At 60.4% G+C, this 57,671-nt stretch carries 49 protein-coding genes (2 of these 49 running past the window's edge); 22 read left to right on the top strand and 27 right to left on the bottom strand.

Annotated elements, in window-relative coordinates:
* Both pepN and BUC36_RS14730 read left to right on the top strand, forming a co-directional pair.
* Nucleotides 1-958, top strand: partial view of an aminopeptidase N gene (gene pepN / locus BUC36_RS14735; RefSeq protein WP_084536104.1) — the final stretch only. 1,751 nt of this gene lie to the left of the window's left edge; 958 of the gene's 2,709 nt are visible here — the last part of the coding sequence; its start codon lies beyond the left edge, outside the window; it ends in the stop codon at nucleotides 956-958.
* Nucleotides 959-1,236: 278 nt separating this feature from the next.
* Nucleotides 1,237-2,040, top strand: a complete 804-nt coding sequence (locus BUC36_RS14730) for a nucleotidyltransferase domain-containing protein (RefSeq protein ID WP_073276492.1) — start codon at nucleotides 1,237-1,239, stop codon at nucleotides 2,038-2,040.
* Between the two features lie 82 nt (nucleotides 2,041-2,122).
* Here the strand turns inward: BUC36_RS14730 and BUC36_RS14725 are convergent, their stop codons facing one another.
* Nucleotides 2,123-2,605 carry a hypothetical protein gene (locus BUC36_RS14725; RefSeq protein ID WP_073276490.1) on the bottom strand — a complete coding sequence of 161 codons (483 nt, stop codon included), beginning with the start codon at nucleotides 2,603-2,605 and terminating at the stop codon, nucleotides 2,123-2,125.
* A 12-nt stretch (nucleotides 2,606-2,617) separates the two neighbouring features.
* Nucleotides 2,618-3,133 carry a hypothetical protein gene (locus BUC36_RS14720; protein ID WP_073276488.1) on the bottom strand — a complete coding sequence of 172 codons (516 nt, stop codon included), beginning with the start codon at nucleotides 3,131-3,133 and terminating at the stop codon, nucleotides 2,618-2,620.
* A 288-nt stretch (nucleotides 3,134-3,421) separates the two neighbouring features.
* Here BUC36_RS14720 and BUC36_RS14715 point away from each other — a divergent pair, with 288 nt between their 5' ends.
* Nucleotides 3,422-4,303 (top strand): Nmad3 family putative nucleotide modification protein, encoded by an 882-nt coding sequence (locus BUC36_RS14715; RefSeq protein WP_073276486.1) that lies wholly within the window; start codon nucleotides 3,422-3,424, stop codon nucleotides 4,301-4,303.
* Nucleotides 4,304-4,383: 80 nt separating this feature from the next.
* On the opposite strand, the gene BUC36_RS14710 is transcribed toward BUC36_RS14715, so the two are convergent.
* A complete protein-coding gene (locus tag BUC36_RS14710; RefSeq protein ID WP_073276484.1) occupies nucleotides 4,384-5,304 on the bottom strand; it encodes an alpha/beta fold hydrolase in 921 nt (306 codons plus the stop codon).
* 176 nt (nucleotides 5,305-5,480) lie between these two features.
* Between BUC36_RS14710 and BUC36_RS14705 the strand changes: the two genes are divergently transcribed.
* On the top strand, nucleotides 5,481-6,098 hold the full coding sequence (locus BUC36_RS14705) for a class I SAM-dependent methyltransferase (protein ID WP_073276629.1): 618 nt from the start codon (nucleotides 5,481-5,483) through the stop codon (nucleotides 6,096-6,098).
* Nucleotides 6,099-6,220: 122 nt separating this feature from the next.
* Here the strand turns inward: BUC36_RS14705 and BUC36_RS14700 are convergent, their stop codons facing one another.
* Nucleotides 6,221-7,768 carry a hypothetical protein gene (locus BUC36_RS14700; protein WP_234995012.1) on the bottom strand — a complete coding sequence of 516 codons (1,548 nt, stop codon included), beginning with the start codon at nucleotides 7,766-7,768 and terminating at the stop codon, nucleotides 6,221-6,223.
* A 314-nt stretch (nucleotides 7,769-8,082) separates the two neighbouring features.
* Here BUC36_RS14700 and BUC36_RS14695 point away from each other — a divergent pair, with 314 nt between their 5' ends.
* Together BUC36_RS14695 and BUC36_RS14690 are read left to right on the top strand one after the other, a co-directional pair.
* Entirely contained in the window at nucleotides 8,083-9,633 is a 1,551-nt protein-coding gene (locus BUC36_RS14695; protein ID WP_073276480.1) for an alpha/beta fold hydrolase, read from the top strand.
* A 255-nt stretch (nucleotides 9,634-9,888) separates the two neighbouring features.
* Entirely contained in the window at nucleotides 9,889-12,621 is a 2,733-nt protein-coding gene (locus tag BUC36_RS14690) for a M1 family metallopeptidase (RefSeq protein WP_073276478.1), read from the top strand.
* A gap of 43 nt (nucleotides 12,622-12,664) precedes the next feature.
* On the opposite strand, the gene BUC36_RS14685 is transcribed toward BUC36_RS14690, so the two are convergent.
* The 3 genes from BUC36_RS14685 to BUC36_RS14675 form a co-directional block, all read right to left on the bottom strand.
* Nucleotides 12,665-14,293 (bottom strand): tetratricopeptide repeat-containing sulfotransferase family protein, encoded by a 1,629-nt coding sequence (locus BUC36_RS14685; RefSeq protein ID WP_073276476.1) that lies wholly within the window; start codon nucleotides 14,291-14,293, stop codon nucleotides 12,665-12,667.
* A 127-nt stretch (nucleotides 14,294-14,420) separates the two neighbouring features.
* Nucleotides 14,421-16,838 carry a TonB-dependent receptor gene (locus BUC36_RS14680; RefSeq protein WP_073276474.1) on the bottom strand — a complete coding sequence of 806 codons (2,418 nt, stop codon included), beginning with the start codon at nucleotides 16,836-16,838 and terminating at the stop codon, nucleotides 14,421-14,423.
* Between the two features lie 137 nt (nucleotides 16,839-16,975).
* Entirely contained in the window at nucleotides 16,976-17,830 is an 855-nt protein-coding gene (locus BUC36_RS14675) for a carbon-nitrogen hydrolase family protein (protein ID WP_073276472.1), read from the bottom strand.
* Between the two features lie 306 nt (nucleotides 17,831-18,136).
* Between BUC36_RS14675 and BUC36_RS14670 the strand changes: the two genes are divergently transcribed.
* Nucleotides 18,137-19,405, top strand: a complete 1,269-nt coding sequence (locus tag BUC36_RS14670) for an MFS transporter (protein ID WP_084536102.1) — start codon at nucleotides 18,137-18,139, stop codon at nucleotides 19,403-19,405.
* A gap of 2 nt (nucleotides 19,406-19,407) precedes the next feature.
* Here BUC36_RS14670 and BUC36_RS14665 read toward each other — a convergent pair whose 3' ends face one another.
* From BUC36_RS14665 to exaC, 3 genes are all read right to left on the bottom strand, one after another.
* Entirely contained in the window at nucleotides 19,408-21,090 is a 1,683-nt protein-coding gene (locus BUC36_RS14665; RefSeq protein ID WP_200797289.1) for a Na+/H+ antiporter NhaC family protein, read from the bottom strand.
* Nucleotides 21,091-21,190: 100 nt separating this feature from the next.
* On the bottom strand, nucleotides 21,191-22,507 hold the full coding sequence (locus BUC36_RS14660) for an aromatic ring-hydroxylating oxygenase subunit alpha (RefSeq protein ID WP_073276466.1): 1,317 nt from the start codon (nucleotides 22,505-22,507) through the stop codon (nucleotides 21,191-21,193).
* A 396-nt stretch (nucleotides 22,508-22,903) separates the two neighbouring features.
* A complete protein-coding gene (gene exaC / locus BUC36_RS14655) occupies nucleotides 22,904-24,424 on the bottom strand; it encodes an acetaldehyde dehydrogenase ExaC (protein WP_073276464.1) in 1,521 nt (506 codons plus the stop codon).
* A 222-nt stretch (nucleotides 24,425-24,646) separates the two neighbouring features.
* Between exaC and BUC36_RS14650 the strand changes: the two genes are divergently transcribed.
* Entirely contained in the window at nucleotides 24,647-25,576 is a 930-nt protein-coding gene (locus BUC36_RS14650) for a helix-turn-helix domain-containing protein (RefSeq protein WP_073276462.1), read from the top strand.
* Nucleotides 25,577-25,615: 39 nt separating this feature from the next.
* Here BUC36_RS14650 and BUC36_RS14645 read toward each other — a convergent pair whose 3' ends face one another.
* The 4 genes from BUC36_RS14645 to BUC36_RS14630 all read right to left on the bottom strand — a co-directional run bounded on the left by BUC36_RS14645 (nucleotide 25,616) and on the right by BUC36_RS14630 (nucleotide 31,223).
* Nucleotides 25,616-27,427, bottom strand: a complete 1,812-nt coding sequence (locus BUC36_RS14645; RefSeq protein WP_073276460.1) for an aminotransferase-like domain-containing protein — start codon at nucleotides 27,425-27,427, stop codon at nucleotides 25,616-25,618.
* Between the two features lie 140 nt (nucleotides 27,428-27,567).
* Nucleotides 27,568-28,170, bottom strand: coding sequence for an HdeD family acid-resistance protein (locus tag BUC36_RS14640; RefSeq protein ID WP_073276458.1), 603 nt, complete (start codon nucleotides 28,168-28,170; stop codon nucleotides 27,568-27,570).
* Nucleotides 28,171-28,384: 214 nt separating this feature from the next.
* Nucleotides 28,385-29,698 carry an omega-aminotransferase AptA gene (locus BUC36_RS14635; RefSeq protein WP_073276456.1) on the bottom strand — a complete coding sequence of 438 codons (1,314 nt, stop codon included), beginning with the start codon at nucleotides 29,696-29,698 and terminating at the stop codon, nucleotides 28,385-28,387.
* A gap of 79 nt (nucleotides 29,699-29,777) precedes the next feature.
* Entirely contained in the window at nucleotides 29,778-31,223 is a 1,446-nt protein-coding gene (locus BUC36_RS14630; RefSeq protein ID WP_073276454.1) for an NAD-dependent succinate-semialdehyde dehydrogenase, read from the bottom strand.
* Between the two features lie 158 nt (nucleotides 31,224-31,381).
* On the opposite strand from BUC36_RS14630, the gene BUC36_RS14625 reads away from it, so the two are divergent.
* The 9 genes from BUC36_RS14625 to BUC36_RS14585 all read left to right on the top strand — a co-directional run bounded on the left by BUC36_RS14625 (nucleotide 31,382) and on the right by BUC36_RS14585 (nucleotide 40,807).
* On the top strand, nucleotides 31,382-32,302 hold the full coding sequence (locus BUC36_RS14625) for a LysR family transcriptional regulator (RefSeq protein ID WP_073276452.1): 921 nt from the start codon (nucleotides 31,382-31,384) through the stop codon (nucleotides 32,300-32,302).
* Nucleotides 32,303-32,404: 102 nt separating this feature from the next.
* The gene (locus BUC36_RS14620) at nucleotides 32,405-33,142 is read left to right on the top strand and encodes an FMN-binding negative transcriptional regulator (protein ID WP_073276450.1); all 738 of its coding nucleotides are present in this window, start codon (nucleotides 32,405-32,407) and stop codon (nucleotides 33,140-33,142) included.
* Nucleotides 33,129-33,536: a DUF2784 domain-containing protein gene (locus tag BUC36_RS14615; RefSeq protein WP_073276448.1), complete on the top strand. Its 408-nt coding sequence runs from the start codon at nucleotides 33,129-33,131 to the stop codon at nucleotides 33,534-33,536. The genes BUC36_RS14620 and BUC36_RS14615 overlap by 14 nt, the downstream gene beginning before the upstream one ends.
* Nucleotides 33,537-33,850: 314 nt before the next feature.
* Nucleotides 33,851-35,413 (top strand): serine/threonine-protein kinase, encoded by a 1,563-nt coding sequence (locus BUC36_RS14610; RefSeq protein WP_073276446.1) that lies wholly within the window; start codon nucleotides 33,851-33,853, stop codon nucleotides 35,411-35,413.
* Nucleotides 35,414-35,682: 269 nt separating this feature from the next.
* Nucleotides 35,683-36,183 (top strand): GNAT family N-acetyltransferase, encoded by a 501-nt coding sequence (locus BUC36_RS14605; RefSeq protein ID WP_234995011.1) that lies wholly within the window; start codon nucleotides 35,683-35,685, stop codon nucleotides 36,181-36,183.
* Between the two features lie 193 nt (nucleotides 36,184-36,376).
* Nucleotides 36,377-36,973 (top strand): lipase family alpha/beta hydrolase, encoded by a 597-nt coding sequence (locus BUC36_RS14600; RefSeq protein ID WP_073276444.1) that lies wholly within the window; start codon nucleotides 36,377-36,379, stop codon nucleotides 36,971-36,973.
* A gap of 145 nt (nucleotides 36,974-37,118) precedes the next feature.
* Complete coding sequence (locus BUC36_RS14595) at nucleotides 37,119-37,478, top strand: DUF1622 domain-containing protein (protein WP_073276442.1); 360 nt, start codon at nucleotides 37,119-37,121, stop codon at nucleotides 37,476-37,478.
* Between the two features lie 53 nt (nucleotides 37,479-37,531).
* A complete protein-coding gene (locus BUC36_RS14590) occupies nucleotides 37,532-38,110 on the top strand; it encodes an antibiotic biosynthesis monooxygenase (protein WP_073276440.1) in 579 nt (192 codons plus the stop codon).
* 195 nt (nucleotides 38,111-38,305) lie between these two features.
* A complete protein-coding gene (locus tag BUC36_RS14585) occupies nucleotides 38,306-40,807 on the top strand; it encodes a choice-of-anchor D domain-containing protein (protein WP_073276438.1) in 2,502 nt (833 codons plus the stop codon).
* A 325-nt stretch (nucleotides 40,808-41,132) separates the two neighbouring features.
* Here the strand turns inward: BUC36_RS14585 and BUC36_RS14580 are convergent, their stop codons facing one another.
* The 10 genes from BUC36_RS14580 to BUC36_RS14535 form a co-directional block, all read right to left on the bottom strand.
* Nucleotides 41,133-41,894 (bottom strand): TerC family protein, encoded by a 762-nt coding sequence (locus BUC36_RS14580; RefSeq protein ID WP_073276436.1) that lies wholly within the window; start codon nucleotides 41,892-41,894, stop codon nucleotides 41,133-41,135.
* Between the two features lie 58 nt (nucleotides 41,895-41,952).
* Complete coding sequence (locus BUC36_RS14575; protein WP_073276434.1) at nucleotides 41,953-42,339, bottom strand: SpoIIAA family protein; 387 nt, start codon at nucleotides 42,337-42,339, stop codon at nucleotides 41,953-41,955.
* Between the two features lie 136 nt (nucleotides 42,340-42,475).
* Nucleotides 42,476-42,778 (bottom strand): hypothetical protein, encoded by a 303-nt coding sequence (locus BUC36_RS14570; protein ID WP_073276432.1) that lies wholly within the window; start codon nucleotides 42,776-42,778, stop codon nucleotides 42,476-42,478.
* 11 nt (nucleotides 42,779-42,789) lie between these two features.
* Complete coding sequence (locus BUC36_RS14565; protein ID WP_073276430.1) at nucleotides 42,790-43,509, bottom strand: SIMPL domain-containing protein; 720 nt, start codon at nucleotides 43,507-43,509, stop codon at nucleotides 42,790-42,792.
* Nucleotides 43,510-43,596: 87 nt separating this feature from the next.
* Nucleotides 43,597-44,001: a VOC family protein gene (locus tag BUC36_RS14560; RefSeq protein ID WP_073276428.1), complete on the bottom strand. Its 405-nt coding sequence runs from the start codon at nucleotides 43,999-44,001 to the stop codon at nucleotides 43,597-43,599.
* A gap of 9 nt (nucleotides 44,002-44,010) precedes the next feature.
* Nucleotides 44,011-44,316, bottom strand: coding sequence for a putative signal transducing protein (locus BUC36_RS14555; protein WP_073276625.1), 306 nt, complete (start codon nucleotides 44,314-44,316; stop codon nucleotides 44,011-44,013).
* A 253-nt stretch (nucleotides 44,317-44,569) separates the two neighbouring features.
* Nucleotides 44,570-44,932 (bottom strand): hypothetical protein, encoded by a 363-nt coding sequence (locus BUC36_RS14550; RefSeq protein WP_143187004.1) that lies wholly within the window; start codon nucleotides 44,930-44,932, stop codon nucleotides 44,570-44,572.
* A gap of 304 nt (nucleotides 44,933-45,236) precedes the next feature.
* Nucleotides 45,237-46,745, bottom strand: a complete 1,509-nt coding sequence (locus tag BUC36_RS14545) for an aldehyde dehydrogenase (RefSeq protein WP_234995010.1) — start codon at nucleotides 46,743-46,745, stop codon at nucleotides 45,237-45,239.
* Nucleotides 46,746-46,886: 141 nt separating this feature from the next.
* The gene (locus tag BUC36_RS14540) at nucleotides 46,887-47,420 is read right to left on the bottom strand and encodes an asparaginase domain-containing protein (RefSeq protein WP_073276422.1); all 534 of its coding nucleotides are present in this window, start codon (nucleotides 47,418-47,420) and stop codon (nucleotides 46,887-46,889) included.
* Nucleotides 47,421-47,740: 320 nt separating this feature from the next.
* Nucleotides 47,741-48,403, bottom strand: a complete 663-nt coding sequence (locus tag BUC36_RS14535) for a fumarylacetoacetate hydrolase family protein (protein WP_073276419.1) — start codon at nucleotides 48,401-48,403, stop codon at nucleotides 47,741-47,743.
* 129 nt (nucleotides 48,404-48,532) lie between these two features.
* Here BUC36_RS14535 and serA point away from each other — a divergent pair, with 129 nt between their 5' ends.
* Nucleotides 48,533-49,780: a phosphoglycerate dehydrogenase gene (gene serA, locus BUC36_RS14530; protein WP_073276417.1), complete on the top strand. Its 1,248-nt coding sequence runs from the start codon at nucleotides 48,533-48,535 to the stop codon at nucleotides 49,778-49,780.
* 126 nt (nucleotides 49,781-49,906) lie between these two features.
* Nucleotides 49,907-50,818: an EamA family transporter RarD gene (gene rarD / locus BUC36_RS14525; protein ID WP_234995009.1), complete on the top strand. Its 912-nt coding sequence runs from the start codon at nucleotides 49,907-49,909 to the stop codon at nucleotides 50,816-50,818.
* A gap of 66 nt (nucleotides 50,819-50,884) precedes the next feature.
* On the opposite strand, the gene BUC36_RS14520 is transcribed toward rarD, so the two are convergent.
* The 3 genes from BUC36_RS14520 to BUC36_RS14510 form a co-directional block, all read right to left on the bottom strand.
* Complete coding sequence (locus tag BUC36_RS14520) at nucleotides 50,885-51,868, bottom strand: alpha/beta hydrolase (protein ID WP_073276415.1); 984 nt, start codon at nucleotides 51,866-51,868, stop codon at nucleotides 50,885-50,887.
* 177 nt (nucleotides 51,869-52,045) lie between these two features.
* On the bottom strand, nucleotides 52,046-53,110 hold the full coding sequence (gene fba, locus BUC36_RS14515; RefSeq protein ID WP_073276413.1) for a class II fructose-bisphosphate aldolase: 1,065 nt from the start codon (nucleotides 53,108-53,110) through the stop codon (nucleotides 52,046-52,048).
* A gap of 109 nt (nucleotides 53,111-53,219) precedes the next feature.
* Nucleotides 53,220-54,383, bottom strand: coding sequence for a phosphoglycerate kinase (locus BUC36_RS14510; protein ID WP_073276411.1), 1,164 nt, complete (start codon nucleotides 54,381-54,383; stop codon nucleotides 53,220-53,222).
* A gap of 215 nt (nucleotides 54,384-54,598) precedes the next feature.
* Here BUC36_RS14510 and BUC36_RS14505 point away from each other — a divergent pair, with 215 nt between their 5' ends.
* The 3 genes from BUC36_RS14505 to BUC36_RS14495 all read left to right on the top strand — a co-directional run.
* Nucleotides 54,599-54,793 carry a CPXCG motif-containing cysteine-rich protein gene (locus tag BUC36_RS14505; RefSeq protein WP_073276620.1) on the top strand — a complete coding sequence of 65 codons (195 nt, stop codon included), beginning with the start codon at nucleotides 54,599-54,601 and terminating at the stop codon, nucleotides 54,791-54,793.
* A 143-nt stretch (nucleotides 54,794-54,936) separates the two neighbouring features.
* Nucleotides 54,937-55,335 carry a globin gene (locus BUC36_RS14500; protein WP_073276409.1) on the top strand — a complete coding sequence of 133 codons (399 nt, stop codon included), beginning with the start codon at nucleotides 54,937-54,939 and terminating at the stop codon, nucleotides 55,333-55,335.
* Between the two features lie 298 nt (nucleotides 55,336-55,633).
* Nucleotides 55,634-57,671 carry the 5' portion of a M16 family metallopeptidase gene (locus tag BUC36_RS14495; protein ID WP_084536096.1) on the top strand. 791 nt of this gene lie beyond the right edge of the window, so only the first 2,038 of its 2,829 coding nucleotides appear in the window; it begins with the start codon at nucleotides 55,634-55,636; its stop codon lies beyond the right edge, outside the window.

Raw genomic sequence — 57,671 nt, 5'->3', positions numbered from 1 at the left:
AAAAACGAACCTGGATGAAAAGTCCGTCGGACAGATAACTCGCCACATCACCGCCATCGAGAGTTCCTTTACCCGATTGATGCTGTGGCAGAGCCTGTTCGACAGCGTCACCGACGCGAAGTGGCCGCTGGATGACTGGATTACTTTCGCCCTGAATAACGCCGGTGCCGAGAGCAATATCAATGTGATCCGCCTGATTGGCAGCCAACTGGAAGCCGCCAGTGCCTACGCACACCGCTTCGATGTGCCGGGTGAATTGCGCACGGAACGGCTGGAGGCGATCGAGAATTTCGTCTGGGCCAAAATCAATAGCTCCCCCGCCGGCAGCGACGCACAGAAAACATGGTTCGAGACATTCACCCAGCTCGCCCACACGGACGAGGCTCTGAACAACGCCGCGCAGCTGCTGTCCGGCGAACTCGAAATCAATGGGCTGCCAGTTGACCAGGATATGCGCTGGCAATTGATCGTATTGTTGAACCGCCACCAGCTCGGCGACTACGCCGAACTGGTTGAGGCAGAACTGCAGACGGACAACACCGACCGCGCCCGCAACTACGCCATCAGCGCCCGCGCCATCCGCCCAACGCTAGAGGTAAAGAAAGAGTGGCTGGACAATATCCTGAACAAGCGCGACCAGTACAAATTGAGCCAGATCCGCGCCGCCGCCAGCGCACTCTTCCCGCCGGAACAGTTAAAACTGTACCGCGACATGAGTACCCAGCTGTTCGCCGCCGTGCCCAAGGTCAGCGACACGCAGGACACACTGTACAACAAGGCCTATGCGATGCTGTTCCCGATTGCCTGCAGCAAGAAAGAGGTCGCGCAGTACGACCAGACTCTGAAACAGCATAATGAACTGATGCCGGCGCTTGGACGGGTACTGAAAGATCGGCGGCAGCAGAGCGAGATGTGCCTGGCCATGGAGAGGGTACTGAAGAAACCAAGTGCCAATTAACCTCAAGTAAATCGTCGTTATTGCAACGAAAAGCCCTATGGAAGCTTGTGACGCGGGCTTGCTATCGCCCGCGTAACTTGCAGAGTAAAACAATAATCAATATGTATCGTACGGACGCTGTCCAAGTGAATGGAAACATGTACTGCTGTCGTCCAGAGGGTGGATCGGCCTCAGCTCGATTATCTCCCCGAGTCCCTACAAGAACTGCAACACTGATCGCGGATTGGTATTTTATTAAGATTTCGTTAAGAAATCCCAGCCTCACTCCTAGGTAGTCAATGATTGATTCAACAGTAAGACAAGAAATCCTCAACCGGCTCAAGGCCGCAGAGCGCGAGCACAACGTAAAGATCCTGCTTGCCATCGAATCGGGAAGTCGCGCCTGGGGCTTCGCATCACCAAACAGTGATTACGATGTGCGCTTTATCTATGTTCACCCAAAGGACTGGTACCTGTCGGTGGATCTGGAAGATAGGCGCGATGTCATTGAGTATGAGATTGTCGATGATATAGATCTTAACGGCTGGGAACTGCGCAAGGCACTCAAGCTGTTTTGGAAATCCAACCCTGCCTTCGTGGAATGGGTACAGTCGCCGATCACCTATCTGGAGCGCGGCGACTTTGCCAGCACCGTTCGCGACCTGCTGCCCGCAATCTACTCCCCGGAAAAGGGAATCCACCACTATCGCAGCATGGCAAAGACCAACTATCGCGGCTACCTAAAGGGCGATCTGGTGCCGCTGAAAAAATACTTCTACGTTCTGCGACCGCTGTTGGCGGTGCGCTGGCTGGAGCGCCACAGTGAGGCGGCACCAATCGAGTTCGACAGGCTACTGCCTCTGCTCGAAGATCCGGCAGTGCTCGAGGATATTCACGCTCTGCTGGAGCGTAAAAAAGTGGCCCTGGAAAAGGAGATGGCGCCACCCGTGGAGCGGTTGAATCAGTTCATCGAGCTCGAGCTTGAGCGACTTGAGGGCTACAAGAGTCAATACTCCGACAGGAGTGTCGAGATGGATCAGCTGAACACTCTTTTCCAGCAGATACTCGGTGAAGACCCGCACTTATCATCGATACCTTGTTAGATAACGCAGTATGGCGAAAAACCCTGCTCTGCCATCATTGCATCCAGAATGAGTCCGCCAGCTGCAGCGCGGGCTCGATTGGTTAATTACAGCTGGCGAGATCTCTCAGCGGAATTTCGACGCCCCTACGCGCCCCCGGAGATTTCTCCAGGATCTCGACATTGTAGATGTCATCGATATAGCGAACCTCGGCCTCGTAGCGATAACCGGCCTTTGCCGCCATCAGAACCTCGAACGCGGCGGAGCCTCTGATACTGCCGAGGTACGCGGAACTGGAAAAGGTGAAGACCAGATAGCTCAACCTGTCGGGTGGCAATCCAACCAGTACCAGCGGATCTTGCAATGCCACTGTGCCCAGGTATTCGGGTTGGCATCTGTCGTCTACCGAATATATGTCGACAGCGGCATCGACACCGCCGAACAGCGAACCGGGGTCGGTAACTACATTGATTGCCAGGTTCCGCTCGCGGGGATTCTCGTATGGCCTGACACCGGAGCAGGCGGCAACCGCAGTTACCGCAAGCAGGACCAGCGCCAGTCTGCCCCAGATAGCTCGTGTATGCATGGCTGGAACCGTCTATATCTTGGTCAGATCAGGGCAGCCCATATTCTTTCCGCTGGCCCAGCCTTTTATCGCCCTGGTGATGACATCGAAGCCTCTTGAGGGGCCGTAGATATCGATGCGGGTGTTGTTCTTGCCCACCGGTGTAGCGTCGGCGACCAGCAGATAATAGCCACCTTCCGGTTCTTTGGTGACATTCATTACGCCCTGTGCATGATGTCTCTGCAGGTGCAGCTCGGTTATATCCCTGCCCGCGACCACCGTCGGATTGTAATCGGTAACGATATACTGATAGCTCATGTTGGTCCGCGATTCGGTTTCAATCGTGACATCGAGACATTTGGGGGCGTATTTCTCGAAAGACCCGGAAACCTCGGAGAAAGGACGATCCACTTCGTAGGTCTCCACCTTGGCCATAAAAGCACCGGGAACCGCCTGGCGGAACTCTTCCACGGTCTGTGGATGCTGGCTGACACAGCCCGAAAGTAACAGGCTGGCAACTGCAGCCACGGAGATAATGGTTGATTTCATGAGAAACCCTCAGTGACAAGCCGATTTGTAAGGCGGCTATGTTAAACATACCCACAACACCAGGTTGTCAACTGCCGCACAATTCGCGCACAGGAAAGCGGTGCCCCTGGCCGCCCCCTGCGCTGACCGGGCACTACAGGTCTAGGCCGGCCACCAGGAAAAGGGGCTCGACGCGTTCGGCCACCGCTGAAATGCATGGCGGCAGGGGTTTGCGTCCGGCGCGATTCCAGTCAAAATGAGCGCTCTCCGAATTCATTCCCGGTTTAGTGAGCGGCAGCAGACGAAACAATGCGCCTGATATTGAGCCGCAAAGGCTTCGATTCCTCCGCCGGCGGCTGTCCCAGCCCTATCTTTCCCGATGGCAGTCTCTACGCGCTGCCGATTCCCGACTCCAACTCCCGTATCCAGTACGGTGACATCAACCGTGCCGGCGACAACGGCGACGACATTGGCGCGCTGGTCGAGGATTTGACGCGCGGCAAGATCACCGCCGATATGGGCGCGCACCTGGATCCGGATATGCACACGGATGCGCTGCCGCGCCGACCAGACTGGCGGCCGTTGCTGGGCCAGACCGGTGCCGCGCAGGGGCACCTGCGCAAACAGGGAGTCGGAGCCGGAGACCTGTTTCTGTTCTTCGGCCTGTTCCGACTTGTAGAGCGGATTGAAGGGCGCTGGCGCTTTGTCAAAAACGCGCCGGCTCGCCATATTCTCTGGGGCTGGCTCGCCATCGACCAGATAGTGAAAGTGGATGCGCTGCCGGCGGACACGCTTTCCTGGGCCCGCTACCACCCGCACTTCGCCATAGGTCCAGATGCCGCCAACACGCTGTATCTCGCCGCCGAGCGGTTCAGACTCGCGGAAAATACCAGGGCGTTGGCCGGAGCCGGCACTTTTCCGCGAGTTAACCCGCGGCTTGTGCTGACACACCCGGACTCGCCAAAGCCGACGGCCTGGCGCCTGCCTGGATTTCTCTATCCAGAACCCGGACGGACACCGCTCAGTTATCACAACAAGCTGGAACGCTGGAGCCGCGACCTCAAGCGAGATGACGGAGATCATTGCCAACTGCAATGTGCGGCCAGGGGGCAGGAGTTTGTCCTGAATATGGATGAGTATCCGCAGGCCTCTCCGTGGATCAGCGGCTTGATTACCCAGCTCGGCTGTTAACGCGGGGGGAATCAGCAGCCGAAACCTGTGCTATTTCCGGCTGCGGGCGGATCTCCCGAAAAGGCTTTGGGGAATTGCCACTATGTCGCCAGGGGTGCGGGTTGGGATTCCTCGATCTGTGCGCGGAAAGCCAGATAGGCACTGAGCACTTGTGCGGGGGACTCGGTCTGTGGGTAATGGCCGATACCGGGCAACTCGGTAATATCCGCATTGGGTACCAGCTGCCGGAACCGCGCCACCATATGGCCACCGGAGATGGGATCGACTACACCGTCAATCAATTTTACCGGCATCCACTCATTGCACAGGGCGCGCACCCAACGGGCGCGGTTCTGCCGGCGCTGCGGCATATACTGAATCAGCCGGTGCATCACCCCCAGGCCGTCGTTCTGTTCGATCAGCGCCCAGAAGCCGTCGATATCTTCCGCGCTGGGTGGCGAATTGGGTCCGCAGATTTTTTGCAGATTCGCGGCGAGTTTGCGCTTGCTGGTCAGCCTGGCGATCAGCGGGCCGAGTGGTGAGAGCAGCAATTTCTGCAGCAGCACCGGCTTGTGCGTTTCCGGGAAGATGCCCCCATTCAGCAGGCAGACGCTCTTGATACGCAGGTTCGGCTTTTCCCGTCGTGTGAGATTCAGTCGCTCGAGATCCCTGGCCATCAGCTCCTGCGCCACCGTGTCACCGTAGTCGTGCGCCAGAATATGGTATTCGCCGACACCCTGCGCCATCAGCCAGGTCTCGATCAATTCAGCCTGATCGGCAATCAGATAGGAAAATTCCCGCGGCTTGGCGGAATCGCCAAAGCCGAGCATATCGATGGCGTAGAGCGAATAGTGTCTGGCCAGCTCCGGCCAGACCTTGTTCCAGTCCCACGAGGAGGTGGGAAAGCCGTGGATCAGTACCAGCGCCTCGCCTTGCGGGTTGCCGCCGGTGCGCGTGAATACCGGCCAGCCCTGGTATTCAAAGAGGCGCCCGGCGCGGCGCCATTCCTGCAGATTGATCATATTGTTATCTTTGTAAGCCGATCGAGAAACAAATCCCTGCGACAGGGTAACTGTTACCACACATTAGAACCACCGGTGCGCATCCGGCCTTCGCCGATTCAGCACGCGGCTCCTGCGGTTACGCCTGGTATATTAAAGTGCATGCGCAAACAGTCTCTCCTAACCGGATGATCACTATGAGCTTCTATGAAGATCGCTGTCTGCCCCACCTGATCAATTGCGCCTGCGGTCTCAAGGCGTTCCGCAAACAGCGACAGTTGGTCGTGCCGCAGGCCCGCGGGCGGGTGCTGGAGGTGGGGTTCGGCTCCGGCCTCAACCTGCCCTTCTACGATCGCGCCAGGGTGGAATTTATCTGGGGGCTGGAGCCGTCTGCAGGCATGCGCAAGCGCGCACGCGACAATGTCAGCAAATCACCGCTCGAGGTGCGCTGGCTGGACCTGCCGAGCGAGGAGATCCCGCTGGAGGACAACAGTGTCGATACGATCCTGCTCACCTACACGCTTTGCACCATTCCGGACTGGCGCCGCGCACTGGGCGAGATGCGGCGCGTGCTGAAACCGGGTGGACAACTGATTTTCAGCGAACACGGCCGCGCTCCGGATGCCGATGTCAGGAAGTGGCAGGACCGCCTGAACCCTTACTGGCGCCGCGCCTTCGGCGGCTGCAATCTGAATCGCGCAATTCCCGAGTTGATTGAAAAAAGCGGTTTTTCAGTCCTGTCGCTGGAATCCGGTTACATACTGTCGCCCAAGTTGGCCGGCTTTAATTATTGGGGTAGTGCCACGTCGGTATAGCGACACACGCAATCTGTTCCGGTGAACTACAGCCCTCTACAACTCGCCGGGCGACGAAATTGTCGGCCGCAAAATAAAAAAGCCCCGGTCTAGCGACCGGGGCTTTTTAGTTTGGCTGGAGTTTAGCCCTCGTTGCGGGCCAGTGTGGTCTGCGCCTTGCCCTTCGTTTTGGGGTTGGCCTGCAGTTCCGCCAGCATCGTCTTCATCTGCTCGTACTCCTCCTCGTCGTCCAGCTCCAGCATCAGCGGCTGTGCAACGTGGGCGAAGAATTCCGCATCTTTCTGCTCGTAGAGCTCCCGCGCCAACCACTGGGCGATATGGACCTGTCGCGGCGCACGCAAATAAGCCTGTTCGAGCATTTCCACATACTTGTCCCGCGGGTAATCCAGCATTTCCATCGACATGGCGAGACCGAACCAGTGGGAGGCGGTGTCGGAGTCGTTGTTCACCAGGTACACGAACTGGTCGCGCACCTTTTTCAAGTCGTCGCGGCTGCGCGCCTCACCGGGCCGATTGACCTGGCGGTTCAGGCCGAGCCACGCCTGCACATTCTTGTACCAGATCTCGCTGCGGTACTGCGCCGGGATACTCGCCAGCAGTTGGTCCGCGCGCTCAAAGTTGCCGATATGGGTCTCGGCATCCGCCTGCACCGCGGTGAGCTGCGGGCTGTCGACGCCTGCGAGATGTGCGTACTGGAGCAGGCCCAGCAGTCCATCAATGTTGTAGCCGGACATCACCAGGAAGTGTCCGATTTCAGCCACGGCGTTACGCGGCGACAGCTGCGTTACCTTGGGGCGCGCTTCGCGGAAGTCCGCGGGAATCGGGGCGCCGGCAAGGTCGAAGTTGCCGCTTTCGAACATGGCCTCGTATTCCTTGTTGATGTCCGCGACGGACATGCCGAAAGACTTCTCCAGGGCTCTCACCGGATCCGCGCCACGGTTGTATTCCTTCACGTAATCCTTGAACTGCTCCACCTTGCCGCTTTTCATGATCAGCCAGTGGGCGAGCATCCAGCCGCTGGCATAGACCTGCGCCTTTTCGTCGCCGTCGGTATTAAAGACCGTAGCGCGCAGCAGCTTTTCCAGCGGCATCGGGCTGGTGAACAGCAGGGTCATCGCACGCTCTTTGGGAATGCCACCCAGCTGGTAGCGACCGTCCGGGGTGAATGTCATGGTGGACATAAATTCGGCAAAACCTTCGCTGTACCAATAGGGGTAGTGCGTGGTGTTGCCGTTGTAGCTCAGGAAGTGCGTGTACTCGTGGAACAGAAACTCGCGGGCCTGCAGCTGGCGCTTGCCGCTGCGGCCATCCAGATTGACCAGTGCATAACTGCCCTGGGCGGTCGTGTCGAACAGACCGTTGGTCACTTGCGCGAGCTCTTCGCCCACCAGGCCGGCATAGCTGCGGCGGTCGGCTGCGGCGTAGATGGTGAGTTTTTGGCTGTCCTGCTGCGCATCGAGCAGCTGCAGTGCCACCGCGCGGTAGCGCTCCAGATCGGACGCCATGGTTCTCACGGCGTCGGGGTCGCCATTGGTAACAATACGGAAGTTTTCGGTCTCTACCTGATACCAGGTCTCTTTACCCAGATTCGACGCCTTGCAGCCGGCAAGGACAAAACCGAAACAGATTACCAACAATGTGAGTGCGCGAGGAAACATAGTTCTAGCCACTGAGTTGTCTCTTCTGAGGCCCTCCATGGCGGAACAAGGAAGCTCACACACTACCGGTTTTTATTGATCAAAAAAAGAACAATTTTAGACCAGAACCGAATATTCGCCTGTTTATCTGGGACTGAAAAGTCCGTACAAGTCAGTTAGGCCAGGGGTCGCAGTCGGATGCTCCGCACGCCAATGACCGGGACCGACTTCTCAGTTTTCATCTCCCCGCACCCAGGCACAGACCTCCAGCCCGTATATTCACGGCTGTGACCACGCTTAGATCTCTGGTCACAAAAATAATAAATATTCGATTAAGAGAGAAAACGATGAAGACGTCACCGCTACTGGCGCTGCTCGGCGGCGCGCTGCTGGCGGCGCAGTCCTGGGCCGCGCCGCAATTCACAGCCGATCTGGATATCACTTCGTTCGATGGCACCGAACTGGACGCCAACCTGCTTGTACCGGACACCCCGCCACCCGCCGGTGGTTACCCCGCAGTGCTGTTTACCAACAGCTGGGCGCTCGACAAGCACCAGTACCTGCTGCAGGCCGCCGAGCTGGCCGAGAACGGCTATCTGGTCATGAGCTACTCCACCCGCGGATTCGGCGCGTCCGGCGGCCAGGTAGATGTAGCCGGAGACAACAGTCTCGCCGATGTGCGGGTGCTGATCGACTGGCTGGAGGCCAACTACCCGGTGGGCAAACTGGGCCTGGCGGGTATCTCCTACGGCGCCGGCATCTCGCTGCTGGGCGCGGCCGCGGATCCGCGCGTGGATGCGGTGGCCGCGCTGTCCGGCTGGTCGGATGTGGTCGAGGGCCTCTACCCGAACGACACGGTGAACCTGGTGTGGGGCACCCTGCTGGTGAACACCGCCTTTCGCCGCGACCCGGTTATCGACCAGATCTGGAGCGACCTGCGCAGCGGGCAGAATATCGACGGCGTGATCGAATTCGGCGCGACACGCTCGGCGCTGAGTTTCGTCGACGCGCTGAACGCCAACGACACGGCGGTGCTGATGTCGAACAACTTCGCCGATTACCTGTTCAAGCCCAACAGCATGACGGACCTCTACGCGCTGCTGGATGGGCCTAAGAAACTGCTGCTGAATCCCGGTACCCATGCGGTCACCGAGACCCTCGGCGGCAACGATGGCCACATCTGGGCCACCAGCTTCCGCTGGTTCGACCACTACCTGAAGGGCGACGCCAACGGTATCGACAGCGAGCCGAAAGTGGATATGACGGTGCGCATCAGCAACCGCCTGGAACAGTTCGCGGATTTCCCGGTCACGCAGAACAGCAGCACCTGGTACCTGCACCCGCGCCTGACCTATTTCAACAGCGGCAGCATGAAAGGCAGCCCCTACGGCGGCTGGAGCTGGAGCAACAGCTTCCACGGCGGCGCCGACACCAGGGCCGGCACCGGCATCCCGGTGGTGTCCGACGCGCTGGAGGGCTTCGGCATCCCCGTCTACACCAATATGCTCGGTATCAACGGTTACTATGCGATCGAGTACAACTCGGCGGTGCAGTGGAGCACCCTGAAGATCCGCGGTACACCGACCTTGGAATTGTGGATAAAACCGAGCAAGCCGGAAGTGCAGCTGCAACTGCATTTGTATGACACGGGCCCGCTCGGCCTGGGGCGCCTGATCACCCACGCGCCGGTGACGCTGCACAACGCCGAGGTGGGGCGCGAGCAGAAGATCAGCGTGGACTTTTTCACCACCAGCTACGATGTGCCGCCGGGCCACGTGGTGACACTGGCCATCGACACCGAGGGGCTGATTTACCAGAAACCGGCCGATACCAATTACCAAATCGAGGTGCCCTATCGCAGCAGCCGGGTTTCCCGGCTGACGATTCCGCACCTGTAGCTATTGATGCGCGCCCAGCCTTCCGGTTCAGAAGCTGGGGGCAACCCTTAGCAACATTGTCGTCGTTCCGGCGCAGGCCGGAACCCAGGTTCCGCCAGTCTGGATGCCGGCCTGCGCCGGCATGACGACAGTGCTGTAGCCGGCGCAAGATTTGTCCAGCCAAGACGCCGCCCCTCCGCCCTTCGGCAATCCCCATCCCGAACCGCTACAATGGCGCTTTTGCCGAATTCCCATTTCCCCAGATCAAGAGAAGATATGAAGAAGAGCATACTGCACTGCCTGCTGGCCGTGCCGCTGCTGGCACTGGTTGCCTGCGGCCCGGCCGACAAGGCTCCGCAAGAGGCCGAACAGAAAGCCGCAGCAGCAGCGACCGCTGAAAAAGCGGTTCCGCAAGCCGATGTCGGCGCACCCGAGGGCCGGCTGCCGGAAGGCGTGCGCCCGCAGGCCTACCGCCTCGACCTGGTGCTGGACCCGCGCCGCGACGACTTTACCGGCAGTGTCGATATCGACATCCAGATGGCCAGCAGCGCCGATCATATCTGGCTGCACGGCAAGGACATCCGCGTCAGCGATATCCACGCCACACTCGCCGACGGCAAAACCGTGCCGGCCGAATATAAGGAGGTGCTGGACAGCGGTGTAGCCAAAATCGGCTTCGCCGAGAAACTGCCCGCCGGCGCCTTCACGCTGCACATCGACTACAGCGCCGCCTTCGATCGCAACCTGGCCGGCCTGTTCAAGGTCGAGGAGCAGGGCGACGCCTACGCGCTGGCAAAGTCCGAATCCATCCAGGCGCGCAAGTACCTGCCGGGCTTCGACGAGCCGGGCCTGAAGGCGCCCTTCGATATCAGCCTGACCGTACCCGAGGGTTACGCCGCCATCAGCAATGGCGCAGAACTGAAACGGGAGCCCGCCGGCGATGGTATGGAGAAGGTCACCTTCGCCACCACCCTGCCGATGCCGACCTACCTGCTGTCGCTCTCCACCGGCCCCTTCGATGTGGTTGAGCGCGCGGCCATTCCGCCGAACAAATACCGCTCCGAGCCGATACCGCTGCGCGGCTTCGCCCGCAAGGGCCGCGGCAAGGATATGAATTACATCCTCGATATCACGCCGCGCATGGTGGAGATTTTCGAGACCCAGCTGCGGCGCCCCTACCCGTTCAAGAAACTGGATATCGTCGCCGCACCGCAGTGGCCCAGCGGCGCCACCGAACTGTCGGCAGCCATCACCTACCGCGAACAGCGGATCCTCGTCGGCGACAAGCCGGCCCCGGGCGCGCGCCTGGCGCTGGTCGAGGTGCATGCCCACGAACTCGCCCATATGTGGTTCGGTAATCTGGTCACCCCGCCCTGGTGGGATGACCTGTGGCTGAAAGAGGGCTTCGCCACCTGGGGCGAGCCGCTGGTGCTGACCATCTTCGAGCCGCAGGGCGGCCACGACCTGAATGCCGCGACCGCCGCGATCAGCGCCATGCAGCTGGATTCCCTCGCCAGCACCCGCGCCATCCGCGAACCGGTCACCGACAACAACAATATTCGCAACGCCTACGACGCAATCACCTACTCCAAGAGTCTCGGCGTCATCAATATGGTGGATCAGTACTTTGGGGCGGAGCGCTTCCGTCCGGCACTGGGCCGCTATATCGAAACCTTCGCCGGCGGCGTGGCCGATTCACCGGCCTTTTACAAAGTGATCGGCGAGGAGACCAACACTCCGGAACTGACGGAAACCTTCCGCAGCTTCGTCGAACAGAAAGGTGTGCCGCAGCTGGATCTGGTGGTGGACTGCAGCGCGGAAGGTGCGGCCAAACTGCTGGTGCGCCAGAGCCGCTACAAACCACTGGGCTCACCGATTGTCGATGCGGACCAGCACTGGAGTATCCCGTTCTGCTTCAGCAGCGGCGAGGACACGCAGCAGTGCCAGATGCTGACCAGTGTGAAGCAGGAAGTGGCGATCCCCGGCGGTGCCTGCCCCAGCTGGGTGATGCCCAACGCGCAGGGCAGCGGTTACTACCGCTGGAGCCTGGCTGAAGACCAGTGGCAGGCGCTCACAGAGCGCTTTGCCAAATTCTCACCCACCGAGCAGCTGTCCATTATCGACAGCGCCTTCGCCGCTTTCGAAGCCGGCAAGCTGCCGGAGTCCGAACTGCTGGAAGTTATTGAGCAGTCGGCCAAGGCGGACAAGCGCCAGGTGGTGGTCGCGCCGCTGCGCTATCTGCAAAAATACCGCCAGCACTACCTGGCGGAAAAAGGACAGCAGGCATTCCTCAACTTCGCCCAGAACCTGTACCTGCCGGTGTTGAGCGCGACCGCCGACAGCCCCGACAGCGACGAGCAGCTGCTGAACAGTGGAGTGCTGGGCTTTATGGCGCTGGTTGCCGGCGATAAGGATGCACGCAAGACGCTGCAGGACAAGGCGCTCGCCTTCACCGGCTTCAAGCAGCCCCGCGACGAAGAGGCGCTGGACTCCGACCTGTACGAGGCGGCGCTGACGGTGGCGGTGCAGGATGCCGGCGACGACTTCCTCACTCACCTGATCAAGGTGCGCACCGAACTGGACGACCCGCGTTTCGAGAGTGCCAGCGCCAATGCAATTGGCAGCAGCAACAATCCGGAACAGCTGCAGGAAATCCACCGGATCGCACTGAGCGAAGATATGGGCCCGCGGGAAACCTTCGGCCTGATTCAGCGCTCACTGGCCGAGCCGGCGGTACAGGATCAAAACTGGCAGTGGCTGCAGCAGAACTTTGCCCAGGTGGTCGACAAGATCCCGGCGCAGATCCGCCGTCACACACCGTCGTTTGCCCGCGCCTTCTGCAGCGAGGAAAAACTCGCTGAACTGCAGCAGCTGTTCAGGCAGCACGGCCAGCTGACTGCCGGCTACCAGCGCAGCCTGGCGCAGACCAAAGAGCAGATTCAGCTGTGCATGGCGCTGAAGGATAAGGGAGAGGCGCTGATCCAATCCCTGCCGCCAGCGGCGAACTAATCACGCCCCTCAATATGATCGCGGTCGATGGCCGCGATCACTTTCACTCAATCTCTATACCGCCCTTATGCAGTATTTCCGCCAGCGGCTGCAACTGCTCGCGGTAATTCTTCCATTTACCCACCGACGATCGGTAGACCGGTTGGCGCACCTGTGCGGCACTGGCGGTTGCCGTGCCCTGCTTCTCCTGGCGATGGAAATCCAACACCGACTCAGTCCACGGCAATCCGCAGTACTCGAACAGCCTGCGGCTCTCGCCCGCCAGATCTTCCACCAGCTGCTCATAGTGCAGATCGAAAATTGCGCCCGGCAGCAGGCGCTGCCAGTGCTCCATCAAGCGGCGATAGCCGAGGTAGTACCGCCCCAGCTCGGACTGATCGTAGGAAAACGGGTAGGCATTGCGGAATTGGGTTTTCAGGATGGCGTAGCAGCTGTCCATCGCATTGCGGCGCAAATGCACGATGCGCGCCCGCGGCAGCGCCAGTCGGATCAATCCGATGTAGAGATAGTTCATCGGATTCTTGTCAATAATTACCCTGGCATTTTCCGTGCCGGGGCGACTGCGCAATTCCCGCTGATAACGACGCCCCAGCTCGGCGAAGTCCAGCTGCCGGCTTCGCTGCACGAAGTCCACAGAACCGTCACCGGCGGCTGCACCGTCGCCGGCAGCCTGGACCATGGCGGTCAGTTCGCGCGCGAAGGTGCCGGGCTCTCCCGCCGAGAAAACACCGTCCGCCGCGCACAAAATACGGTCCACCAGCGTGGTTCCCGTGCGCGGCATCCCGAGAATAAAAATAATTCCTTCGCCGCGCCCGGCGTCCATGTCGCCATCGCGCCGTTCGCGGCAGTCACGCATAAAAGCTTTATCGTAGGCGGATGCAATATCCGTCAGTCGCTGCAGGTCCTTGTCAACCTGGTAGCGAATGCCACTGCGCCGCAGGCGGCAGGCGTCGGCGAGCGCGGCAAAACTATTGCCATATTCCTGCAGATCCTCCAACTCTTTCGCCAGCGCAAACTGGATCTGGCTGGCGCCAAGAGCCGGGAGATCCCGCTGTGCGGATAGCCGCTGCAGCTCCGCGATATGATTGCGCTGCGGTGACTGTCGACGCAGGTCCGAGCGATTCTTGTAGGCCTCGAAATCTTCATGGCGGATAGCGATGAGCTGATCGTACTGCGTTTCGGCCCGCGCCAGGTCCCCCATGGCCCGGTTCGCCGCAGCGCAGTTGAACAGCAATTGCGGATTTTCCGGCGACAGTTTCAGTGCCCGCTCGAACAGATCCCGGGATTCCCGGTGGGCCTCGCACAGCGAATAGAGATAGGCGGCCTGGCTGAGCGGCTGCACATGCTGAATATCGGCAAGCGGCAGGTGATCCAGTTGCTGCCGCGCCTCGCCGTGCCTGCCGGCGCGCAGCAGTATCTCGGTCAAATGCAAACTGACACTGACCCACTTGTTAGTTTGCACGGCGGCATACTGCTGGGCCCGTTGTAAACACTCAATCGCGCGCTCCAGCCGCCCCTGTGCCGCATGGCTGTCCGCCAGCAACCGCCAACCGTTGACCAACTGAGGATCCTGCTGCAGCGCCTGCTCGACCAATGTGATGGCATCGGCGAAGTCTTTGCGCTGAAAACGATTCAGCGCAGAACGGTAAAGATCGTTAGCGTCACTCAACATAGGGGCGAAAATTTTATTGTTGTGTTGCGAGCATACCACTGTCGCGCCAGCCGCGCCGGCGCAGCTGCAAATTCAACTGGCATAAAAAAGCCGGCCGCGAGGGCCGGCAACTAGCAACACTGCAAAGTCAGAAGCTGTAGCTTCCGGAGAGACCAATGGTTCTGGGCAGACTGATATAGTCCTTGGAGGCGTTGCCGAGGAAATTTTCACTCGGGTCGGTACCCATGTGGCGCTCGGTAATCAGGCCGGTCACGCCGTCTTCGTTGAACAGGTTTTTGACAAACAGGGAGGCGACCCACTTTTCCGCGACCAGCGAGGTGTTGACACCCCAGAGCTGGAAGGCATCGACCTCCGCCGCGGTCAAGCCGCTGCCGATCGCATTTTCGGAATCCGACTGGTAGTAGCCATTGATGCGGGACACCCAGTCGATACCGTCACTAAACGCGGTGGTGTAGTCCATCGCCACGGAGAAGGTGTTTTCCGCAGTGCTCGGCAGTCGCTCGCCCTCTTCGGCAATGGTGACGCCGGTGGGGGTTACGAAGTCCGCCGTCAGCTCGCCGTCCACAAAGGTATAACCCAGGTTGTAGTGCAGGCTGTCGCTGAGGTAGCCATCCAGTTCAAACTCGATGCCCTGCACGCGCGCCGAGTCGCCGTTCATCGCCGCGAAGAAGCCCCAGTTCGGCGTGGCGGCGTTGAGCTGCGGATCTTTCCAGTCGGTATAGAAGGCGGACACCGTGTAGCGGAAGGCATCGGTGGAACCTTTCAGGCCGAATTCGTAGTTCACCACCGAGTCGGAGTCGTAGCGCAGGTAACCGGGATCCTCCGCGTAGAAACCGATGGTCGGCACCGCGTTGGCACCGCCGCGGCGATAGCCCTCGGAAACAGTGGCGTAGCTCATCAGGCTGTCGGAAATATCCCAGGACAGGTTGCCCTTGAACAGCGTATCGCTTTCCTTGGTTTCAAAGGATGCGTCGCCGTTGCCGAGGAACGGCCAGATCGGCAGCGACAGCTGCGACTCGTTGACCAGCTCGTTCTCAAAGCTGCGCATACCAAGTGTCAGGCGCAGGGTGTCGGTGAAGTTGATGGTCGCCTCGCCGAACACCGCCTTATCGACAAAGTTCTGGTTGCGGCGGAAATAGAAATCCTGGTCCTGCACATCCGCGGCCCAACCACTCAGGGTATCCATTAGGCTGGTGGCCAGATCCCAGGGGGTGGGGGCCGCTGCGGTCCAGTCGGCCCAGCCCGGCATGGTGCTGTTCTGGCCGGCCTTGGAATCCTGGTCCATGTAGTAGAAGCCGAGAATCCAGTCGATCTTCGCATCGGTGGCGTTGGATACCAGGCGAATTTCCTGCACCAGAGCGGAGTCCTCGTAGAAGCGCTCGGCCCGCGCCACCGGGCGCGGCGTGCCGTAGTAGAGCCCTTCGAACCAGTCCATGGTGGCATAGAAACCGGAGTTATCGCTGATACCGGTACCGCTGTGGCTGTAGTCTGCCGTGCTCGAGGTCAGGGTGGCGAAGCCCATATCCACTTCGACTTCCAGCGACGTCAGGTCCACTTCGCGCTCGGACGGCTCCAGGATTACCGCACCGTTCTCGTAGTCGTCGTAGGCCTGCTCGGTGCCGCTGACCCAGTTGCTACCGCGGGTGACCTGGCGACGGCCGCCGATATCGTCTTCCTGCTGCTGGTAGGACAGCTGGATACTGGCATTGTCCGTCGGCTCGAACAGTATCGACGCGCGGCTGTAGGTGATGTCGACGGTGTCCGCGTCCTCGACACTGCGGAATACCGGGCCGCCGTTGGCAATATCACCGCCGGCGGCCACCGGCGCGCCGCTCGCATCCAGCGCATAGACATTGGCGTAATCGACGATACCGTCGTTATCGATCTTGCCGATATTCGCGCGGAAGGCGACCCTGTCACCGAGCGGCAGGTTCACCATCACATCGGAATTGAGGTTGTAGCCATCGGAGCCTTCGGTCTGGCTGAAACTGGTGCCGACCTTGGCCGCGAATTCACCCATCTGCGGCTTGTTCATGATGTAGCGCACGGTACCCGCGAGAGAGCCGGAGCCGTACAGGGTTCCCTGCGGCCCGCGCAGAACTTCCACCCGCTCGATATCCTTCAGCACGAAATTCGCATACAGCGGCGTGTCGTCGATGTAAGTGGCCACGGTCCCGATCGCCGAAAGCGGAACATCGCCGTTGGCACCGGTATCGATATTCATACCGCGAATCACTACGCCGTTGACGGTACCGGAATTGCGGTAACCGCGATCCACCACCGTCAGGCCGGCGATACTGCGCATCATTTCCGCCGAATCGGTAACCTGTGATGCCTCCAGGTCGTCGCCGGCAACGGCGGAAATGTTATAGGGAATATCCTGTACGCTCTGGGCGCGGCGTGTGGCGGTAACAATGACTTCCTCCAGCGCGGCTTCCTGCGCAAGCGAGACTTGCGGCATGGAAAGCAGCGTGCCGGCAGATACTGCAGCGACAGCCGTTGCCAGTGTTTTCTTGCTGAACCCCTGCTTGCTTTGCTCTTTCATGCTCCCTCTACCTTTCTTTTTTCTGGCCGTACCGCGCCGGATAGTATTGTTGTTGACGAAATATGCTACGCACTTACTGGCCAAAACCTAGCGCCAGATTGCGCGCAGCGACTGGTCCAGTTGCTGTGTACTTCCTGTTACTCCGGTACTTTCAAAGGGCCAAGTTCTTCATACGCCGGCGACACCGCACCCGGCTCGTATTGCGGGTACTGCACCCGCGTATCGCGGAAACTTTTCAGAATCTGTCCGAGACCTTTTATGCCGCGCTCGCGCACCTTTCTGACCCGCTCCAGATCCACTTCGAAGGCGATCACCTCTTCATCGGTCGCCGCCTCGTGGACAACTTCACCGTCGGGACCGACGATAATCGAGCGGCCCACGCCCTGTGCGCCGGCCGAATTTACATCGACGACGTAGCACTGGTTGGTGACCGCACTGGCGTGCACTATGGCCAGCTCGTCCTGGCGGTCGATGGTGTCCGTCTTGGTGGGATGGATGATGACCTCCGCACCCAGCCAGGTGAGCGCACGGGTGGTTTCCGGAAACCACATGTCAAAACAGATCGACACGCCAAAGCGACCCACCTCCGGCACGTCGAATACCAGGAACTGGTCGCCGCCGGTCACACCCTTTTCGTAGGGCAGGAATGGATAAATCTTGCGGTAGCGGCCAACGACCTCGCCGGCGGGATTGATCACCGGGGTGGTATTGAACACGGCGCTGCCACACTTCTCGTACATGGAACCGGGCACCAGCCAGATACCCAGCTCGCGCGCGCTGCGGCAGAAGGCCTGCTCTTCCGCTGACGGCAGCTCGCGCGCGTGCTGCACACCGACACCGCGCAGGGCCAGCTCGCTCAACACAATCATCTTCACCCAGGGGAAGCGCAGCTTGGTTTTCTGGATCCGCTCCAGCAGCAGTTCCAGATTGTCGGCCTCCGCCAGCTTCAGCTGCAGCGCAGCGATACCGAAGTGTTTGCTCTTATTGTTCATCGCCAGACAGTTCCTGCTTGTCGGTGCCGCGGTGGCGGCTTGTATCTGGCTTTATCTTGGAGGATTAAATCTGGCAGCAATAGGGCCAGATTTTGTATTGCCATGAGTCCAACCGCCGATACTGGCTCCAAATGGCAAAAACTCGTGGCTTGGCTCCATCACCCGCGTGCATCTGGCCCTATATTCTCACCCGCAATGCGTTAGCGTTGCGCCAGGTACAGCATTTAAACTGATCTTACGGCAGCGACTCGGTGCAGCCGGCTTGGTGCCAAATAATAAACAGGGCAATGCCCACGCGGAGTGTCTATGAGCGATAACGCAGAAAGTCTGGTAAGTCAGCCAATTGACGCCGGAGAAACTTTGGGACGTTTTTCCGGCCTATTGCCTTACGCCGCACCGCAGGGATGGGTTGCCAGCCTGCTGCTTGCGTTTCTTTCCTCCGCCGGCCTCTATTACGTCAATATTTTCCCGGTCATCGTCGATTCGTTGATGGCCGGCGCCGGTCTCACGGCAGCGCAGGCCGGGGAAATCACTTTTGCCAATACCATCGGCGCGGTCATCGGCGCATTTACCATTTCACTGTTCGTGAAAAGAATTCCGCAGTGGAAGCTGGCCTCGCTGGCGCTGTTGATTTGCTCCATTGGCATGGATGTCCTGACCATTTTTCTCGCCAACCTGGAGTTACTGGTTCCGCTGCGCCTGGTGCACGGCATACTCGGCGGCGCACTGGTGGGGCTGGGTTTTGCAGCGATTGCGCGCAGCGGAATCGCCGGGCGCGCCTATAGCATGGTACTGCTGGTGCAGTACACCGGCGGCGCTATCGGTATGCTGGTTTTACCCGGGCTAGTAGCCAAGTTCGGCACCTACGTGCCCTTCTATGCGCTGATCACTTTCAGTCTGGTGACGTTGGCCATGTTGCCGTTCCTGGCCGATTATCCCCTGCCCAGCAAGCAGGAAGAACGCAAGGTTCCGTTGAATGCGAAGGTCGCCATGGGCCCGATGCTGATTACCCTGCTGGCACTCTTCTGCTTTCAATTCGCCAATATGGCCCTGTTTGCGTTTATCTTCGATCTGGGCAAATCCTTCGGGCTGGAACTCGGGTTTATCAGCAAGACACTCTTCTGGGCGAACCTGATTGCTATCAGCGGCGCGGCACTCGCCGCCTATACCGGTCATCGCTTCGCACTGACGATGCCACTGACCATCGCCCTGTTGATAACGCTGGTCGGGCTGGCGATTTTTATGTTCAGTGAACTGAAACCGGTATTTATCCTCGCCAACGTGGTTACCGGCATTACCTGGGCCTTCTGTGTACCGTACCTGCTGACCATGGCTTCGAAATTTGATGCCGCCGGACAGATGGGCGCTTTCGGCGGCTTCGCCTCGAAAATGGGACTGGCCTGCGGCCCGCTGGTTGCCGGGTACTTTATTTCCAGCGGTGGCAGCTATACCCAACTGATCCTGATCGCTTGCGGCATGCTGGCGCTCTGCCTGCTGGCGTTGCCTTCGGCAGCGAAGATCGACCAGCGGGAAAGTGCCGTAGCGATTGATTCAGTGAATGCCCAGGCAACTTAAACTCAGGTCTCCGAACCTGACTCCGCATGCACGGCGCCAGTGGTCGCGTATTCAGCAGCCGGCGCCGCCGTAACCTTTTCCCCAGTGCCCGACCGCCCGAGCAGCCGGTGCAGCGTATACAGGGCCAGCGCCGACAGCAGCAGGCACAGGAGCGGCGATACACCAAACCCCGCCGGCAGCGTGCCGCACAGCAGCGCCACTGCTGCTACCAGCGTGGCGTAGGGTAATTGGGTGCGGACATGTTCAATGTGATCGCAGCCGGATGCCATGGAAGAGAGAATGGTGGTATCTGAAATCGGCGAACAGTGATCGCCCCAGATTGCACCGGCGAGTACCGAGGCGATCGAGGCATAGAAGATATGCGCTTCATCAGCGGCAAGGCCCGCATCGCCACCCACCATGGTCCACGCGAGCGGCACGACCAACGGCATCAGAATACCCATGGTGCCCCAGCTGGTACCGGTAGAAAATGCAGTGATCGCCGCCAGCAGGAATACCAGCGACGGCAATAGCGCTGCGCTGAGGTCGCCGCCGATACTCTCCACCAGGTAGCGGGCGGTACCCAGCTCTGCACTTACGCCGGCAAGCGCCCACGCCAGCACCAGAATGATCATTGCGTAAAACATCGAACGCGCACCGGCGAACCAGGCGTTGACCGTCTGCTCCAGCGTGAGAATTCGCAGCCCCACCGACAGCGCCGCAGCGACTACGGAGCTGGCCACCGCCGCCCACATCAGCGCGCGATAGGAATCCGCTGCAGCCAGTATGTCGGCTACCGGCTTTCCGACTGCGCCCCCGCCGGTAATCCACAGCCCGGCAATCACACCACCCACGAGCGTGAGTATCGGCAATGCCGCATTGATCGCGCGCACGGGCCTGTCGGGCAGCGGCTCGATCACGTCATACAGCGGCGGCTCTTCTCCGGCCTGTGTATCCCTGGGCGCAGTCCCGGCGCGCGCCGCGCGTTCGGCCACAAGCATCGGCCCAAAATCGCGCCCGGTCACCGCCACAAGCACCACAAAAAACAGGGCGAGCAACGGATAAAAACTGTAGGCAATCGACTGCAGGAAAACGCCGTAGGGCTCGAGCGTCGCGCCCGCGCCCTGCAATGCATCTTCGATAAGACCCACCTCGAAACCGATCCAGGTGGTCACCAGCGCGATACAGCAGACGGGGGCGGAGGTGGAGTCGACGATATAGGCGAGTTTGGCCCGGGAAATTTTCATGCGGTCGGTCACCGGGCGCATGGTGTTGCCGACCACCAGGGTGTTGGAATAGTCGTCGAAAAAAATGGCCAGCCCCATGGCCAGGGTAGCCAGGGCCGCGCGCCGCGCATTGCTGGCCCAGCGCACTATATGCGCGACGACGCCGAGCATGCCGCCGTTTCGGGAGATCACACCGACGGTGCCACCGATGACAAATGAAAAAATGATAATGGACGCGTGATCGGCGTCGGCGAGGGCCGCGGTTACATATTTGTCGGCACCGGTGAAAAGTCCGGAAAAAATCGCGCTCCAGTCTCCACCCTCGATGGCCCAGGCGCCGACCCACACCCCGGCAAACAGGGCCGGCAATACCTGGCGCAGGATCAGTGCCAGCAATATCGCCAACAGCGGCGGCACCAGCGAGACAGGCCCAGAATGTGCCGCCTCCACCGTCTGTGCCCAGGCACCAGGCGAACTCAAAGCCATCAATCCCAACAGCCACGCTCCGGCCCCCAAACTCATCGATCTATTCGCCCTGTGGCTGGTACCGCTGAGAGTGGCTGGAGTCATTGCTGGTTCGCTAGTCGGTGGTTTCCACTGCACTGGTTCGATGTGCCCGCGGACTCGGCGGCAACACACCGAAATCGCCTGCCAGTGCATACAGGTACCAATCGAAGAATCGCTTCGGCGTATCCTCGAACTGCGGGTGCTGCGGGCCCGGCTCATAGAAGTGTGAACGTATACCGCGCGCGTTCGCATCCATGATGCGCTTGTCCTCCAGGGTGGTCTCGTGCCATACGCGCGTCAGCTCTTCGCGTTGATAATCGACGCCCTCGCGCGCATCACCGCGCACAAACCAGATAATTTCCATTTCGGTTTTGTCGATTGCGCGCGGCACGTAGCGGAACAGCACGCAGTGATCCGGGTAATTGAGCATGTAGGCGAGAGGCCCGAACTGGAAGTCCCCCGCGCCCTCGTCAAAGCCCTTGAAGTCGCCCATCAGGGGCGCCAGGGGCGCGCCGTCGACGCTGCCGGTCTTGAAGCCGGGGAAGAGTGCGTAGCGACTGGTATAGGCGCAGGCACCGAACCCCGGTGCCTCGCGAAAAATTCGGTATACGGATTTTTCCAGGTCGGCGACGCCGGTGGCGGCGGCGGACCTCGCCCACATATCGCGGTTCAGGTCGGCCACTTCATGCTCGAGGGATTTGAAGGAATGGATGCGCGAATAGAGCCGGTGGGCGGTCAGGCAGTGGTAACACTCCAGGTAATTGCCGAGCGCAATCTTCCAGTTGGCATCCACCGGGTAGCTTTGCCGGTGGGCGATTTTAGCGGTGTCGAGGTGGTAGGGCGACATCTGCCGATCCAGCAGCGCCATGGACGCTTCGAAGTCGGCGGCGTCCGACTCGAAATTGACGAAAATAAGGCCATAACGTATCGCCACTCGCACCGGCTTTAGAGAAAAGTTCTCCGTATTAAATCCATCGAGGCATTCCATCGCGCGCGCAGCGCGCAGCGAACCCTCACGATCGTAAACCCAGCCATGGTAAGGGCAGACGAAAGTCTTGCGATTGCCACTCGCCGCCTCGCACACCCGCGAACCGCGGTGCCGGCAACTGTTGATCAGGCCGCGAATGCGCCCGTCATCGCCGCGCACAAGAATCACCGATTCGCCGGCAATCTCGAACAGGAAAAAATCACCTGCCTGGGCGAGCTGGCTGACGTGTCCGGCAAAATGCCAGCTGCGGAAAATAATGGTTTCCAGCTCACGCTGGTATACGAAAGGGGAGTGGTAGAAATAGCGCAGGGGGGCTGCATCTGGATCCCGCCGCTGCAGCGCTATCTGTGCCTGCATCAGCTCCAGGTTGTCTTCCCGGTCGGTGGCGAGAATCTTCTTCATGGCGTGTCGTTATTATTTTTAAACCAGTCTACTCCACTCCCTCGCGGGAGAAAAGTACAGGGATCGGACCTTGCCGACTCGCTGATACCAAGCTCTATCGAAAAAAAAATGGGGAGCAACAGCTCTCCTCAGGTTGCTGACAAAGTTACGCAGTCAAAATTTAAGGCAAAGTGCTAGGACGAGTAGTTCGAACCGTCGGCGACAGGGCCGAAGGCGCCGCGAATGCGTGCAGCGGCCGGACCGTCGCCGCCGGAGCTTACAGGGATGTATTCACAGCGTTTCGAAATACTCGTCCTGGTGCTTGGCCGCCACCGCTCTTGGTCAGAACGAAATGCGGGGTTTATCAATAGTCTGGGGGGGAGCAACAGCTTCCCTTAATCGCCAGACAGCGAGCCCTCAGAAGAAGCCCAGGGGATTGGTGTCGTAACTGACAAGCAGGTTCTTGGTCTGCTGGTAATGTTCCAGAGCCCGTTTGTGGGTTTCGCGGCCGATACCGGACTTCTTGTAGCCGCCAAAGGCTGCATGAGCGGGATACTGGTGGTAGCAGTTAGTCCAGACCCGGCCCGCCTGGATACCGCGCCCCATGCGGAAAGCCAGGTTCATATCCCGGGTCCAGACACCGGCGCCCAGTCCGTATTCGGTATCGTTGGCGATCGCCAGCGCCTCCGCTTCGGTTTTGAAGGTAGTGACACCGACGACCGGTCCAAATATTTCCTCCTGGAAGACCCGCATCTGGTTGTTGCCCTTCAGCAGCGTCGGCTGCACGTAGTAGCCCTTCTTGAACTCGCCGCCCATCTCCTCGACACCGCCGCCGAAGATCACCTCGGCACCTTCACGCAGGCCGATTTCGATATAGGTCATGATGCGGTCGAACTGCTCCAGCGACGCCTGCGCGCCTATCTGCGTCTCGGTATCGAGCGGATTGCCGCGCTGGATCGCCTTGGTGCGCTCGACCACACGCGCCATAAACTCGTCGTAGATGGATTCCTGTACCAGTGCCCGCGACGGGCAGGTGCACACTTCGCCCTGATTGAAAAACGCCAGCACCGTGCCCTCGACGCACTTGCTGATATATTCCTCCTCCTGCTGCAGTATGTCGGCGAAGTAGATATTCGGCGATTTGCCACCCAGCTCCACCGTCGACGGAATGATGTTGTCCGCCGCGCACTTGAGGATATGGCCGCCCACCGCGGTGGAACCGGTGAAGGCGATCTTGGCGATGCGGTTGCTGCTGGCCAGCGCCTGCCCCGCCTCCTCGCCGATACCATTGACGATATTCACCACGCCCGGCGGCAGCAGGTCGCCGATCAGTTCCATCAACACGAGGATCGAGGCGGGCGTTTGCTCGGCGGGTTTCAGTACGACGCAATTGCCCGCTGCCAGCGCCGGCGCCAGCTTCCAGGCCGCCATCAACAGCGGGAAATTCCACGGGATGATCTGACCGACCACACCCAGGGGTTCATGGATGTGGTAGGAGACGGTGTGCGCATCTATCTCCGCCACGCTGCCTTCCTGTGCGCGGACACAGCCGGCGAAATAGCGGAAGTGATCCACCGTCAGCGGAATATCGGCGGCGAGGGTTTCGCGCACGGCCTTGCCGTTGTCCCAGGTTTCCGCCACCGCCAGCCGCTCCAGGTTCTGCTCGATACGATCGGCAATCTTCAGTAACAGGTTGGCTCTTTCTGTGACAGACGTTTTTCCCCAGGCCTCTCTGGCGCCGTGCGCGGCATTCAGCGCCAGCTCGATATCTTCGACGCCGGAGCGCGGCACTTCGCAGAATTCCTCGCCGGTCACCGGTGAGATATTTTGCATATACTGCCCCTTCACCGGTGCCACCCATTCGCCACCGATAAAGTTTTCATAGCGGGACTTGAAGTCGATCAGGGCGTCAGCCTGCCCGGGTTGTGCATAGATCATCGCTGTATTCCTCTGTTGTTATCTGCTCCCGGCCGCCGTTGTGATCTCGCGCACTCAGGAGTAGTCTTGGGAAATGCCGCCCGGCGGAATCGCCGTACCGGGCAGACTCTGGTTTCGGACATACACAGAAGAATCTAGGGTTTCCGCAACAGGCTCGCTTTCCTCTCAGTACAGATCACTTGATTCTGAATCCACGGAGCCAGCCACAAGCAGAATAAGAAGATGCCAGACGCGATGATGCGCGGCCGCCAGCAGCCGCGGGAGCTGGTCGAGAACCGGGTTTCCTTTGCCGGTCCCAGCTCAGAACTCAGTATTTACGACACTTATTTACCAGCGCAGCAGGTAGGCCTGTCTGCGGGCGAGCTGCTGTATTGCGGCATGATCAGTGGACGTAAAATCCTGCACGGCGCCAAAGACTACACTGCGGAATTCCTGCCACAGGAATCCTTCGTCATGGCACCGGGGGAGCATATCGAGATCGATTTCCCCGATGCGCGCATGGACAGCCCGACCTCCTGCCTGACCATCGAGATTTCCCGGGAACGGGTCGAACAGATCTGCTCCCGCCTGAACAGCGCCACACCGCTGCAACGGGATTTCGATGACTGGCGCTACCGACCAGACTCATTAATCCACACGCCGCACACCCGGGATACCCAGGCGCTGCTGCAACGACTGGTAGGCACCTTTACGGAAAATTTGCAGGATCGCGACCTGCTGATCGACCTGGGAATCAGTGAGCTGGTGGTGCGCATGCTGCGCCAGCAGACCCGTACCTTCCTGCTGTCGCTCTGCGCGCAGAACCCGGAGATCAACGGCCTCGGCGCCGCCTTCCATTACATCGAGCAGCATCTCGACCAGCCACTCGATATCGAGCGACTGTGCAAGATTGCCTGTATGAGCCGCAGCCGTTTTTTCAGCGAATTCAAAAAACACATGGGCTGCACGCCGCTGGAATTCCAACAGCAGCTGCGTATGCAGCTGGCCCGCGAGCGGCTGCAGCGCGGAGAAGCGGTAACGCGGGTGTGTTTCGATCTGGGCTTTCGCCACCTGAGCCATTTCAGCCGGCGGTTTCACCAGCAGTTCGGCGTCAGCCCGAAGCAGTATCGCGACAGCTTTACCGTGAAGCAGGATTGGGCACAGACGGAATAATTATTTGGGCGGTTAACCAGCACACAGCCACACACCGAGCTATTCGCTTTCCCGGGCGAGAATCCCGGTATCGATCAGCTGGCCGGTTTCACTGAACCACTTGATGCGGTGTCCGTCGATCACCACATGGAAGCTCGCCTTGCGCCCATAGGACCAATTGCGCCACTGGCGCACCCACATATCCCCCTGCAGCCACCAGCGACCGGTATCGGTTTCATCCACATCCACGTCGTTGCGCGCGTAGCCGAGCATGGTGCCGTCGGCCATCACCTGCACGCGATAGGATTCTCCGAGTGCGTTGGTGCCCAGCAATACCGCACCGGGGAATTCCGCCTGCAGGTCGGCCGCGCGAAGCCGGCGACCGATGGCGTTGTCCAGCGTCTCTTCCGATTGCGAGACTTCACCATTGATCAGCTGCGCCAGTATGGCGACACCGGCTTCGATGCGATCCGCCTCGATCGCGGCAAAACCGATGCGCAGGGCGTTGTACTCGCGCGCGACTTCCAGCAGCAGGCCCTGCCGTTCCGCCTGTTTCTGCAGCTGCTCTGCGCTGAGGTTCTTCGGCAATTCCAGCCAGCAGGCGGTACCGCAGCCGGCACGACGCACCAGCAGCTTCGGCAGGTGGTGCATCAGCGCTTCGCCGAGTGCCACCCAGCGCTCGCGCAGCTGCTGGGTAATGCGAAAACTGGCCGCATCGTGATGGCCCGAGGCAATAAATTTCGCCAGCAGGCGCTGATTGATCGCCGGCACGCGCTCGCGCAGGTTGTAGCGCAGCGCGCGCAACCGCTGAATCACCGGCTTGGGCGCGACCACGAATGCCAGCTGCATGCCCGGGTCGATGACTTTGGGAAACTGATAGAGATAGATAACCGACTCGCCGCCGCCAAAACTTTTCAGGGGCGGCAGCGGTGTGCCGTGATAGCAGAATTCGTGGTCGCAGTCGTTTTCGATAATGACCGCGCCCCGCCCATTCGCCAGCTGCAGCAACTGGCGGCGGCGCTCGAGACTGGTGGTCACTGCGGTGGGATTGTGGGCATTCGGCTGCAGGAACCAGTAGCCACTGCTCTGGATCTCGGCACCGGTGAGCGGGCCATCGCTGTCCTGCGGCAGTGCGTTCAGGTTGACGCCGGTACGGCGGAATATCTCCTCGGTCTCACTGCAAGCCGGCAGGACCATACCCAGCGAGCGGTCGCCGCCGAGCAGCAATTGCCCGAGCAGATAGCAGGCTTGCTGCAGTCCACTGGCGAGCAGTATCTGCCCCGGATCCACATAAATGCCCCGGCGCGGCAGCAGCCGCGTACAGATCTGTTCCACCAGCTGGCGATCGTCCTCGTTGCCGCCCAGCGTTGCCCACTGCGCGACCTCGCGACCGGCATAGATATCCCGGGTGCACTCCCGCCACTCAGCGCCGGGAAACAGGCGCGGATCGTATTCATTGCTGACAAACGGAAATGGATACTGCTGCCAGTTGGCCGGGCGCACCCGTAGTGCACGGCGGCTGACGGATACCGGGTTGCAGTGTTCGCGCCAGAAAGCGCGGTCGGGCTCACTGCCGACACCCGCGGGCATGGCTTCCGCGTGGCTGATAATACCCTGTTGCTGCACCGCGTCACTGACATAGAAACCGCTGCGCTCGCGGGTCACGAGGAAACTGTCATCGACGAGCTGCTGATAGGCGAGGACGACCGTATTGCGCGCAACCCCGAGCAGCTCGGCCATACGGCGGGAAGACGGCATCTTGTGCCCGGCGGGAATACTGCCGGACAAAATACCCTGAATGATCTTTTCCCGTATCTGCGCCTGCAGGCTTTTGTCCGCCTGCGGGTCCAGTACGATCAGTGCTTCCGCCATGGTGGGGCCGTTTTTTCTTTATATGCCGCTGCCTGGGCGGCTGTTATTGGCTTTTATTGCGTTTTATTTTTTAGCAGCAAGAATAATGCCTCTGTCGCCGCGCGCAAATCAAGCGTGCGGCGACCGGGCTCCGGGCATTCTCAATGGCCGACCTTACTCTGTTTGCGTACGCGAAGCGCCAGCCAGATCATCGGCAAGCCAAACAGTATCGCGTAGATACCGATCAGCCATATCAGGGCCAGGGCACCGGCACCGGGGTTTGCCAGTATCGCAATGCCAAAAATCATCGACAGCAGGCCGACCGCCATCAGCAGCCACTCGCTGCTGATTTCCTTGCGCAAATGGAAGGCCCCGATGATTTCGAAGGCACCGCGTACCAGTGCCCAGGCACCGATAAACACCACCAGTACCAGTGCGGTGATCTGCGGATAGGCAAAGGTGACGATGCCGGCGGCGACGCTGATCAGCCCGGCCAGTATCAGCCACCAAAGCGGCGTGGATCTGTGCCGGCCCAGCACGGCAGCGATCAGGGCGAGGAAGCCGTCCACCAGCGCATAGGCACCAAACAGAATCACCAGAGCGAGCAGCGAAAGTCCCGGCCAGGCGAAACACAGTATGCCGAAGATGACTCCGGCCACGCCACGCAGCAGCAGCAACCACCAGTTTTCTGACAGCACCTGCAGTATCGGCCGGGTGGCCAGGGTGGGCTCTAAATTGGGATCGGGTGCGAGATCGGTAGGCATGGATGCGGCCCCTGTCTGTGCTAAACAAAAGCCTATTGAAGTGTCGCCATCCAAAAAACCCAAGTTTTTTGGAAAAAAGTTCTCCTACTGCACGTAGCAAACCCAAAAACAAAAAACGGCCCGTGATCGCGACCGCACAGTCGACTCTGCAAAGACTGTGGTCGCGGCCACGGGCCGCCTTATAAAAGTGTAGTTAATCGTTCAAAATTGCGCCTCAGGCCAGCGAGCTGATCACTCCGCGCAGCTTGTCGACGATCGCATCGATCTCATGCGCCTCGATGATCAGCGGCGGTGACATGCACAGCGCATCGCCGATGCCGCGCGCCATCACGCCGGCGTCCCACGCCTGAAGGGATACCTTGCCACCGAAGCGGCCCTTCAGGTTTTCCGGCGCGCGCAGCTCGATGGCTCCAACCAGGCCGTAGTTGCGCACATCGATAACGTTGTCGAGATCCGCGAGGCTGTGCAGCGCGTTTTCCCAGTGCTTGCCGATATCGCCGCTGGCGCGGGTCAGCAGGCCTTCGCGTTCATAGATATCCAGTGTTGCCATACCCGCGGCACAGGCCACCGGGTGCGCGGAATAGGTGTAGCCGTGGTAGAACTCCACCGCACCTTCGATAGCCGCATCCATCACGGTCTTGTAGATTTCGTCTTTCACGAACACCGCACCCAGCGGTACCGCCGCGTTGGTGATGCCCTTGGCGGAAGTCATCATGTCAGGAGTCACGCCCCACTCGATGGCGGCAAAGGCGGAACCGGTGCGGCCCCAGCCGGAAATCACCTCGTCGAAAATCAGCAGCAGGTCGTGCTTGTCACAGATCTCGCGCAAACGCTGCAGGTAGCCTTTCGGCGGCAGAATCACACCGCCTGCGCCGGCGAACGGCTCGACGATCACCGCGGCAATCTGATCGGCACCGTGGAAAGCCACCAGGCGCTCCAGGTCTTCCGCCAGCTCCACACCGTGCTCCGGCAGGCCGCGGCTGAACGCGTTGCGCTCGATATCCAGCGTGTGACGCATGTGGTTCGCCTTCACCGGCTGGCCGAACGTCTGGTAGTTGGGCGCGATACCGCCGACGGAGATACCGCCGAAGTTCACCCCGTGATAACCCTTCTCGCGGCCGATAAACATCGTCTTGGTGCCCTTGCCGCGCGCATGCTGATACTGCAGCGCGATCTTCAGCGCACTCTCCACCGCCTCGGAACCTGAGTTACCGAAGAACACGTGGTTCAGGCCGTCCGGAGTGTGCTTCACCAGACGCTCGGCGTATTCAAAGCTCAGCTCGTGGCCGTAATTGAAGATGGAACTGTAATCCAGTTTTTTCGCCTGCTGGTGAATTGCCTCGGCAATTTCCGCGCGGCAGTGGCCGGCGTTGCTGCACCACAGACCGGCGGTGGCATCGATGATCTGGCGGCCGCCTTTTTCGGTCAGGTAGATACCCTCGGCGCGCTCGACAATCCGCGGCGCGGACTTGAAGCTGCGGTTCGGGGTAAAGGGCATCCAGAAGGCTTCGGTTTGTAATTCGGACATGATTTATGCTCCGCAATTTCCCTGTGTATTCGTAAAAAAATCGTTTGAGTCGGGCGGACACCGCGTCCGTCCGTGGTTATCAGGCGCCGAAACAGCAGTATTTGGTTTCGTAAAACTCAGCCATTCCCTCGACACCGCCCTCGCGGCCGATACCGGACTCCTTGCTGCCGCCAAATGGCGCTACCGCCGTGGAGAAGACACCGGTGTTACAGGCCACCATACCGTATTCCAGCGCTTCCACCACGCGGTTGGCGCGGCGGATATTCTCGCTCATCACATAGGCGGCGAGGCCGTAGGGTGTTTCGTTCGCGCGGCGGACAACATCGTCTTCATCGCTGAACTTCTGTACCGGCGCCAGCGGACCAAAGATCTCTTCCCGGGCGATGCGCATTTCGTCGGTGACACCGGTTATCAGTGTAGGCGCATAGTAGTTTTCGCCGTGGGGCAGATAGTCGCCGCCCAGTTCCACTTTGGCGCCAGCTGCAATCGCGTCCTGTACCAGGCCGTTGACCCGCTCGGCGGCGCGGCGGTGAATCACCGGGCCGACACTGACGCCGTCATCGCAGCCGTGGCCGATCTTCATCTCTGCGACCGCGGCGCGCAGCTTCACCACGAACTCATCGTGTACCGCCTCGTGCACATAGATGCGGTTGGTGGACACACAGGTCTGGCCGGCATTGCGAAACTTGGTCGCCACACAGGCGGCCACCGCCGTGTCCAGGTCCGCGTCGTCGAACACGATAAAGGGCGCGTTGCCGCCCAGTTCCATGGACATCTTCTTCACGGTGCTGGCGCACTGGGCCATCAGCAGCTTGCCCACGTTGGTGGAGCCGGTAAAGGTGAACTTGGCCACGCGCGCATCCTGGGTCAGTACCTGGCCGATACCGGGGGCATCGGTGCCCACCACCATGTTGATAGTACCCTTCGGCAGCCCGGCCTCCTCGGCCAGCTGGCACAGTGCCAGCGCAGACAGCGGTGTTTCCACCGCCGGCTTGATGACCACGGTACAGCCAGCCGCCAGTGCCGGCGCCGCCTTGCGGGTGATCATCGCATTGGGGAAGTTCCACGGGGTGATACAGGTCACCACACCCACCGGCTGGCGGATGGTGCTCAGGCGCATCGCCGGGTTGTGGGTGGGGATCGTCTGGCCGTAGGCGCGGCGACACTCCTCGGCGAACCACTCGATGAAAGAGGCGCCGTAGACAATCTCCCCTTTCGCCTCCGCCAGCGGCTTGCCCTGTTCCAGGGTCAGGATACGCGCCAGGTCGTCGGCATTGTCCATGATCAGCTGGTACCAGCGCTTCAGCACCGCGGCGCGCTCGGCGGCGGTCTTGCTCTTCCAGGCCGGGAAGGCGGCGCTGGCGGCGGCTACCGCGGCTTCGGCATCCGCCGCACTGCCGTCGGCCACCTGGGCCAGCAGTTCACCGTTGGCCGGATCGCGCACGTCGATGGTGGACGCTCCGTCACGCCATTCGCCATTGATATAGTTCTGAAGCTTCAACAAATTCGGGTTGGCCAGTTGCACCGCGAACCTCCTTGCAGTTATTGGTCTTTACAGCTGTTGCCGCGATTCTGGCGCGAACGGGAGATGGCGAATAGTAGTATTTCTGCAACTAAAATTTACCTTTATCAAACTTTATCTTAAGGTAGGCCTATCCTACGGTTCCTGTCGAGGACAGCGGCATGAGCAAACCCAAAACTGCCCTTAGCGGCCGCCTGGCCGATATGGACCTGCGCCTGCTGCGGGTCTTCCGCGAGGTGGTGCGCGCCGGTGGCCTGGCGCCGGCGGAGGTGGCGCTGAATATCAGCCGCTCCACCATCAGCGTGCACCTGTCCGACCTGGAGGCGCGCCTGGGCATGCAGCTGTGCCTGCGCTCCCGTGGCCGCGCCGATTTCAAGCTCACCCCCGAGGGGGAGGCGCTGTTCCAGGCCATCAATGAGCTGGACGGCCACCTGGAGGCCTTCAAGAGCCAGGTCAACGCGATCCAGTCGCAACTGACCGGCAGCCTGCGCATCGTACTGCCGGACGATGTACTAGAAATCCCACAGCTGGACCTGCCCGCCACCATCGCCGGTATCCGCCAGCGCGCGCCACAGCTGCAGCTGGACGTGCAGCTGGCGGCGCCGCAGGAACTGGAACTGGAGATTCTCGCCGGCCGCGCCGATGTGGGCATCAACCCACTGCACTCCCGCCGGCCCGGCCTCGATTACCAGCCGCTGTTCCACCACCAAACGCTGCTTTACTGTGCCCGCTCGCATATATGTGCCAGTGCGGCGGAAGTGAGTGAGGAATTGCTAACCGAGCAGGAGCTGGCCGCCCCCAGCCACGCGGTACTTTCCGGCGCCGCCCACCTGTACCGGCTGTTCCCACACAAATCCACCGCCAACCATATGGCCGCGCGACTGGCGATGATCCTGTCCGGGCGCTTTGTCGGCTTTCTGCCGGAGTACCTGGCGGAGCAACATGTGCAGAGCGGGGATCTGGTGGCGTTGCACCCGGAACGCTTTCGCTACCGCATTCAGAATGCAGCCACGTTCAAGCGCAGCGCCGCGGAGCATCCGGCCGTGCGCCTGTTTCTGGAATCACTGGTGATCGAAAGCTGATCCGCCGCGAATAGATCGGCTCGACGGAAACGGAAATTGAAGGCTTTAAACCTAGCTATGGCGACAAAAATTTAGCAAGGCAAGGCTCAGCAACTGCTAAAAATGCAAGCAAAAACCAACGCAACCCGGACCATACTGGCAACAGTCAAAGGCAGAAACAGGATGTACACACCAAAAAAATTCAATCAAACCGATATAGGGAAATTGAAAGGGATAATGGTTGATTACCCCTTTGCAACTCTGGTGGCTTTTTCAAAGTCCGGACTGGATGCGCACCACATCCCCCTCCTTGTTAGTGAGAGAAAGGGAGCAATCTTTCTCCAGGGGCACATCGCCAAAGCAAACCCGCTGTGGAAGGAGCTAGATGACAGATCGAATGTGCTGGCAGTCTTCAGCGGACCGAACTGTTACATCTCCCCAAACCACTACCCGACGAAGCAGGAGACAGGCAAGGCTGTACCCACCTGGAACTATGTCTCGGTACACGCAAAAGGGATATTGAGTTTCGTTCAGGATAAAGAATGGATATATGAAATTATTGATAAACTAACTATTCAACACGAGGGGACAAGCGAAGGTGCATGGTCAATATCCGATGCGCCGGAGTCGTACATTCAAAGAATGCTACCCGCAATAGTTGGGCTGGAAATAGAAGTAACTTCCCTGAGTGGCCAGTGGAAATTAAGTCAAAATCAACCGGAACGAAATAGACAAGGCGTCATGGTCGGGCTATCCGAGTCCAATGATACCGACAAGATGAAAGTCGGCGAGTTGGTTGAGGCCGCCTCGAACGAGGGCGCCGATTATTACAGCGACAAGCGGCACAATGACATCAGCTGAATTCTATCTCCTGGCGGCAGATGCGGTCTTATTCGCACACACACTGCTTGTCGCCTTCGTTGTCTTTGGCCTGGCTTTCATCCTGATAGGCAAGCTGCGCTCCTGGTCCTGGGTGCGCAACCGCTGGTTTCGCCTGGCGCATCTGGCCTGTATCGGCGTCGTGGTGCTGCAGGCCTGGGTCGGTGCCATCTGCCCGCTCACCACCTGGGAAATGGCACTGCGGGAAAGGGCCGGCGAAGCGGTTTATTCCGGCTCATTCATAGCACACTGGCTGGAAAGTATTCTGTATTACCGCGCGCCGGAGTGGGTCTTTGTCGTCTGCTACACAGTATTCGGGGCACTTGTGGCGGCCGCCTGGTTCTGGGTGCCGCCGCGCCCATTCAATAAATCCTGACCGACTCGCTGTTACCGGTTCCCACAGCAAATGACCGACGCGTCTTTGTTCCGGGATGACACGCAAGCGTTTGTAATACAGAGCGCAGTCGTCTATCTAATTTAACGGGTTTTGAGTTGGCGCGTGCGCAGTGGCCAGTTCAAACCGTGCAGCTCCACAAACAGTCGATACGGCGCTTTCCAGTATTTTCGCGCACCAGGCCAGCGACAATAACACCTGGTTCGGCGAAACCAGCGCCCGCATCTACCGTGCAGCGGCCGGCCGTGTATTTTTCCCGTTTCCGCCGGCGCAGAATTCGAACGATTCAGGCGTATATGGATTCTCCCGACATTCGCATACCCGGATATACCATTCATTCCGCTATCGGACATGGCGGCATGGCATCTGTGTATCTCGCCACCCAGGAGTCGTTGAACCGCAAGGTGGCCATCAAGGTGCTGCGCAACAGCAGCGAAGCGGGTATCGGCGAGCGTTTTATCAATGAGGCGCGCTATATCGCCAGTCTCAACAGTCCTCACGTCATCACTATTTACGACATCTCCAGGCTGGAGAGTGGGGACTGTTACATCGCCATGGAATTTATCGGCGGCGGTGATGTGACGGAAAATTTAGCGCGACTCAGCACACCTCAGTCCATGCTCGACATGATCCGCCAGGTGGCGCAGGGTCTCGCGGTGGTGCACGACAACGGCATCATTCACCGGGATGTGAAGCCGACCAATATCCTCTTTCGCGGGGACGGCACGGCGGTGCTGACGGATTTTGGTATTGCCAAGGACCTGGACAGCGACTCGGATTTGACCCAGGCCGGTTTCAGCCTCGGCAGCCCCTCCTACAGCAGCCCGGAACAGGCGCAGTGCCTGCCCATCGATGCGACGACCGATATCTACAGCCTGGGAGTCGTGCTGCTGGAACTGTTACTCGGCTACAACCCGTTCAAGGGCGATAGCCATACCAGTACGGCGCTCAACCATATCCAGCTGCCCCTGCCCGCACTGCCGGATGAATTCGATTACCTGGCGCCGCTGCTGAACCGCATGCTGGCCAAGCTTCCGCAACAGCGCTGCCCGTCCTGCGTCGAACTCGTCGCGGACATAGACGAAATACTGGAAGCGGGAGTCTGTGAGCAAGGCGGCAAATCTTCATCGCCGCGACCGCGCAGTTTTCTCAACAGGCTGCCGCGCTTGCCGGGCGGGATAAAGCGCGGGCTGGCCGCAGGGGCTGCTAGCGCGCTACTTATGGCGGTTTATTTCGGAGTCTTCCATCAAAGCGAAAGCGAACGAGAGATCGAGCGGCTGCTGGGCCAGGCCGAACAAAGCATGGAGGCCGGCCGCTATTTGGCACCGGTAGGTGAAAACGCCCGCGACTTTTACCGTCAGGTATTGTTACTGGACAGTACCAACCTCAAGGCGCTGCTGGGTGTGAAGACCGCGGAGCACAGGCAGCTGGACATCTACCTGGAACAGGGTGCGCAGGCACTCAAACGCGGCCGACTGCAAAGACCGGAAGGCGACAATGCGCTGCTCTACTTCCGCCGCGCACTGACGATCGACGCATCCAATGCGCGCGCTCACGCCGGTATCGCGCAGGTGATCGACGAATATATCCGCCTGGCGCGCGCCGAGATTATCGACAGCGACTATAGCGGTGCCCATTATTATGTCGACAGCGGATTGAATGTCGCGCCCAACAACGAGGTACTGCTATCACTCAGTACCGAACTCAAGCAAAAGCAGGAACAGTCGCGGCCGCGTGAACCGGAGTATCGGGAAGCGCGGCCGCAACTGGCCCCGCCGCCACAGCGGAAATCGCCCACCGTCAGGACAGTGATCCGCGGCGTGCTCGACAAGTTGCGCACAACAATCAGCGGTGATTGAGCAGCGGGCCCTGCGCGCTAACGACCGCCGAATCCAGTCCCGCGCCTGTATGCAGCCAGCCCGGTCCCGATCCGAAAACTGCGCAGGTCCTCGCCGATCTGGATCAATTTCCGACGGCCTCTTCCACCCGATAAATACGCCCGACGGCGGCGCGGCGGCTGGTCGCCACAAAAGCGCGCCGCCTCTGTCAATCGGGTAAGATAATTGCCCAGTAAGCGGCTGCGTGCCGCTTTTCATTTTGGTTGGGCCCCGATACCGGAGAAGTACTCTTGAGCCACAGTGAACCAGTAACTATTTACTATCTGGAAATGACCGCGCCGGAGCAGCTGTGCGGCAAACCCAAGCCCGAGGGACTCGATGTGATCGAGGCGGAACTGAAGGAGTTCCGCTTCAACCGTTACCTGTACCAGTTGGTGGGTGAGCCCTGGCAGTGGACTGACAAACTGCAGTTGCCCGATGCGGAATGGCAGCGCTATGCAGAGCGCGATGCACTGCGCACCTGGGTAGCCTATCACCGCGGCACTATTGCCGGTTATTTCGAACTGGAGCAGCAGGCGGACGGCGATGTGCAGATTGCCTATTTTGGCCTGGCGCCGAAATTTGTTGGCAGGGGATTTGGCGGTTACCTGCTGACCCAGGCGCTGCAATCGGCCTGGCAGTGGGGAAACACCCGACGGGTCCGGGTGCACACCTGCACCCTGGACCACCCGGGCGCACTCAATAACTATCGCGCCCGCGGCATGCAGGTTTACCGCACCGAACAGGAATAGGGATCGGTGAGCTGGGCCGCGCAATACCTTTCCCGGGGATCCCGGCTGAATGCTACTTTAGACACAGCCCTTTGATGCCCACCGTGGTGACGATGAGAGTAACGCCGGCCCTGTTCCCGCCGAACATTGCCGCTGTTTACACAACCCCGCAGCCAATATCCCATTTCAATCTGCGCGAGGACACCAACGCCGGATGAAAGCACAAAGCGATGTGGCCCTGCTGATACCGGGTATTTTCGATCGCGGCCACTCGATGCTGCTGATGCAGCAGGCCCTGAAAGACGCCGGTTTCTCTGCGCACTATATCCACCTGCGCTACAACTCCGGCTGGCACGGTATGGAGCACCTGTCGCTGCAACTGAAACACCAGGTGGACGCCCTCGTGGCAAAGCACGAAACCTGCGCAATAGTTGGTTTCAGTATGGGCGGTATCGTCGCCCGGCACTACCTGCAGGTGCTCGGCGGCATCGAGCGGGTACACAAGTTCATTTCCATCTCGAGTCCGCACTTCGGCAGCCTGTGGGCGGGCTTCCTGCCCTACAAGGGGGGCCGGCAGCTGCGTATCGGCAGTGACTTCCTGAATGCGCTGAACAGCGATGTGCAGTGTCTGTCGTGCACGGCGCCGGTTTCCATCTGGACCCGCTACGACATCACGATAGTGCCGCACACCAGCTCCAGGCTGCCGATCGGTGAATACTACGAATTCCCGGTCAAGCTGCACCGCTGGATGCCCTTCGACCGGGAGGTGATAGCGGCGGTCACGGGGGAACTGGTCCGCGCCCGGAACTGAATCGTGGCACTTCAAACGCGTGGCCTGAACTGCCAGCTAATTGCAGGAAATCTGGCGGAGTCTGTTGATTGGGCCACTGCGCCGGTGATTGCGTGCCGGCAGTGGGCTATATACAGGTAATCCCTTCCAGCCGTTGCGGGTATTTATGGAAAAGGAATTCCTCGACCTGATCAAATACACAGGCTACGCCATCGAGTCCTTCGGCGTCGTCGTGGTGCTGGTGGGATCTATCGCCAGCACCACACAGTTTCTGCGCAGTTATCGGCAGCTGGAAAACGGCATGGCGTACAAGATTTACCGGCAAAACCTCGGGCGCGCCATTATCCTCGGCCTGGAATTCCTGATCGCCGGAGACATCATCCGCACCGTGGTCGTCGCCGATTCGCTGCGAAACGTCGCCATTCTAGGATTGATCGTCGTGATCCGGGCCTTCCTCAGCGTCATGCTGCAATACGAAATAGAGGAGCGCTTGCCCTGGCAGCGTAAAGGCAACGCGGAAACCTGAAAGCGTCGACAATCACCCGGCAATAGAGCGCACAGCATCGGGGATATATGACTATGGAGAAGGAAACCGCAGCGACGGGTGACAAGGATCCTGGCGCAACCGCCGTCATTACGCACCGGATCTGCGCGGATAAACAGGCCGCCTACGAACAGTGGCTCGAAGAGATTGGCCCACTGTGCAGAACTTATCCCGGCTTCCTCGACTGGCATATTATCCGCCCGATACCCGGACTCACCTCTACCTACACGGTGGTTATCCGTTTCGATACCAAACCGCACCTGCAGGCCTGGATGGAATCCGGCGATCGCCGGCGGCTGATCGCCAAGGCGCAACCACTGCTGCTCGAGGGCGATGATTTCTTTATCCGCAGCGGGCTGGATTTCTGGTTCACACCGGGCGGTGCCAAGGCCCAGCTGCCGACACGCTGGAAACAGTTTCTGGCCACCTGGTCGGTCATCTATCCACTGGTACTCAGCATTCCCCTGCTGGTAATGCCATTACTGCGATGGCTCGGTGTGCCGGACACTCGCTGGCTGAATACGCTGCTCATAACCGGCATCATCGTATTTCTGATGGTCTATGCCATCATGCCGAGATACACGAGACTTATCCGGCGCTGGCTGTTTGACTGACACCGAGAAATCCCCCGCCGCGCTGTCGCTATTTTCATTCAGGCATTTTCTGGCCCAATCGCTCTGCTCAAATTGGTGCTAACACTCTGCGCCGTTCGATCGCATCTTAGGCTGGCTCTGTGTTTCCCGGTCTCATACTGCCTGCTGCTTTCGGCAGTGGACCGCATCGATCAATAACAAAAATCAGGTGCGATTATGAAACCCTTCCCCACGCTGTGCCGGGTACTGCTGTTATCCGGCCTCACGTTACCGCTGGCCGCGAATGCGGCCACGATTTTTTCCGACGACTTTTCCTCTGGCGATATCAGTGGCTGGTCTACTACTGGCACCGTGGATGCCTACAACGGCGAGTCCATCCGCCTGCGCGCGGCATCCGCTGCAAGCCGCGCAGTATCCACGGCCGGATTTTCCTCGGTTGCGGTCGACTTCGTGATGTCCGCCTCTTCACTGGAAAACGGCGAGTTCTGCTACGCGGAAATATCCACAGACAGCGGCAGTAGCTGGACCACCGCACTGACTATTGCCAACGGCCAGGATAACGGTACCCACTACAGCGCCAGCAGTTCGCCGGCCGGCATCGACAACAATGCGCAGGTACAGCTGCGCTTTCGCGGCACCGGCGCCACCACCGGGGATTACTGCTACGGCCAGTCCGTGACGGTGAGCGGTACCGGCGGCGCCCCGACCGATCCAGATATCGATGCACCGGCCAGCCTCAGTTTCGGCAGTGTCGCACCCGGCGCCAGCACTACGCTGAACGCCGCTGTCAGCAACAGTGGCAGCGCGGACCTGGTGATCGCCAATGTCAGCAACCCGGCGAGCCCGTTCACTATTAGCGCAAATAACTGCACCACGGTTGCGCCGGCGGGCAGCTGCCAGATCAGTGTCGAATTCGCCCCCGCTGCCGCGGGCAGCTACAGCAGCTCGATAACCGTGAGTTCGAACGACCCGGACGAGGCGAACCTGGTAATCGGCCTGTCCGGCAGCTCGAGTCAGGGCGGCGGCAGTGTGGAAAATTTTGACCCGCTGACAGGCAGCGGCAGTGTCAGTCGCAGCCAGCTGACCTTCAGCAGCTTGATCAACGGCAGTGATCCGGGCTCACTGGTGGACTACAGCCACTACGCGCTGCCCGCCGCTGCGGCCATGCCCAGCAACCAGTTCGAGGGCAGCCTGGAACTGTTCGGCGAGGCCAGCGGCGGCGCCTTCGATGAGCACAAGGACAGCTTCCGCTACACCGGCAACGGCGATACCACGCGCAAGCATCTGCCGGAATTCAATTTTGAGTTTGTGCAGACCGGCAGTCACATATTCCCGGCACAGCGCGGTTCGATTCCGAGTGCGCATCCGGAATGGGAATATGTGCTGACGCCGGGGCGTGTCTGGAATGAGAACGGCGATAGCGGCTACAGCCGCGTGGCCCTGCCGTTCGCGCTGCAACAGAAAAACGCCAACTGCATGCACAACGGCGTGATGACTTTCCTGTTCAAGGACGACGGCTCCGTCTCCGACGTCGCCTACCAGATTGCCGGTGAAACCTGCCTGTATTTCCAGGTGGATATGTGGGGCCAGCTGGACGCCAGCTACACGCCGCACGGCGTCGGTAATGCCGCGAGCCTGACCGCAGACTACCAGGCGGAAGTGAACAATCGCCTGCCGGTGAAGCCCCTGTCGGCACTGGCGACCGATTACCCGGGCACAGATCCCGGTAAATTTTCCGCGCCCGGCGGCAAGGATCCGGCCGATATCTCGCTGGTGGGTTTTGTCATCGACGGCACCCACTATGTCGGCGGCTGCGCCTCCCGCCGGGGCACCTATCCTTACTGTGAATCCCTACCGGTGCCGTCCTATTCCAGTGCCAAGTCGGTGTTCGCAGGCAGCGCCCTGATGCGCCTGGAACAGAAATACAGCGGCAGCTTCGACCAGATCGCCGGCAACTATGTGCCGGACTGTGCGAGCAATGGCAACTGGGATGACGTCACCTTCGAAAACGCACTCGACATGGCCACCGGCAATTACAACCTGGCAGGCTATATGAGCGACGAGGGCGCAACGCACACCAACGACCTGTTCCTGCCGGAAGACCACGCCTCCAAGATCAACTACAGCTGCACAGAGTATTCACGCAAGGCAGCACCGGGCACAAAGTGGGTTTACCACACCTCCGATACCTATATTCTCGGTACGGCCATGAATGCCTATGTGCAGGGTATCGAGGGCAGCAGTACCGATATCTTCACCGACATCCTGCTCGATGAGGTACTGGCGCCGCTGGGCGTGAGCCCGACCGCGGAATTCACCCGGCGGACTTATGACTCGGTCGCGCAGCCGTTTAGCGGCTGGGGACTGATGTGGCTGCGCGACGACGTGGCCAAGATCGGCAGTTTCTTTGCCGGCGCCAGCCAATCGGTGCTGGACCAGAATCAGCTGAATGCGGCCCTGCAGAGGAATGCCGCGGATCGCGGTACCGACCCGCTCGCCGACTATAAGTACAACAACGGTTTCTGGGCCCACGAGGTCAGTGCCAACATGTCCGGCTGCAGCAACGACCTGTGGCTGCCATTCATGTCCGGTTACGGCGGTATCACCGTCCTGATCCTGCCGAACGACAGTGTCTACTACTATTTCTCGGATGACGATGTGTACAAGTGGATGGATGCGGCGGTAGAGGCCCACGCGATTCGCAGCCTCTGCCAGTAAGCCGGCGAAAGTCTCCTTTCCTCACAAGACGGAGCAGGGGCGCAATGCGCCCCTCAGACTGTGATAAACGCCGCATTCAATTCTGAGCTGGTGCGGTGGCGGCCAAGTACTAGGGCGAGCATTTCGAAACGCTGTGAATACATCCCTGTAAGCTCCGGCGGCGACGGTCCGGCCGCTCCAGGCATTCACGGCGCCTTCGGCCCTGTCGCCGACGGTTCGAAATGCTCGCCCTAGCACTTTGCCTTAAATTTTGACTGAATAACTTTGTCAGCAAATTGCGGGCGCATTGCGCCCCTTTTTTATTGCCAGGATAAGCAGTCCGGATTCAGGAACCGTTTTCCCGCAGGGACTTGTGCAATTGCACCGGCGCGGTCTGCCTGGCCTGTTTGCTGCGCAGGCGCAGATTGAGCATCTCCACCACCATCGAAAACGCCATGGCAAAGTAGATATAGCCTTTGGGCACATGAACGTCGAAGCCCTCGACGATCAGCGTCAGCCCCACCATGATCAGGAATGATAGCGCCAGCATCTTGACCGTCGGGTGGCGGTCGACAAAGTCACCGATGGGCTTGGCGGCCACCAGCATTACCAGCACCGCGAGCACGATGGCAATGGCCATAATGGAAATTTCATCCACCAGCCCCACAGCGGTAATGACCGAGTCGAGCGAGAAAACGATATCGAGAATCGCGATCTGCACCAGCACCATGCCGAAACTCGCCGCGGCGACCGAGGAGCCGCTGCTCTCGGCCCCCTCGAGACTGTTGTGGATCTCATGAGTGGCCTTGGCAATCAGGAACAGGCCACCGCCGACCAGGATGATGTCGCGCCCGGAGATTTCCATGCCCAGCACGGTAAACCAGGGCTCGACCAGTCCCATGATCCAGACAATGGAAAACAGCAGTGCCAGCCGCGTCAGCATCGCCAGTGCCAGGCCGATAAAGCGGGCCGGCTCGCGCTGCTTCTGCGGCAGTCGGCCGACAAGGATGGAGATAAAGATGATGTTGTCGATACCGAGGACGATTTCCAGTGCCGCCAGCGTTGCCAGCGCCACCCAGGCCTCGGGGTTGGCCACCCACTCAAACATGTAAAAATTCCTTTTTCTGCAACGGGGAATTATTTGAGCGGGTATTTTATTGGCCTTTTCAGCTGCCTTCCATCAGCCAGGCCATGGCCTCCGCTTCGTCTTCGAAATAGCGCGCCTCGCCGCCGATAAACCAGCTGCCCACCTTGGCTGCCATCTCCTGCCAGCGCCGGTTGCCGACCATGGCGACGCGGTTGAACTCCCGCCCGTGCTTGACGCCGAGCTTGAAGTCGTCCCAGGCCGCGCGCGGCTCCCAGCCTTCCATCTCCGTCGCGTCGAAGAAGACATTGATCTTGGGGTTTTCCACCCCGGCGATGGCGGACTCGAGCATCGGCACCAGTGACTGGTAGTCCTCGTGGGTCAGCTTGCCGCGCACATGCATGGTGAGAAAAAAATCACCGTCGATGCGCTCGAGACCGATAGATACACCGTGACGTTGCACACTCATAAGCGACTCCTGCTACTCCGGTGGCAGTCTGACGCATTTATAGTGTGGCACTGGGCCGGAGCCAATCGCAGGACAATGAGTGCAGAGGGAGAGTGGCCCGCGGGAACCATCGTTCGCCGCGGACCGGAGAGGAAAATCAGTGGCTGAGGATCTCGACGATCTCATGGGTGTGGTGCATCAGCCGGACTATCTCGCCCTCGATGCTGATGGTGACCAGGCCGTACTTGTCCACCGGTTTGACGATCACACCGTGGTGGTAAATTTCCGGCTCGAGGATTTCGCCCACCTGCAGCTTCTTCTTCCAGCCCGGGGGCAGTTCACCGCCGCGCTCGACTTTCTTCTGCAGGCCGGGCGGCAGTTCGCCGGGTTTGGCCAGCACACTGGCAGCCGGCAGTGCCAGCAGGACGGCGAGGCCGGTGGCGATTGCGGGTTTGAACATACAGAGTGTCCTCAGTCTGAAAGGTAGTATTCGACCGTCGAAACGACGCGCACTTTCTTGATATGCGGGTTGTTCTTGTCGCGGTCACTGATGCTGAACTGGCCCTGGGAGGCGCGTTTGATTTTGCCCAATACGCTATCGGAGTCCTCGGCAAATTTCTGTGCGACCTGTCGCGCCTCTTTGGTGGCCTGTTCGACCATCTGCGGCTTGATTTCGTTCAGTCCGGTGAAGATATATTCGATCTGGCCCTGGTAGTTGTTCTGGGAGAAGGCGATCCCCTCCTTGCCCAGATCCGCCAGCTTGTCCATGGCCGCGCGCACCTTATCGACCTGCTTCGAATAGACGGTCACGGTCTGCAGTGCGGTATAGCGAAACTCCGCCTTGGGCCCGCCGCCATACTGCTGCGCCGATTTGTCCGTGACCGCCGGCAGCGATACGGAGACCGCTTCCGGGGCTATCCCCTGATCGCCGAGGAAGCCCTCAATACGCGCGCTGCTACCGGCGATATCCCGGTACAGGGACGGCAGGTCATTGCTGGCGGCGGTAAATTGGATCGGCCAGATCACGATATCCGCCGGCACCTCACGCTCCGCCAGGCCCTTGACCGCAACGGTGCGCTCGTAGCCCTTGAAGCGGTCCACGGCGTTGCCGAGCAGGTAGCCCAGTGCCGTCAGGCCGAGGAGAATACCGACGCCCAGGAGCAGGGCGGCGAAGTTGTTCTGTGTCTTCATAGGTTTTCCGGAAACTTGCTGTGATCCATAAAAAAGGGCGATGACAAGGATCGCCCCCAGACGCTGAATCAGCACTGAATATTGGTGCTACAGGCAGATCTCGTCGTAGCCTCGCCCGCGAAACTCCAGCAGACAGAAGCCGTGGCCAAATGGGTCGGACAGGCCGGCAATGGCCCCCCATTTTTTGACCTGAATCTCTCCCTCCAGTTTCGCCCCCGCGTTCACCGCCCGCTCGACGGCGGCCTCGACATCCTCGACCACCAGATCCAGGTGCACCGGCGTCCAGTGGCGCTCGTAGCGCCGCGTCTGCGCCAGCGGTGTGGCGACGCGGGTGCCGCTTTCCTTGGCCAGCAGGTAGAGTGGCGCATTGGCGCCGAGCATCTCTACCCCCGCGGCGCCAAAGTGGCGACCGACACGCAGGCCGAAGGCATCGTGGTAGAAGGTGATGGCGCGCTCCAGGTTATCCACATCGATGTTGATCAGAATTTGCATCGGCATTTCCTATGGATTGCGCGGCTGTTGGCAGTTCCAGCAAAAATCGAAGGCCGCGCCGTTTTCCTCACCGCACCTGCGGCAGCGCCACGATTCCTGTTGCGCCTCCGCGTCGGCAAGCAGCTGCCGCGCGCGCTCGTAATCGCGCTCCCGCTCCAGCCACAACTCCGGCCAGGTCTGGTGCGGCGCCAGGTCGCCGGAGCCGCCCTGGGCGAATTCATTCTTCAGGAACACCGGAATACCGGCGACTTCCAGCTTGCTTTTCGCCAGCTCCACCAGCAGGCGGTTCTCGTGGGTGTATATGAGCCTGTTCATACCAAATTCGATAGTCGCGACGGAGGCCATTGTTTCGCAAGACAAGGCGCAGCGAGCGCCATGTGGTCGTTCCACATTAGCAAGCTGCAACGCAGTATTGCGGAAATCAGCCCGTCCCGGCTATCGAATTTGGTATGCACAGGCTCTACTTTCATCAATAAAAAGGGCCGCTATTGCGACCCTGAGAGTACCAGCCCCGATCGACAACTCAAATCTTTTACACCGCGTCGGCGCGGTCCATCACCACCTGTAATTAATCGCTGGCAAAGTCGGGACAGTCGCGGTTCGCACAGCCGTCTTCGCCGCCGACCATCTCGATTTCGAGCGTGGTGTTGCGCGGTCCCAGCGCTACGCGGCCATCGACCTTCACCTCACCGGAGGAGCCGGCAACATATTCGAGTATCACTCTGCCGAATGCGTTTCTCTGCACGGCCAGTCGCTGCCCGGTTTTGACCACTTCACCGCGAAATACGTACAGCTGTATCCACTCGCCCGCATGCGATCGCTCGACTTCCTGCAGGCCGTCGATCTCGCCCAGCACCCCGGCCGCCGTGGTGGTTGCCGCAGCCGGGCACGCAATCAATAACATCAGTAGAAACACGCAAGCGGATTTCACGGGTTGTCTCCTGCGCAGAAAAAAAAGCGGCGGGCCGGGCAGCCCGCCCAGGTGAGCATGTCGCCAGAATCCCTCTGAGAGGGCAATGATTTAGGTATAGACGAGGAATAAAATTCGCGCCATCTGCGAATGGCGAAATCGGCGCGGATAAGGGAGAAGCGAAAGAAAAAAGGGGCCGCGACTGCGGCCCAAGCTTAGGAGTCAGGGCCGAGAGCTCAGCCCTTAAGCAATATGTCGATCTGGACTATGAGTCAATTTCAGCGTAGTGAGCGGACGCCGCCAGGCATCCGCGCAGTAGCTGTAATCAGCTCAAATCGATCCAGGTGGATTTCAGTTCGCAGTACTTGTCCAGCGCGTGCAGCGACTTGTCGCGGCCGTTGCCGGACTGCTTGAAGCCGCCGAACGGCACGGTGATGTCGCCGCCGAAGTAGTTGTTCACCCACACGGAGCCGGCGCGAATATCGCGGGCCAGGCGGTGAGCGCGGCCGATGTTGTTGGTCCAGATACCGGCGGCGAGGCCGTAGATGGAGTCGTTGGCGATGCGCAGCGCCTCCTCTTCGGACTCGAACTCGATCACCGACAGCACCGGACCAAAGATTTCCTCGCGGGCGATGGTCATCTGGCCGGTAACACCGCGGAACACGGTGGGCTCGTAGTAGTGACCGCCGGCCACCGCTGCCGCCGGTTTGCCGCCGCACACCAGCTGCGCCCCCTGCTCCAGGCCCTTGGCCACGTAGAACTCGACGGTATCGAACTGGCTCTGGTCGATCAGCGCACCCATAACGGTGTTCGGATCCTGGGGGTGGCCCGGCACAAAGCGCTCGCTGGCCTTCCTGACCTTCTCGATAAATTCATCGGCAATGCCTTTCTCTACCAACAGGCGGGAGCCGGCGGTGCAGGTCTCGCCCTGGTTGTAGAAGATCGCCAGCGCCGCCGCTTCGGCGGCCTTATCCAGATCCGCATCGGCGAACACTATGTTGGGGCTCTTGCCGCCCAGCTCGAGGAAGGTGCGCTTCAGGTTCGACTGGCCGGAGTACTCGGTCAAGGTCTTGCCCACCTCGGTAGAGCCGGTGAACGTCAGGCAGTCGATATCCATGTGCAGGCCCAGCGCCTTGCCGAGGCTGCTGCCCGGGCCCGGCAGCACGTTCAGCACGCCGTCCGGCAGGCCGGCCTCTTTCGCCAGGCCGGCCAGCTTGATCGCGGTCAACGGCGTGTTCGAGGCGGGTTTCAGGATCACGCTGTTGCCGGTGGCCAGGGCCGGGCCCAGCTTCCACGCGGTAGTGGACAGCGGGAAGTTCCACGGCACTATCGCCGCGACCACCCCCAGGGGCATGCGGGTGACCAGGCCCAGCTCGTTCGGGCCGGTGGGGGCCACTTCGTCGTAGAGCTTGTCGATGGCCTCGCCGTTCCAGCGAATAGTGGTGACCGCGCTCGGCACGTCCACATTCATGGTGTCACTGATCGGCTTGCCCGCATCGAGGCTCTCGAGCAGTGCGATTTCCACCTTGTTCTGCTCGACCAGTTCGGCAAAGCGCACCAGGATCTTTTTGCGCTCCATCGGCGGCATATGCGACCAGACGCCGGATTCAAACGTCTCGCGGGCCACCTTTACCGCCAGCTCGGCATCTTCCGGACCACAGCTGGCGATCTGCACCAGCTCCTGCCCATCCGCCGGGTTGATGGAGGGCCGGGTCTCGCCGGACAGGGCGTCCACGTATTCGCCGTTGATAAAGGCGCGGCCTTCGATCTTGAGGCTGGCCGCCAGGGCCTGCCATTCCTGCAGGGTTTGGGGAGTCTTTTGTTGTTCTGACACGGCACACCTCATTTAGAAACTGAATGATTGTTCGGTTTATACCGAAAATGTGATCACAAATCAAAGAATATCAGAGTTCCTACCCTGATTTGAATGCAGTAGGTCTCAGTGTAGGGATGAATCCTGCACTCCCGCGGCGGCCTACTCCGCGGCACAGGCCTCGAAAGTGCCGCTATCGCGGTTCTTGCACACCCCGGGCACCGGGAACACCCGGTTGTGGAAGGCGATATAGAAACCCGGCGACATCAGCCGCGCGGCCAGCAGGGCCTCGGTGACATTCTGGCGCGCGTCGGAATCGATAAAGCCCATCGGCTTCATGGCGCCGGTGAAGACCACCGCGACCTTCGGCGTGCCCAGCTTGCGGAAGCAGTACTCGGCGGTGTCGGCCATGGTATCGGTGCCGTGCAACACCACGATCGGCTCGCCCAGCTCGGCGGTGCGGACCACCGCATCGGCGATCAGCTGGCGGTCGCTGTCATCCATTTCCAGCGAGTCCTTGTTCAGCACGCTCTCCAGTTCCAGCCGCGTGTAGGGCAGGCGCAGGCTGGCGATCAGGCCGTCGCGGATAATCGAGGCGCGGTTCTTCAGCGTGCCCTCGGCCTCGCAGTAACTCTTCTCGGTGGTGGCGCCGGTGGTCAGAATGCGAATGGTGGTGGTCGGGTTGAGATCGGTCATCGCGTCTCCGGGGCGGTGTTGGGCGGACTGCGACAATATTAGTCCAGCCGCTTCGTTGATGGCTCCGATCGGTCCTGCAGCGGGTAGCCGGCAGGGAAAAAACCTGATCGGTAAATATTTCCCAACCGGCTACCCGCTACAGGACCTGACATTGCAGGGAGGGGTAGGACCTTTACGCCCGGAGCGGTCAGACAACCCCCAGTCTCCACCCGATCCCGCCGCCGCTGGCTGTCCGTGAAAAAACCTGATCGGTAACTATTTCCCGAGGGGCTACCGGCACCAGGACCCGCCATGGTGCCAGCCCCAGGGCTAGGGGTCGGTCAGGCGACGCGGGTCTCCACCCGCAGCCAGTCGTCTTCAAGCTGCATCGCAATCCTGTCGCCGTGCAGCAGCTCGCCGACGCCGGCAGGGGTGCCGGTCAGCACCACGTCGCCGGGCTGCAGGGTGAAGTAGCTGCTGATATAGGCCACCAGATCCAGGATCGGCGTCAGCATGTGCGCCGTCTTGCCGCGCTGGCGCAGCTCGTCGTTCAGCCACAGGGAATAGCTGAGTTTGTCCCAGTCCGGCAGCCAGTCCAGCTTCACAAAGGGCGACAGCGGGCAGCTGCCGTCGTAACCCTTGGCCTTCTCCCACGGATGACCATCCTTTTTCAGCTGCGCCTGCAGGTCGCGCAGGGTCAGGTCCAGCGCCAGGCCGAGGCCGGCGATGGCCGCGGGCACTTCTGCCGCATTGGCGTCGGTCAGGGAATCGCCGATCAGCAGTGCCAGTTCGCCCTCGAAGTGACAGCTGCCGCGCCCCGCCGGCAGGTGAATGGGTTCGGCCATCGGCACCGCGGCAGTAGCCGGCTTGATAAACAGCAGCGGCGCCTCCGGCACCGGGTTGTTCAGCTCGGCGGCGTGGTCGGCGTAGTTGCGGCCCACACAGACGATTTTGCCGAGGGGAAGGGAGGTATCGGTGCCGCAGGTAAATTGATGTCGGTACATAATTGATTTAGATAGTTAGGATAGGTATTTCGAATAAAGCGCTGCAGGCCGCTTGTGGTATGATCGCGCCCTCGCCGGCTCCGGCGTAGTGTAACTTTTTTCCAGTCGCCCATCGTCAAGAGAGTGTTTATGGCTCTGCCCAATTTCGATCAAAAAGAGTCTCTGCAAAAAGACAAAATCCGCATTCTGCTGCTGGAGGGCGTGCACCAGTCCGCCATCGACCTGCTGGCGTCTCGCGGCTACACCAATATCGAGTTCCTCAAGACCTCGCTGCCGGAAGAGCAGTTGATCGAGAAGATTGCCGACGCCCACTTTATCGGTATCCGCTCCCGCACCCAGCTGACCCGCAAGGTACTGGAGAATGCGCACAAACTGATCGCTATCGGCTGCTTCTGCATCGGCACCAACCAGGTGGACCTGCAGGCGGCGACGGAGCTGGGCATCGCAGTGTTCAACGCGCCCTATTCCAATACCCGCAGCGTGGCCGAGCTGATTATCGCTGAGACCATTTTCATGCTGCGCGGCATTCCCGAGAAAAATGCGGTGTGCCACCGCGGCGGCTGGCTCAAGTCGGCGACCGGCTCCTACGAGGCGCGCGGCAAGACCCTGGGCATTGTCGGCTACGGCGCCATCGGCTCCCAGGTATCCGTGATGGCGGAGGCCATGGGCATGCGCGTGGTCTTTTTCGATGTGATCACTAAGCTGCCGCTGGGCAACGCCACCCAGATCCACTCCCTCGACGAGCTGCTGGCCGAGGCGGACGTGGTGTCCCTGCACGTGCCGGAGCTGCCATCTACCAAGATGATGATCGGCGCCAAGCAGATTGCGCAGATGAAACCCGGCGCTATCCTGCTGAACGCGTCCCGCGGCACTGTCGTGGAGATCGAGGCGCTGGCGGAAGCACTGAAGAGCGGCCACCTGGCCGGCGCGGCCATCGACGTATTCCCGGTGGAGCCGCGCGGCAATGAAGACGAGTTCGTATCGCCACTGCGCGGTATCGACAATGCGCTGCTGACGCCACACGTGGGCGGTTCCACCATGGAGGCGCAGGAAAATATCGGCACCGAGGTCGCGGAAAAGCTGGCCCACTATTCCGACAACGGCACCACCACCAGCTCCGTCAACTTCCCGGAAGTGGCCCTGCCCGGCCATGTGGGTGCCCACCGCCTGCTGCACATCCACAAAAACGTGCCCGGCGTGCTGAGTGCCATCAACCAGGTATTCTCGGACAACAAGATCAACATTTCCGCACAGTTCCTGCAAACCAATGAGACTCTCGGCTACGTGGTGATCGACGTGGATGCCGAGTACTCGGACCTGGCGATGGAGAAGCTGAAGAATGTGCCGAATACCCTGCGCTGCCGCGTGCTGTTCTAACGCGGCACGCACCTGACTTTCCTGCAACTTTCCCTGTAGAATCCGCGCTACAAAATGGCGGGCGGCATTCCAGCCGCCCGCCAGATTCTCTCCCCTTCGGCCCATCGGCCCAATCTGCGAGTTACCGTGCACAACAGAGACGACTCCGCCGCGACCGGCCTGCTCGCCGGTATTGCCGCCTTTCTCTTCTGGGGACTGGCGCCGCTGTACTTCAAGCTGCTCGAAGGTATTCCCTCCACGGAAATACTTGCACACCGGAGTATCTGGGCGCTGGTGCTGGCGCTGATCATCCTCGTATTGATCGGTAAGCTGGGGGATTTCCGCGCAACGCTGCGCGACCATAGAAAAATGCGCACACTCGCGCTGTCCGCGCTGCTGATCGGCAGCAACTGGCTGGTGTTCATCTGGGCCATCACCAACCAGCACCTGCTGGACGCCAGCCTCGGCTATTACGTCAACCCGCTGATCAGCGTGTTGCTGGGCGTGCTGGTGCTGGGAGAAAGGCTGCGCCGATTGCAGTGGGTCGCCGTCGGCCTGGCGGCAGTCGGCATCGGCTGGTACCTGTTGCAGTTCGGGCGGTTACCGCTGGTCGGGCTTTTTCTGGCACTGACGTTCGGCTTCTACGGCCTGGTACGCAAGCGCGCGCCGGTGGACAGCCTGACCGGTCTCGCCGTGGAGACCCTCTTTATGCTGCCACTCGCTCTGGCCTACCTGGTCTGGAGCACTAGCCCCAGCAGCAATCCACTGAACAACAGCTGGCAGTTGAATGGCCTGCTGCTGCTCGCCGGCCCCATCACGCTGACGCCCCTGCTGCTGTTCAATATCGCCGCGCGGCGGCTGAACCTGTCGACGGTGGGATTCTTGCAGTACATCGCGCCGACACTGCAGCTGCTGGTCGCGGTCATGCTGTTCCACGAGCCGTTTGACCACGACACACTGATGACCTTTACCTTCGTGTGGCTGGGACTGCTGCTCTATTCGGTGGATGCACTGGCGCAGCGGCGGAAACTGCAGTTACAGCAGAAGGCAGTGGTTTAACTGCGGCCTGATTCCTTCGAGGAACAGGCGCAGCGGCGCCCTCCTCGCTGAGGAGCGCAATTCAAATTAAGCATTCAGCCAGTCGTCCAGCGCCTTCAGTATCTGGTGCCGGAATGGCTGGGTCTCGTTGATCATCTGGTGGCGGGCACCGCGAATGATCACCCGCTTGCTGTTGGGGAAGCGGTCGCGGATGGCGCGCATGTTGTAGCGCCAGGACACCGTCTCGTCACCGGTGCCCTGCACGACCAAGATGGGCTTGGGGTTTTTCGCGGTTTTCGGGAAGATCTTCAGCCAGTCCACCATGGCGCCGAGCCAGCGCATCGACATCACCGGCGACTGCAGCGGATCCCGGTGCGCCTGGCGACGCACGAACTCTGCATCGTGGGTGTTGATATTGAAACCGCGATTGGGTGCGACCAGGAAGAAGCGGCCCAGGTAGTACATCCACTTGCGCACATGCCAGCGCGCCGGGCGCACCAGCGGCGCCAGCAGGAATACCTTGTCGAATGGCTGCCAGCTGCTGTACTGCAGATAGGCCAGCAGTGCAGCACCGCCGGTGCTCTGCCCCAGCGCGTGCCAGGGGCCCGGCAGTTTGTCGCGGGCTCTCTGCAGCAGTGCATCCAGCACCTGGCGATACTGCAGGAAGGTATCGATGGCCACCGGCTCACCGCTGGAGAGGCCGTGGCCGGGGAAATCGAAAATCACCACGTTCAGGTCGCGTTCGAGACCAAAGCGCACGGCGGCGCCGTAGATGCCGGTGTGGTCGAAATAGCCGTGGCAGATAAACAGGGTGCCGCGCGGCTTGTCCACCAGCCAGTACTGGGCCACCAGTTCGAAGCCGCAGGCGGTGAAAGTGCCGACGCCGGTTTTGCTCGCGCGCGGAAACTGCAGGTCGTAGTAGTTGCGGTATTCCTGCAGCGCCGGCAGCAGCGGGCCTTCATCGTTGGCGCTGAAATCCAGTTCCGCTAATTGCTGACGCAACGCCGAGTAATCCGGCCGCTTGAGTACCGGGCTGTGTTCGACGGTGGTGATGTCTTGCAGTAGATCCATTGAGTCAATGGTACTGCATTTTCACGGCGGGGGAATCGACTGGCTGTTGCGCCGGATACGAAATGGGTGGACGCCCGCTCCAACCATTTAGAGGATGTCGTCATGCCGGCGCAGGCCGGCATCCAGTTTAGTGGCACCTGGGTTCCGGCCTGCGCCGGAACGACGACAAATCAACCTTTACTTGATCTGCGGCTCCAGTTCACCGGCGACGTAGCGCTGGCTCATGGCGTCCAGGCTGATCGGGCGGATCTTGCTGGCGTTACCGGCAGTGCCGAAGGCCTCGTAACGGGCCACGCAGATATCCTTCATCGCATCCAGCGCCACCTTGTAGAATTTGCGCGGATCGAACTCTGACGGGTTCTGCGCCAGGAAGCGGCGGGTCGCACCGGTGGAAGCCAGGCGCAGGTCGGTATCTATGTTGACCTTGCGCACGCCGTGCTTGATGCCCTCGCAGATCTGCTCGACCGGCACGCCGTAGGTTTCCGGAATCTCACCGCCGAACTCGTTGATCACTGCCAGCCACTCCTGCGGTACCGAGGAAGAGCCGTGCATCACCAGGTGGGTGCCGGGAATGCGCGCGTGGATCTCCTTGATGCGGTCGATCGCGAGGATGTCGCCGGTGGGCGGGCGGGTAAACTTGTAGGCGCCGTGGCTGGTGCCGCAGGCGATCGCCAGGGCGTCCACCTTGGTCTTCTGTACGAAATCCGCAGCCTCTTCCGGGTCGGTCAGCAGCTGGTCGTGGGACAACACACCCTCGGCACCGACACCGTCTTCCTCGCCGGCCATGCCGGTTTCCAGGGAACCCAGGCAGCCCAGCTCACCCTCGACGGAAACGCCACAGGCGTGGGACATCTCCACCGCGCGCTTGGTCACGTCGATGTTGTATTCGTAGGAGGCCGGGGTCTTGCCGTCCTCCTGCAGGGAGCCGTCCATCATCACCGAGCTGAAGCCCAGCTGGATGGAGCGCTGGCACACCGCCGGGCTGGTGCCGTGATCCTGGTGCATCACCACCGGAATTTCCGGGAACTCCTCGATGGCGGCGAGGATCAGGTGGCGCAGGAAGGGCGCGCCGGCGTATTTGCGTGCGCCGGCGGAGGCCTGCACGATCACCGGGGAGTCGGTCTGCCGCGCCGCTTCCATGATCGCGCGCATCTGCTCCAGGTTGTTGACGTTGAATGCGGGCACGCCGTAGCCGTGCTCGGCGGCGTGATCCAGCATTTGGCGCAAGCTGATAAGGGCCATGAAACTTTCCTTTCTCGTCTGAATTTAAAATCTTTCTTTTGTATTTTTATTTCGTCATCCCGGCGCATGCCGGAATGACGGTGTGTTAGTTAATCGTCGGCGCGGGCCTTTATCCGTTGGCGCGACTTTCCAGCATCGCCACCGCGGGCAGGGTCTTGCCCTCTACGTATTCGAGGAAGGCGCCACCGCCGGTGGAAATATAGGAGACTTTGTCGGCGATGCCGTACTTGTCCACCGCAGCCAGGGTGTCACCGCCGCCGGCAATGGAGAAGGCGTCGCTGTCGGCGATCGCCTGGGACAGGCGCTCGGTGCCGCCACCGAACTGGTCGAATTCGAACACCCCCACCGGGCCGTTCCAGATAATGGTCTTCGCCTCTTTGAGAATCTCCGCGAGTTGGGCCGAGGACTGCGGACCGATATCGAAGATCATGTCGTCGGCGGTCACCTGGTCGGCGGACTTGGTCTCGGCGGCGGCGGACTCGCTGAATTCCTTGCCGGTCACCACGTCCACCGGCAGCGGGATATCGCACTGCTGCATCAGCGACTTGGCGGTATCCACCAGATCGTGCTCGCACAGGGACTTGCCCACCGGCTTGCCGCAGGCGGCGAGGAAGGTGTTGGCGATGCCGCCGCCGACGATCAGCTGGTCCACCTTGTCGGCGAGGGTTTCCAGCACGGTCAGCTTGGTCGACACCTTGGAACCGCCGACGATCGCCACCATCGGGCGCGCCGGCTCGGCCAGGGCCTTCTCCAGCGCATCGAGTTCTGCCGCCAGCAGGGGGCCGGCACAGGCCACCGGCGCGAACTTGGCCACACCGTGGGTCGAGGCCTGGGCGCGGTGCGCGGTGCCGAAGGCGTCCATGACGAAGATGTCGCACAAGCCGGCGTAGGCCTTGGCCAGCGCATCGTCGTCCTTCTTTTCACCCGGATTGAAACGCACGTTTTCCAGCAGAGCCACTTCGCCATCGGCCAGCTGGACACCGTCGCGCCACTCCTTGATCAGCGCGACATCGCTGCCGAGCAGCTTGCCAAGGTGCGCGGCCACCGGTGCCAGGGAGAACTCTTCCGCGTACTCGCCCTCGGTGGGGCGGCCCAGATGGGACATCAGCAGCACCTTGGCGCCGGCATCGATGGCGGCCCGGATGGTGGGGAGCGCAGCGCGAATGCGCGCATCCGAGGTGACAGCCCCGTCTTTTACCGGGACATTCAGATCTTCGCGGATCAGTACCCGCTTGCCCGCCAGGTCCAGATCCGTCATCAATTTAACCGCCATTCGCCAATCCCCCGTAGCTCGCTGTAGATAAAGTGGGCGCGGATTATATCGCCACCGCCTGCCGGGCGGCAGCCCGCGCGGAGTATATCAAGCCGTTCTGTAGTTGAATTACCACAGGGCGGTCGCGGCGCCCTGATAACGCTGTCATTTCATCCCCCTGACGCCGCGGTACAATTGTCCCGAGCATTCAACGCCTAGCCGCGGAGGTGGCGCCGGTGGACTATCTGGAGGAATGCAGCGCGCCCTGCCCATACTGCGGCGAAGTCATCACGCTGCTGGTGGATTTCTCTGCGGGTACACAGACCTATATCGAGGACTGCTCGGTATGCTGCCGGCCGATCGTCATCCGCTTGACGGAAAACGCAGACGGCTCCCTGGATGTCCGCCTGCAGCACGAGAATGAAACCTGAAGCCCGCCGAGCGATTTGCCGATAAAGACCTTCCCGCCGATTTCCCCGCCCGCTAGAATCCGCGCGCCAAACCCACACAAAATCTAAGTCTTTTCACCCCTGGCATTGAACCGCCAGGGCCGTACCTACAGGGAGTTTTGCCAATGGGAACCGCGGATAGCGATATCGTCTTTCAGAGCTATGGGCGCTGTTGCAACAACGAGCAGTTTTTTGTCGACTTTTACGACCGCTTTATGGGCAGCTCCGACGAAGTCCGCGCGCTGTTTGTCGATACCGACATGAAGCAACAGCGCCACCTGTTGCGCAACGGCATCATGCAACTGGTAATGCATGCCCGCGGTATGCCGGACAGCAAACTGCGTGCCCTGGGGCAGAGCCACTCGCGCAATGGTTACAACATTCGCCCGGAGTGGTACCGCCTGTGGCTCGACGCCCTGCTGGACACACTGCGCCAGCACGACGGGGAATTTTCCGCTGAGGTGGAGTCGGCATGGCGCCGCGCCATCCTGCCGGGTATCGAACTGATCCGCGACGCCTACTGATCTGCCTGAAAAAAACTTTTCAGCGGCCCTTTATTTCGCTCGGCCTGCCTGAAACCGGTTTGCCAGCGGTGGACCGGCCCGGTATAAAGTCCGCACGGAAGTCGCCGCCCAGGTGTTTGCAAGCAGCGCAGCAATGGCGTTTCTATTGGCTCACGGATGTGCCGCCACCGGCCAGTGTTACCGGTGCAGAACGACAATGAGCAGAGCAATCGGTTTTCTGCCCCCTTACTCGTCAGCGGTCTCCGAAGCCCATCCGGGACGGCGGCTTCAGGATCAAAAAATAAGTAAGGAAACCGCCATGAAAACCGTACGTCCGTACTGGATACCCCTGACGCTGTCGCTGGCGATAGCCGCCTGCGGAGAGGCACCGCAAGGTAACAAAACCACCAATATTGAATCGCTGCCCGCACCGACTGCGGCAACCAGTGCCGCAGAAGTCGCCGACGCGCTGCATATCCCCCACGAAAAATTCACCCTGCCCAACGGTCTGCGCGTCATCGTGCACGAGGACCGCAAGGCGCCGATCGTCTCCGTGGGTGTCTGGTACCACGTCGGCTCCAAGGATGAGAAACCCGGGCGCACCGGCTTCGCCCACCTGTTCGAGCACCTGATGTTCAATGGTTCGGAAAATTACGACGACGAATTCTTCAAGCCGTTTGAACAAGCCGGCGCCACCGGCATGAACGGGACAACATGGCTGGACCGCACCAACTATTTCGAAACCGTGCCCAGCAATGCTCTGGATATGGCGCTGTGGATGGAGTCGGACCGCATGGGCCACCTGCTCGGCGTTATCACCCAGGAGAAGCTCGACGAGCAGCGCGGCGTGGTGCAGAACGAGAAGCGTCAGGGACAGAACCAGCCCTACGGCAAGGTCTGGGAAAAAATGCAGGCCGCCATTTTCCCCGAGGGTCACCCCTATTCCTGGACCACCATTGGCTCCATGGAAGACCTGGACTCGGCTGCACTGGAAGACGTACACGAGTGGTTCAAGACCTACTACGGCGCCGCCAATACCGTGCTGGTACTGGCCGGTGATATCGATGTGGAAACCGCAAAGGAAAAGGTGGGCAAATACTTTGCGGATATTCCCGCGGGCCCGCCGCTGATCAAGAAAAAGGCCTGGATCGCCAAGCGCGACCAATCCAGCCGCGACCAGATGTTCGACCGAGTCGCCCAGTCGCGCATCTACAAGGTCTGGAACGCCCCGAACCTGGGTCACGAGGACGCCAACGCCATGGCCCTGGCGGCCGCGGTACTGGGCGACGGCAAGAACTCGCGCCTCTACGAGCGCCTGGTGTACAAGGACCAGATAGCCACCAGCGTCAACGTCGCCCTGTACGAGTTCGAGTTGTCGTCCATCTTCCAGGTCATCGCCGATGCCAAGCCCGGCGTCGAGCTGGCCAAAGTGGAAGCGGCCATCGAGGAGGAGCTGCAGAGATTCCTCGAAGAAGGCCCGACCGCCGAGGAACTGGCGCGGGTCAACATGAGCGAGTACGCGGCTTACGCGCGCGACCTGGAACAGGTGGGCGGCTGGAGCGGCAAGGGTGTGATCCTGGCCCGCGGCGAGCTCTACCTGAACAACCCCAACGGTTACCTGGATGCCATCGCCGAAAAGCAGCAGCTGACCCCACAGCAGGTGCAGGGCGCCGCGCAGGAGTGGCTGTCCAGCGGCGACTACAACCTGGAAGTGCACCCCTTCCCCGAGTACAAGGTCGCGGACAGCGGCGCCGATAGATCCAAACTGCCGGACACCGGTGAGTTTCCGTCGGTGCCCTTCCCCGAGCTGCAGACCGCGGAGCTCTCCAACGGCCTCAAGGTGATTCTGGCGGAGCGCAACTCCGTACCGGTGGTGGACATGCGCCTGATCTTTGACGCCGGCTACGCCGCCGACCAGGGACAGAAGCTGGGCACCTCCAGTTACGCCATGTCGATGCTAAAAGAGGGCACCGCCAGGCTGAGTGCGCTGGAGATCAGCGCCAAAGAAGAAATGCTCGGTGCGCGTATTGGCACAGGTGCCGATATCGACACTGCGACAGTGAGCCTGAATGCGCTGACCGGCAACCTGGATGATTCCATGGCGCTGTACGCCGATATAGTGCTGCGCCCGGCCTTCGCCAACGAGGAAATAGAGCGCAAGCGCAGCCGTTGGATCGCGGGCATTCAGCAGGAAAAAACCAAGCCGGTGCAGATGGCGCTGCGCAGCCTGCCACCGCTGCTGTACGGGGCGGACCATGCCTACGGCGTGCCCTTTACCGGCAGCGGCACCGAAGCCTCCATCGGGTCGCTGACCCGCGAGGACCTGCTCAACTACCACCAGACATGGATGCGCCCGG

Source organism: Microbulbifer donghaiensis, from assembly GCF_900129095.1.
GTDB lineage: Bacteria > Pseudomonadota > Gammaproteobacteria > Pseudomonadales > Cellvibrionaceae > Microbulbifer > Microbulbifer donghaiensis.
The sequence above is the reverse complement of the archived record's forward strand: the minus strand, read 5'-3'. Positions and strand labels throughout refer to the sequence as shown.

What these genes read in the sequence shown, in the direction of transcription:
- BUC36_RS14705 (WP_073276629.1), top strand. Translation starts at nt 5,481, where the DNA reads ATGAGCTTCTATGAAGATCGCTGTCTGCCCCACCTGATCAATTGCGCC.
- BUC36_RS14690 (WP_073276478.1), top strand. Translation starts at nt 9,889, where the DNA reads ATGAAGAAGAGCATACTGCACTGCCTGCTGGCCGTGCCGCTGCTGGCA.
- serA (WP_073276417.1), top strand. Translation starts at nt 48,533, where the DNA reads ATGGCTCTGCCCAATTTCGATCAAAAAGAGTCTCTGCAAAAAGACAAA.
- exaC (WP_073276464.1), bottom strand. Translation starts at nt 24,424, where the DNA reads ATGATCTATGCACAACCCGGGCAGGCTGACGCCCTGATCGACTTCAAG.
- BUC36_RS14725 (WP_073276490.1), bottom strand. Translation starts at nt 2,605, where the DNA reads ATGCATACACGAGCTATCTGGGGCAGACTGGCGCTGGTCCTGCTTGCG.
- BUC36_RS14610 (WP_073276446.1), top strand. Translation starts at nt 33,851, where the DNA reads ATGGATTCTCCCGACATTCGCATACCCGGATATACCATTCATTCCGCT.
- BUC36_RS14540 (WP_073276422.1), bottom strand. Translation starts at nt 47,420, where the DNA reads ATGACCGATCTCAACCCGACCACCACCATTCGCATTCTGACCACCGGC.
- BUC36_RS14500 (WP_073276409.1), top strand. Translation starts at nt 54,937, where the DNA reads ATGGGAACCGCGGATAGCGATATCGTCTTTCAGAGCTATGGGCGCTGT.
- BUC36_RS14520 (WP_073276415.1), bottom strand. Translation starts at nt 51,868, where the DNA reads ATGGATCTACTGCAAGACATCACCACCGTCGAACACAGCCCGGTACTC.
- BUC36_RS14710 (WP_073276484.1), bottom strand. Translation starts at nt 5,304, where the DNA reads ATGATCAATCTGCAGGAATGGCGCCGCGCCGGGCGCCTCTTTGAATAC.
- BUC36_RS14570 (WP_073276432.1), bottom strand. Translation starts at nt 42,778, where the DNA reads ATGTTCAAACCCGCAATCGCCACCGGCCTCGCCGTCCTGCTGGCACTG.
- BUC36_RS14565 (WP_073276430.1), bottom strand. Translation starts at nt 43,509, where the DNA reads ATGAAGACACAGAACAACTTCGCCGCCCTGCTCCTGGGCGTCGGTATT.
- BUC36_RS14535 (WP_073276419.1), bottom strand. Translation starts at nt 48,403, where the DNA reads ATGTACCGACATCAATTTACCTGCGGCACCGATACCTCCCTTCCCCTC.
- BUC36_RS14575 (WP_073276434.1), bottom strand. Translation starts at nt 42,339, where the DNA reads ATGAGTGTGCAACGTCACGGTGTATCTATCGGTCTCGAGCGCATCGAC.
- BUC36_RS14730 (WP_073276492.1), top strand. Translation starts at nt 1,237, where the DNA reads ATGATTGATTCAACAGTAAGACAAGAAATCCTCAACCGGCTCAAGGCC.
- BUC36_RS14680 (WP_073276474.1), bottom strand. Translation starts at nt 16,838, where the DNA reads ATGAAAGAGCAAAGCAAGCAGGGGTTCAGCAAGAAAACACTGGCAACG.
- BUC36_RS14675 (WP_073276472.1), bottom strand. Translation starts at nt 17,830, where the DNA reads ATGAACAATAAGAGCAAACACTTCGGTATCGCTGCGCTGCAGCTGAAG.
- BUC36_RS14615 (WP_073276448.1), top strand. Translation starts at nt 33,129, where the DNA reads ATGACATCAGCTGAATTCTATCTCCTGGCGGCAGATGCGGTCTTATTC.
- BUC36_RS14720 (WP_073276488.1), bottom strand. Translation starts at nt 3,133, where the DNA reads ATGAAATCAACCATTATCTCCGTGGCTGCAGTTGCCAGCCTGTTACTT.
- BUC36_RS14620 (WP_073276450.1), top strand. Translation starts at nt 32,405, where the DNA reads ATGCAAGCAAAAACCAACGCAACCCGGACCATACTGGCAACAGTCAAA.
- BUC36_RS14685 (WP_073276476.1), bottom strand. Translation starts at nt 14,293, where the DNA reads ATGTTGAGTGACGCTAACGATCTTTACCGTTCTGCGCTGAATCGTTTT.
- BUC36_RS14645 (WP_073276460.1), bottom strand. Translation starts at nt 27,427, where the DNA reads ATGGCGGAAGCACTGATCGTACTGGACCCGCAGGCGGACAAAAGCCTG.
- BUC36_RS14600 (WP_073276444.1), top strand. Translation starts at nt 36,377, where the DNA reads ATGAAAGCACAAAGCGATGTGGCCCTGCTGATACCGGGTATTTTCGAT.
- BUC36_RS14670 (WP_084536102.1), top strand. Translation starts at nt 18,137, where the DNA reads ATGAGCGATAACGCAGAAAGTCTGGTAAGTCAGCCAATTGACGCCGGA.
- BUC36_RS14715 (WP_073276486.1), top strand. Translation starts at nt 3,422, where the DNA reads ATGCGCCTGATATTGAGCCGCAAAGGCTTCGATTCCTCCGCCGGCGGC.
- BUC36_RS14590 (WP_073276440.1), top strand. Translation starts at nt 37,532, where the DNA reads ATGGAGAAGGAAACCGCAGCGACGGGTGACAAGGATCCTGGCGCAACC.
- BUC36_RS14650 (WP_073276462.1), top strand. Translation starts at nt 24,647, where the DNA reads ATGCCAGACGCGATGATGCGCGGCCGCCAGCAGCCGCGGGAGCTGGTC.
- BUC36_RS14595 (WP_073276442.1), top strand. Translation starts at nt 37,119, where the DNA reads ATGGAAAAGGAATTCCTCGACCTGATCAAATACACAGGCTACGCCATC.
- BUC36_RS14580 (WP_073276436.1), bottom strand. Translation starts at nt 41,894, where the DNA reads ATGTTTGAGTGGGTGGCCAACCCCGAGGCCTGGGTGGCGCTGGCAACG.
- BUC36_RS14555 (WP_073276625.1), bottom strand. Translation starts at nt 44,316, where the DNA reads ATGAACAGGCTCATATACACCCACGAGAACCGCCTGCTGGTGGAGCTG.
- fba (WP_073276413.1), bottom strand. Translation starts at nt 53,110, where the DNA reads ATGGCCCTTATCAGCTTGCGCCAAATGCTGGATCACGCCGCCGAGCAC.
- BUC36_RS14635 (WP_073276456.1), bottom strand. Translation starts at nt 29,698, where the DNA reads ATGTCCGAATTACAAACCGAAGCCTTCTGGATGCCCTTTACCCCGAAC.
- BUC36_RS14585 (WP_073276438.1), top strand. Translation starts at nt 38,306, where the DNA reads ATGAAACCCTTCCCCACGCTGTGCCGGGTACTGCTGTTATCCGGCCTC.
- BUC36_RS14640 (WP_073276458.1), bottom strand. Translation starts at nt 28,170, where the DNA reads ATGCCTACCGATCTCGCACCCGATCCCAATTTAGAGCCCACCCTGGCC.
- BUC36_RS14510 (WP_073276411.1), bottom strand. Translation starts at nt 54,383, where the DNA reads ATGGCGGTTAAATTGATGACGGATCTGGACCTGGCGGGCAAGCGGGTA.
- BUC36_RS14560 (WP_073276428.1), bottom strand. Translation starts at nt 44,001, where the DNA reads ATGCAAATTCTGATCAACATCGATGTGGATAACCTGGAGCGCGCCATC.
- BUC36_RS14695 (WP_073276480.1), top strand. Translation starts at nt 8,083, where the DNA reads ATGAAGACGTCACCGCTACTGGCGCTGCTCGGCGGCGCGCTGCTGGCG.
- BUC36_RS14660 (WP_073276466.1), bottom strand. Translation starts at nt 22,507, where the DNA reads ATGAAGAAGATTCTCGCCACCGACCGGGAAGACAACCTGGAGCTGATG.
- BUC36_RS14625 (WP_073276452.1), top strand. Translation starts at nt 31,382, where the DNA reads ATGAGCAAACCCAAAACTGCCCTTAGCGGCCGCCTGGCCGATATGGAC.